The organism is Deltaproteobacteria bacterium, from assembly GCA_016218975.1.
Lineage (GTDB): Bacteria > Desulfobacterota > Deferrimicrobia > Deferrimicrobiales > Deferrimicrobiaceae > JAENIX01.
This window is the reverse complement of sequence record JACRCO010000037.1, coordinates 1-55,905: the sequence shown is the minus strand read 5'-3', so window position 1 is coordinate 55,905 and position 55,905 is coordinate 1. Positions and strand designations below refer to the sequence as shown.

Sequence of the window (55,905 nt, the reverse complement as noted above, 5' to 3'; positions counted from 1 at the left end):
CCGTCCCGCCCCCGCGCAGATTGCGCGCGATTTCCACGATATCGCTCACCACCGCCGATGCGGTGGGATTCATGCCCGCACCTTGCCCATAGAACAGGGTGGGGCCCACGAAGTCTCCTTTCACGTATATCGCGTTGTTCGCGCCCGCGACCGTCGCCAGCAGGTGATCCGACGGGATCATCGTCGGGTGGACGCGGACCTCGACCCCGTCGCCCTTCTCCTTGGCGATCGCCAGCAACTTTATCGTGAAACCGAACTCCCGGGCGAAGGCGATGTCCACTGCCGAGACGTCGCGGATCCCCTCCACGAAGATCTCCTTCGGTGATACGTACATGCCGGTGGCCAGCCATACGAGGATCGCCAGTTTGTGCGCGGAATCGATGCCGTCCACGTCGAAGGAAGGGTCCGCTTCCGCCAGCCCGGTACGCTGCGCCTCCGCCAGCACATCGGCGAATTCCTTGCCTTCGTTCGACATCCGGCTGAGTATGTAATTGCAGGTTCCGTTTATGATCCCGAAGATCTCGCGGATCCGGTTGGCGGCTAGCCCTTCCCGCATGGCCCTGATGATGGGGATTCCGCCCCCCACGCTCGCCTCGAATCCGAGGTCCGCCCCGCCTGCGACGGCCGCACGGCAGATCTCCGGTCCGTGCTCGGCGAGCAGCGCCTTGTTCGCGGTGACTACGGGCTTTCCGAGCCGCAGCGCTTCGAGCACCAGGTCCTTCGCGGCGCCCGTGCCGCCGATCAACTCCACCACTATCCGGACTTCCGGATCCCGTATAAGCCGGAACCCGTCGTCGGTGAGGATGCCTTCCGGCAGCTTCAATCCCCGGTCGCGAACGGTATCGAGGTCGGCGATTCCACGGATCTTCAACGGGATCCCGACGCGCCTGCGCAGCAGTTCGGCGTTTTCGAGCAGAAGCTTCACCGCCCCCGTGCCGACGGTGCCGAATCCCACGATGCCGACGCCGATTTCCTTTAAGGCTTCGCTCATCTTGTCTTGACCTTCACGTGAACGGGCGATTGGAGCAAGGGTTTCACGCCACGGATCGCCTGCCTGATGCGGTGCTCGTTCTCCACGAGCGCGAACCGTACGAACCCTTCCCCGTGCTCGCCGAACCCTACTCCGGGGGACACGGCGACCTTCGCCTTCGTCAGGAGCAGCTTGGAAAATTCCAGCGAGCCGATAGAAGAGTATGCTTCCGGCACCGGCGCCCAGACGAACATCGTCCCCTGGGGCCTGGGGAATTCCCATCCGATGCGTGCGAAACCGTCCACAAGGCAGTCGCGCCGCTTCCGGTAAACTTCCACCGCCTCGTCGACTACCCGGTGGGGGCCGTTCAGCGCGACAGTCGCCGCGATCTGGATCGCCTGGAACATGCCGTAATCGAGGTAGCTCTTCAGCCTCGTGAGCGCATTTATCATCCGCTTGTTTCCGACCACGAACCCGACCCGCCATCCCGGCATGGAATATCCCTTGGACATCGAGTACAGCTCCACCGCCACGTCTTTGGCGCCGGGCACCTGGAGGATGGAGGGAGCCTTGTACCCGTCGAACACCAGGTCGGCGTATGCAAGATCGTGGATCACGAGGATGTCGTGCTCCTTCGCGTACGCCACGACGCGCTTGAAGAACGCAAGGTCGACCACCTCGGTAGTCGGATTATGAGGGAAGGAGATGATCATCACCTTGGGCTTTGGCCAGATGGTTTTCATGGCGCGCTGGACGCGGTCAAGGAAGTCGCCTTCGCCGCTTGTGAGAGAGATGGAACGGACATCCGCACCGGCGATTATCACCGAGTATGCGTGGATCGGATAAGTGGGGTTGGGCACCAGCGCGATGTCACCCGGCCCCATGATCGCCATGACGAGATGTGACAGCCCTTCCTTGGCTCCGATCGTCGCGATCGCCTCTGTGGTCGGGTCGAGCTCTACGTCGTACTTACGCTTGTACCAGTTGCAGATCGCCTGCCGCAGTTTCGGGATTCCGCGAGACAGGGAGTACCGGTGGTTGCGGGGATTTCTCGCGGCCTCGATCAGCTTGTCGACGATGGCCTTCGGGGTCGGCAGGTCGGGATTTCCCATCCCGAGGTCGATCACGTCCTCCCCCGCATGCCGCATTTTCGACTTCAGCTCCGTCACCACCGCGAACACGTACGGCGGCAGACGCTTTATCCGTGGGAATTCTTCCATTCGCCTTCTCCCGGAAAGATTAAAGAAGATACTCTAATGAATTGCAGCGGTTAAGTCAATTTTGGCGGCGTTCCGCCAACGGTTCAACCGATTGTCGGCAAGGAGGCTTCCTTCATCGCGATCCAGCGGGAAAGGGCGGCGTGTTCGGGTTGGGCAAGGCCCGGGTCGCGCACGAGCAGGTCGTTCGCGATCTCCCGGGAGCGGGATAACATCTTCGCGTCACGAACGATATCGGAGAAGACAAGATCGGGGATGCCGGACTGCCGGACGCCGGCGAAGTCGCCCGGTCCCCGGATCTTCAGGTCCTCCTCCGCGATCCGGAACCCGTCGTTCGTTTTTTCCATCACCGAGAGGCGTGCGACCGCATCCTCTCCTTGCGGTCCTTCGACGAAGAGGAGGCATACGGACGGCCGGGTCCCCCGTCCCACCCTGCCTCGGAGCTGGTGAAGCTGGGAGAGCCCGAACCGCTCGGAGTGTTCGATCATCATCACGGTGGCTTCGGGAACGTCGATCCCCACCTCGACGACGGTGGTGGAAACGAGAATCCGGATCTCCCCGTTCTGGAATCGACGCATCACCGAGTCCTTCTCCTCCGCCTTCATCCGTCCGTGCAGAAGTCCCACGCCGATCTCCGGGAAGGCGTCCCGGACCCGTTCCGCTGTTTTCGTCGCGTCCCGCAAGGTCAATTTCTCCGATTCCTCCACCAGCGGCAGGACGATGTAGACGCGTCCTCCCTCTGCCAACTCCTTCCGCACCCTGGCCCAGGCCGCTTTTCTCTCCCCCTCGCGCACGATCTTCGTTGCGATCGCCTTCCGTCCGGGGGGCATCTCGTCGATCACTGAGATGTCGAGGTCCCCGTAGAGAGTCATCGCAAGTGTCCGGGGGATCGGCGTGGCGGTCATGACGAGGAGGTGCGGCGCGGTTTTCGCTTTCCCGCGCAGTGCCGCCCGCTGAAGGACGCCGAACCGGTGCTGCTCGTCCACGATGCCCAGCCCCAGCCGATCGAACTCGACGCCTTCCTGGATGATCGCGTGCGTGCCGATGACGATGTGCGCCTTCCCCTCCCGGATCTCCTGCAGCAGTGCCGCTTTCTTCTTGCCCTTGAGCACCGCCGTAAGGAGGACCACACGCACCGGCAGCCCCTCGCACAGCGCGACGAACCGCCTGTAATGCTGTTCGGCCAGGATCTCGGTAGGGGCCATGACGGCGGCCTGCGCGTTTTTCCGCCAAGCCACCAGCGCCGCGATCCATGCGACGATTGTCTTCCCGCTCCCCACATCGCCCTGGAGCAGCCGGTGCATGGGATGCGGGTACGCGATGTCCTTCAGGATCTCGTTCACCACCCTGCGCTGGGCTCCTGTGAGCGCGAAAGGAAGCCGACGCTTGATCTCCTCCACGATCTCCTTGTCCCAGTGGAGGGGGGTAGCCGCCTCCTTCATAATGCCCGCCCGCCGCCGGGCGAGCGACCACTGGATGTAGAACAGCTCTCCGAAAATGAGTCGCTGTTGGGCGGGGGAGGAGAAGGAAAGCAGCGCAGTGGCGTCGGCCGCCGGGGGGGGGAAATGGAGGGTCGTCAGCGATTCGTGGATCGGCGGAACGCCCGCCTCATCGAGGATCCACCGCGGGAAATACTCCTTCACGGAGGAAGCGTGATGCGAAACGACTTCCCACTGGATACGGCGCAGGATGCGGGGCGGCACTCCCTCGATCTCCGGATAGACCGGGACTATCCGGCCGATGTGAACCGGGTCGTGCTCCTCCGCCGTCCCCAGGATTTCCGGGTGGTGCATCTCGGGGTGGAATTGGAAGGAGCGCACCGTGCCGCAGAGGACCACGACCTCTCCCTCGCGGAACCTTTCTTTGAGCGACGGATGGAAATGGAACCACTTGGCCGAAAGACGTCCCGTGCCGTCGGAGATCGTCACTTCCAGGAGGCGCGGTCCCGCGAATCCCCGTTGCACGCCGTGCACGCCGACGACGGTCCCTTTAACCGGCGCCGTCATCCCGGGCTTGAGCGCCCTCAGCGGCAAGATATGCCGCCGGTCCTCGTATCCCTTCGGGAAAAAATGCAGGGCGTCGTACGGTGTGCGGATTCCACGGGCGGCCAGCTTCTCGGCGATCTTCGGGCCTACCCCCTTGACGAACTGGATGGCGGGGGCGTCCGTCATGGCACGTCAGCGTCCGTGGTACTCTTGCAGGCTTTTCACGGAGAGGTCTTCGCGGATCAGGTGGGAAATCGCGTGAGCCACGGCCCTCGCCGCCGATAGCGTGGTGAAGTACGGGATGTTATATACGAGCGCCGTCCGCCGGATATAGAAGGAATCCGCCTTGGATTGGGCGCCGAGCGGGGTGTTTATGACGAGGTCGATCTCCCCGTTCTTGATGAGGTCCGCTACGTGGGGACGCCCCTCGTTGATCTTGAGCACCGTTTCCGACGGGACTCCGCTGGCGGATAGGAACTCCGCCGTGCCGCTCGTCGCCACGATCCTGAATCCCGCCTCGTGAAGCATGCGCGCCGCCGGCAGCACTCCCGCCTTGTCCTCGTTCCTTACGCTTACGAACGCCCTGCCACCCCTCGGGAGCATCATTCCCGCCGCGATCTGCGCCTTGGCGAACGCCTTTCCGAAGTTCTCGTCGATCCCCATCACCTCTCCCGTGGACCGCATCTCGGGGCCCAGGATCGTGTCCACGTCGGGGAACTTGATGAACGGGAAGACCGCCTCCTTGACGCTTATGTGCGCCGGCGTGACGTCCGCCGTGAATCCCAGGTCCGTCAATTTTTTCCCGGCCATCACTTTCGCCGCCAGCTTCGCCAGGGGAACGCCGATAGCCTTGCTGACGAAGGGAATGGTCCGGGACGCGCGCGGATTGACTTCGAGTATGAAAATTTCCCCCTTCTGGATCGCGAACTGCACGTTCATAAGCCCCACGACCCGAAGCTCCTTCGCCAGTTCCCTCGCCTGGCGCGCGATTTCGCGTGCCGTCTCCCGCGGGATGGAATGCGGCGGAAGCGAGCAGGCCGAGTCGCCCGAGTGGACCCCCGCCTCTTCTATGTGCTCCATGATGCCGCCTATGACGACGGTTTCCCCGTCGGAGATGGCGTCGACGTCGATCTCGATCGCGTCTTCGAGGAACTTGTCGATGAGAACAGGCCGTTCCTCCGACGCCTGGACCGCGTGGGCCAGGTATTTCCGCAATCCCTCCTCGTCGTGCACTATCTCCATCGCCCTGCCGCCGAGGACATACGACGGCCGCAGCAGAACCGGATAGGCGATCCGCGCCGCGATCGCCACGGCTTCCTCCGTGGAGCGGGCTATTCCGTTGGGAGGCTGTCTCAGCTTGAGCTTGTCGAGAAGGTCCATGAACCGTTCCCTGTCCTCCGCACGGTCTATGCTGTCGGGGGAGGTCCCGAGGATCCGCACGCCTTCCTTTTCGAGCGGCACGGCAAGCTTCAGGGGAGTCTGGCCGCCGAACTGGACGATGATCCCTTCCGGCTTCTCCTCCTCGATGATCGCAAGCACGTCTTCCTTGGTAAGAGGCTCGAAGTAGAGACGGTCGGAGGTATCGTAGTCGGTGGAGACCGTTTCCGGGTTGCAGTTCACCATGATCGTTTCGAAGCCTTCTTCGCGGAGCGCGAAGGAGCCGTGCACGCAGCAGTAGTCGAATTCGATGCCCTGCCCGATCCGGTTCGGGCCTCCTCCGAGGATGACGATCTTCCGCCGCGTGGTGGGCCGCGCTTCGTCTTCCAGGTCGTAGGAGGAATAAAGGTATGGGGTTTGGGCCTCGAATTCCCCACCGCAGGTGTCGACCCGCTTGAACACGGGGTGAATGCCCGCTCGGCCGCGGATCCCCCGCACCGCGTCCTCACCGATCCCCAGAAGCTTTCCCAGCCGCCGGTCGGAAAACCCGTTTCCCTTCGCGCGCCGGAGAAGCTCCTCCGCTTTCCGCGAGAGCGACCCGCTTCCGGCGACCGCCCGGTACGCTTCCGCGCCTGCCCGCAGCTCCCCCTCCGATTCGACGATCTGCCTTATGTTTTCGAGGAACCAGACGTCGATCCCCGTGACCCGGTAGATATCCTCTATTTTCCATCCGTCCCTTATGGCTTCGCCGATGTAGAGCAGCCGCTGGGAATTCGGCTTCCTGAGCTTTCCGTCGATGGTCTTTCGTCTCGCTTCAGGCGTCGCCGCCGCGGGGAGGATTTCCTCCAGCCCGTAAATACCGATTTCGAGGGATCGGAGCGCCTTCTGGAGCGACTCCTTGAAGGTGCGGCCGATCGCCATCACCTCGCCCACCGATTTCATTTGCGTCCCCAGGATGTCCTGTGTCTGCGGGAACTTCTCGAACGTGAACCGCGGGATCTTCGTCACCACGTAATCGATCGTCGGCTCGAACGACGCGGGAGTCTCACGGGTGATGTCGTTGGGGATCTCGTCGAGCGAATACCCGACCGCGAGTTTCGCGGCGATCTTGGCGATGGGGAACCCTGTCGCCTTCGAGGCAAGCGCCGAAGAGCGGGAGACGCGCGGATTCATCTCGATGATAACCATCTCCCCGGTGTCGGGATGGACGGCGAACTGGATGTTGCTCCCCCCGGTATCCACGCCGATCTCGCGTATGATCGCAAGGGCGGCGTTCCGCATTATCTGGTATTCCTTGTCGGTCAGCGTCTGCGCAGGGGCTACCGTGATGGAATCCCCGGTGTGCACACCCATCGGGTCCAGGTTCTCTATCGAGCAGATGATGACGACGTTGTCCTTCAGGTCGCGCATCACCTCGAGCTCGAACTCCTTCCATCCGATCACCGACTGCTCGACGAGCGCTGTCTTTTTCGGCGATGCGTCCAGCGCCCAGCGGACGGATTCCTCGTATTCCTCCCGGTTGTAGGCGATGCCGGCGCCCGTCCCCCCGAGGGTGAACGAAGGCCGTATGATCGCCGGATACCCTATGGACGGGATGGCGGCGAGCGCCTCGTCCAGCGATTTCACGTAACCGGAACGCGGGACGACCAGTCCCAGCTTCTCCATCGCCTTCCGGAAGAGATCCCTGTCTTCCGCCTTCTGGATCGCCTCGAAGCTCGCACCGATCAGCTCGACGCCGTATTTCTGCAGGATCCCCATCTCGTGGAGCGAGACGGCGATGTTCAGCCCCGTTTGCCCGCCTATCGTCGGAAGGAGGGCGTCCGGCCTTTCCCGTTCGATGATTTTCCCCACCATCTCAGGAGTGATCGGCTCGATGTAGGTGCGGTCGGCGAACTCCATGTCGGTCATGATCGTCGCCGGGTTGCTGTTCACCAGGACGACCTCGTACCCCTCTTCCTTGAGCGCCTTGCACGCCTGCGTACCGGAATAGTCGAACTCGCACGCCTGCCCGATTATGATCGGCCCGGATCCGATCAGCATGATCTTCCTGATGTCGGTTCGTTTCGGCACTATAGCTCCTGGATGTACACGTTGGTGAGCCCCATCCGTTTCGCCGTGAGGATGGTGCTATCGTACTCCTCGGGCAGCAGCTTGCGGTCGAATCCCGGCTTCCCCATCGCCCTGTATGCCGGAAAATATTGCCCCATAAGCGACAGGGGAACGCGCCTGCCGTATTTCCGGCGCAGGGAGGAGAGCACTCTCCCGGTTTCTTCGGCTTTTCCCGGGAGGACCAGGTGGCGGACCAGAACGCCCCGGCTGGCGATCCCGTCCCTCCCCTTAGAAAACGGCCCGACCTGCCGGAACATCTCTTCGATGGCCGCGGAATTGTGCTCCGCGTAGTCGGGCGTCCCGGACAGTTTCCCGGACAACTCCCCCTCGCCGTATTTCATGTCGGGCAGGTAGATGTCCACGATCCCGTCAAGCAGCGAGAGGGTCTCCATCGAATCGTATCCGTTCGTGTTGTAGACCACCGGAAGTGCGAATCCCTTCTCGCGCGCGTGCTCGAGTGCCGCGATCATCTGCGGGACATGCGGCGTGGGGGTGACGAAGTTGACGTTATGGACCCCTTTCTTTTCCAGTTCCAGAAGCCTGTCTCCGAGATCTTCGGCGGAAAGATCCTTCCCGACTCCCATCTGGCTGATCGGGAAATTCTGGCAGAAGAGGCACGCCATGTTGCAATGGCTGAAGAAGACGGTTCCCGACCCCCGCGTGCCGGAGATCGGCGGCTCCTCGCCGTGGTGCACGGAGACCGCGGCCACCTTCGCTCCGCCGCCGGCGCCGCAGTACCCCGTCTCCCCTTCGAGCCGGTTCACGCCGCAATACCTCGGGCAAAGGCGACACTCCCGCAGCATCCCGGCCGCTTCGTCCCGCCGATGATGGAGGAAGGACACGTCCCCACCGCTTGGTTGAATGGACGAATGCAATGCGCTTGGCACTATACGTTCCTTCCCAATAACACGGTTATTTCAGATGAAGTGCGGATAGCGTGTTTCCAATTGATGATCCATCCGGGCGAGCCGCCGAGACGGGGTGCCCCTCGCGGGGGCGTCGAGCGACGAAGCGGGAGCCAGGGATGGCGGAGCAAGGAGCTCGCGAGCCGTAGGCCGGCCATGGACGGCCGGGCAAGGCGTCCCCCGCGAGGGGTACCCCGCGAGGCGTGCCGAGCCCGGAATGTACCCGTAAGATTATACGCTTTCCGGGCGTCACTTTTCAGCTCGCCGGAAGATCCAGGATGCCGCTTCAAAGGTCTTCTTCCCCCGCGAGGAAGCGGTAGAAACGGGTGAACAGGTAGCGGGAGTCGTGCGGCCCGGGGGACGCCTCGGGATGGTATTGGACCGAGAAGCACCGCAGGGACGGGATGGATAGCCCCTCGACCGTCCGGTCGTTCAGGTTGATGTGCGTGATCTTCGCGCGTCCGCCGAGGGAATCGGGGTCAACGGAGAAATTGTGGTTCTGGCTTGTGATCTCCACCCGCCCGGTCGCAAGGTCCGATACCGGCTGATTGCAGCCGTGGTGGCCGAACTTGAGCTTGAAGGTCTTCCCCCCGAGCGCGAGCCCCATGATCTGGTGCCCCAGGCAGATGCCGAACATGGGGATCTTGCCTAACATTTTACGAACCGTCTCGATGGCATATGGAACGCCCTCCGGATCCCCCGGCCCGTTCGACAGGAAGACGCCGTCCGGTTTCTTCGCCAGTATCGCTTCCGCGGTCGCGTCCGCGGGAACGACCGTCACGTCGAACCCGTGAGACACCAGCATTCGCAGTATGTTCTGCTTGATCCCGTAATCGATCGCCACGATACGCGGGATCTTGCCGACCCGGTTCCGGTATTCCGATGCGGGCAGGTATCCTTTTTCGAGGTCCCAATCACCGGTGTCCCAGTGGGCTTCCGCTTCCGAGGTCACCTCCTTGACCAGGTCGCGCCCCACGATGGGAGGCAGCTCCCTCGCCTTCCTTGCGACACGTTTCCCGTCGAGATCGACCGAGGAAATGACCCCCATCTGCGAGCCGCCGTCCCGAAGCAGCCGCGTAAGCGCCCTCGTATCGATTCCGGAAATTCCGCAGATATGGTACCGGCGCAGGTAGCCGTCCAGGGTCTCCACGTGCCGCCAGTTCGACGGCAGCCGCCACGCCTCACGTACGATGAACCCCTCCACCCACGGCCTTGTCGACTCGACGTCTTCGGGGTTGATCCCTGTGTTTCCGATTTCCGGGTATGTCATGGTGACGATCTGGCCCCGGTACGACGGATCGGTGAGCACCTCCTGGTACCCCGCCATCCCGGTGTTGAAGACCACCTCGCCTCCGCTCTCCCCCTCGAATCCGAAGGCCGCCCCCCGGAACACGGTGCCGTCGGCCAGCGCGAGGATCGCCTGCTTCTCAGGCATCGGCCGCGACCCCCGTCAACAACGAATGCGTTACGCGTCCTCCCAGTATGGTAGCCACCGCCCGTCCTTTAAGTTTCCACCCCAGGAAGGGGCTGTTCTTCGATTTCGACAAAACGTCCTCCCGCCGGTATTCCCACTCCGCCTCCGGATCCACGACGACGACGTCCGCATCCGCGCCTTTACGAAGAGTCCCTTTCCCGGCAAGTTTCAGGATGCCCGCCGGATTCGCGCTCAGCAGCTCCACGAGCCGCGAAGGCGTTACCTTGCCTCCCGCAAGGAGCACGAGAGACAGGGGCAACGCGGTTTCCAGGCCGATGATCCCGTTTGCGGCCGCGATAAATTCGCACCGTTTGACGTAATCGTCGTGCGGGGCGTGGTCTGTCGCGATCGCGTCGATCGTCCCGTCGTTCAACCCTTCCAGTATAGCCATCCGGTCCTCTTCTCCGCGCAGCGGGGGGTTCATCTTGGCGTTCGTGTTGTACCCTTCCAGCAGTGCGTCGGTGAGCGTGAAGTAGTGCGGCGCGGTCTCCCCGGTCACCCGAAGGCCCGACTTCTTCGCCATGCGAAGCAGGGCAACCCCGACTTTCGTGCTGATGTGCTGGATATGGATTTTGCCGCCTGTCTGCTTCGCCAGGAGGATGTCCCGCGCGATGGCCACTTCTTCCGAAGCTGCGGGAATGCCCGGAATCCCCAGCCGGTGCGCCGTCCAACCTTCGTGCGCCGCGCCTTCCGCGCTGAGTGACGGATCCTCCGCATGGGAAAGGATCGTGAGATCGAACGCCTTCACGTATTCCAGCGCCCGCCGCATCAGCAGGGAATCGGCGACCGGCTTCCCGTCGTCAGAGAATGCCGCCGCTCCCGCTTCCGCAAGTTCCGCGTAGTCCGACATCTCTTTCCCCTCGAGCCCCTTCGAGACGGCGGCCACCGGGAATACGTCCGCAAACCCTTCCCTCTTCCCTTTCAACCTGATATACCGTGTCACCTCCGGGTGGTCGTTCACCGGTTTCGTGTTCGCCATGCACGCTACCGAGGTGAACCCCCCCGCCGCAGCGGCCCTCGTCCCGGTCACGATGTCTTCCTTCCATTCGAATCCCGGGTCTCTCAAGTGAACGTGCATGTCGACAAGGCCGGGCAGCACCCATTTCCCCGACGCGTCTATCGTTCGGCCCTGAAAACCTTTCGGCGCCTGGTTTCCCGGGAGAAAGTCCCGCACCTTTCCGTCTTCGAGTATTACGCTGCCGGTTTCGTCCCTTCCGCTTGCAGGGTCGATCACCCTTCCTCCTTTAATGAGCAGCATCGCGACCTCCCGCAAGGAGATAAAGGAGCGCCATCCGGATGGCGACCCCGGACTCCACCTGGTTCAGAATCCTTGATTGCGCGCAATCGGCGAGTTCGTCGGAAAGCTCGACTCCCCTGTTTATGGGGCCCGGGTGCATGATCACCGCGTCTTCTTTTGCCAGCGAGAATACGGAGCGGTTCAAGCCATACTTGCAGGAATATTCCCTAAGAGACGGGAAATAGGAGGTCTTTTGTCGCTCCAGTTGTATTCTCAACATCATGACGACGTCTGCGTCCCGGATGGCCTCCTTGATATCGTATGTTACCTTCGCGCCGGTACGTTCCATTTCCCTCGGGACCATCGTGGCCGGCCCGCAGAGCCAAAGTTTCGCTCCCATGCGCCCCAGGGAATGAAGGTCGGACCTTACCACGCGGCTATGCAATATATCTCCTACTATCGCAATCTTAAGGCCGCTTACCTTGCCTTTTGCCTTAAGTATCGTATAGAGATCCAGCAATCCTTGGGAGGGATGTTCGTTCGCGCCGTCTCCCGCGTTTATGATGGAGCAGGAAACGAATCGCGAGAGGAAGTGCGGGGCGCCGGATGCGTGATGCCTGAGGATGACGATGTTGGGCTTCATCGCCTCGATGTTCTTCGCGGTGTCGAGCAGCGTCTCTCCCTTGGTGACGCTTGATGTGGCCGAACTGAAATTCACAACGTCGGCGGAGAGGCGCTTCCCCGCTATCTCGAACGAGGTCCGGGTGCGCGTGCTCGCTTCGAAAAAGAGGTTCACAACGGTCTTTCCGCGCAGCGCAGGGACCTTCTTTATATCCCTTGTCAGCACCTCTTCCATCGACCTCGCGGTGTCGACCACGAATTCCATCTCCTCGGGGCGGAAATCGGCCAGCCCCAGAACGTGCTTCCGTTTCCAGTCCATCCTTCTCATTCCCCCTTCTCAGGAGCGGATTCCTTGAGGACGACCTTCCAGTCCTCTCGTTCCCCCTGAACCATGACGTCGACGTTTTCACTGCGGGATGTGGGAACGTTCCTTCCGACGTAATCGGCCCGGATCGGCAGCTCCCGGTGGCCCCGGTCGACCAGCACGGCGAGCTGGATGTTCTTCGGGCGCCCGAAATCGATCAGGGCGTCCATCGCCGCGCGGATCGTGCGCCCGGTGAACAGCACGTCGTCCACAAGCACGACTTTCTTTTCATCGATCGAAAACGGGATTTCGGTGCGCTTCAGGCGCGGCTGGTATCCTGCGCGCGAAAGATCGTCCCGGTAAAGCGTGATATCGACGTAACCCGCGGGAACGTCCACACCCTCTATGACGCGGATCTTATCCTTTATGAACCTGGAGAGAGGAACGCCGCCGGACATAATACCGACAAGCACAAGTTCCTCGGCCCCCTTGTTCTTCTCCAGGATCTCGTGGGTAAGCCGCGAAAGGACCCGCTCCATCCCCTTGGCGTCCAGTATCACCTTCCTGCTCGCCTTCTTCATCGCGCACTTCCCTCCCTTTCGGCCGCGACCGTGATTGTAAGGATTTGGCCTGGCGCCAAAAAAAAACCTCCCCTGGATTCGGGGAGGCGGCATGATGTCAGATTCCATCCATCCTTTGCTAACCTCGCGGGATTAGCTTAAAAGGCCGAAACGATACTAATCGAATATCCTTCCCGCGTCAACCACGCGGGGGACACCACGCGGGGGATATTACTCTCCCTCATCCCGGATACAGGAATGTCCCCCGAAGGCGCCTGCTTCTCTGGCGTTCCTCTGTAGCCTTGCAATCCTTAGTGAAGAAGTTGCCCGATTCGGCTCCAGCGCACCAGCTCGGGGTAGCGCCAGGGCTCGGACCAGAGGACACCGCGGCTCCAGTCGATCGAAAAATAGATGAACATGGCTTTCCCTATGACCGCGTCCATGTCCACGTAGCCCCAGAACCTCGAATCGTATGAGCGGTCGCGGTTGTCGCCCATCGTGAACAGCTTCCCGGGCGGCACCTTGATCGGCGGAAGGTTGTCCCTGGCCCGCACGAAGCTGTCGATTGCGCTTCCGTCGGCGAACCGCGTGTAGTGTTCCTCGACAGGGTGCCCGTTGATGAATACCTTCTTTTGACGGATCTCCACGGTGTCCCCCGGCACCCCGATGACGCGCTTGATGAAATCCTTGCTCGGGTCCTCGGGGAACACGAATACGATGATGTCGCCCCGCTTCGGGCTGCCGAACTGCAGCACCCGTCCCTTGGTGAACGGGATGTGATAGCCGTAGAGGAACTTGTTCACGAAGATGTGATCGCCGATCAGGAGCGTGTTTTCCATGGAGCTGGAAGGGATCTTGAAAGCCTGGATCACCAGCGTGCGCACCACGAGCGCTATCAGGAGAGCGACGGCGAACGCCTCGGCGTATTCCCGTACCTTCCCCTTCCGATCCTTCCCGATCGGCGGCATGGATGTCGGTTTCATTGACACGCTCCCTCTTTTATCTCCATAGTACTATTCCTTCACCATAGTACTTATCCCAGTACTATTCCTTGACCTTGAGGATCGAAAGGAAGGCTTCCTGCGGGATTTCGACTGTGCCGACCTGCTTCATCCGCTTCTTCCCTTCCTTCTGTTTTTCCAGCAGCTTCCGTTTCCGGGTTATGTCTCCGCCATAGCATTTCGCGATGACGTTCTTCCGGATCGCCCGGATCGACTCGCGGGCGATGATCTTCGATCCGATCGCCGCCTGGATCACCACCTCGAACATCTGACGGGGGATCAGCTTCCGGAGCCGTTCCGTCACGTCCCTCCCCTTCGGGTAGGCGTTGTCCCTGTGCACGATCAGGGACAGGGCGTCCACCTTTTCTCCGTTAAGAAGGATGTCGAGCTTCACCAGGTTGGACCGCCGGAACTCGAGGAATTCGTAGTCCATGGACGCGTACCCTCGCGATGCGGTCTTCAGCAGGTCGTAGAAGTCGAGGACGACCTCGTTCAACGGCAATTCGTACTCCAGGATGACCCGGTTGGAGGATGCGAACTTCATCTGGCGCTGGACGCCGCGTCGCTCCTCGCAAAGCTTGAGCACCGCCCCGAGATGCTCCGATGGAAGATGGAGGGTCGCCAGTATGACCGGCTCCTCGATGTGGTCCAGCTCCAGGGGCTCCGGCAGCCGCGCCGGGCTGTCGACCAAATCGACGGTCCCGTCGATTTTCACCGCCCGGTATCCGACGGTGGGGGCCGTGGTGATGAGTTCCACCCCGTACTCCCGTTCCAGCCGTTCCTGCACGATCTCCATGTGGAGAAGGCCGAGGAACCCGCACCGGAAGCCGAACCCCAGCGCAACGGAGGTTTCCGGTTCCGCGGTGAAAGAGGCGTCGTTCAAGCGGAGCTTCTCGATTGCGGTGCGCAGCTGGCCGTATTCATCGGAGATCACGGGGTAGAATCCGGCGAACACCATCGGCCGCACGACCTTGAACCCCGGAAGGGGTACCGCCGCCCGGTTCTTCGCATCGGTGATGGTATCGCCTACCTTGGTCTCATTGAGGTCCTTGATGTTGGCGATGACGAACCCGACTTCTCCGGGGCCCAGCGACTCGACCTCCTTCGGATGGGGGCAGAAGACCCCCACCTTCTGGATCTCGAAGACGTTCCCCGTCGACATGAGGATGATCTTCTGCGCGGGCCGCAGCGTCCCCTCGAACATCCGGGCGAGGATCACCACTCCCTGGTAGTTGTCGAACCAGGAGTCGACGATCAGCGCCTTGGGAGGCGCCTCGGGCTCGCCCGAGGGTGGCGGCACCTTCCGGACGATCCGCTCGAGGATCTCCTCGATTCCCGTCCCCTTCTTCGCGCTCGCCTCGATGATGTCCGCCGTGTCCAGCCCGATCACTTCCTCGATCTCGCGCTTGACCCGGTCCGGCTCGGCGTTCGGAAGATCGATCTTGTTCAGCACCGTGACGATCTCGAGGTTCTGCTCCAGCGCCATGTAGACGTTCGCCAGCGTCTGGGCCTCCACCCCCTGCGAAGCGTCCACGACCAGGACGGCCCCCTCGCAGGCGCAGAGACTCCGCGAAACCTCGTAGGAGAAATCGACGTGCCCCGGCGTGTCGATCAGGTTGAGGACGTACTCCTTTCCGTCCTTGGCGCGGTAACGCATCCGGACGGTCTGCGCCTTTATGGTGATCCCCCGCTCCCGCTCGATGTCCATCTTGTCGAGGAACTGGTCGACCTTCTCGCGCTCGGTGAGCGTTCCCGTGAACTCCAGGAGCCGGTCGGCGAGCGTGGATTTCCCGTGGTCGATGTGTGCGATGATGGAGAAATTTCGGATGTGCTCTATGCGCATGCCTACCACGTGCCGGTGTTTTTTATCTTTTCCCGGAAGAATTCCAGCGTGCGGGCGAGACCTTCCTCCAGCGGAGTTTCAGGATACCATCCCAGCTCGACGGACGCCATAAGGTTCTCCAGGCATGAGCGGCGCTGCTCTCCCGGCATGCCCGGGCCGTGGATCTCCTCCTGCCGGCTTCCCGATAGGTCCCGAAGGGCGCGGAAGACGGTGTTGATGTTCGTCTCCACGCCGGTGCCGATGTTGATGGACTTCCCGTCTCCGCGGGAAAGCGCCGCCAGGTTCGCGCGCACCACGTCGCCCACGAATACGAAGTCCCGGGTCTGTTCCCCGTCGCCGTTTACGATTGCCGCCTGGTCACGCAGGAGACGCTCGGCGAATATGGCGACCACCCCCGCTTCGCCGTGGGAATCCTGCCTTGGACCGTACACGTTGGCGTACCGGAGAGCGGTGTATTCCAGGCCGTATTGCGCCCGGAAAAAGTTCATGTACAGCTCAACGGACATCTTCGCGGCCCCGTAGGGACTGAGGGGCCGGACGGGGTGGTTTTCGTCTGCGGGAAACTTCTCCTGCTCCCCGTATCCGGCGCCTCCCGAAGAGGCGAAGATGAATTTTCTCGCTCCATGCACGCGGGCGGCCTCCAGGAGCCTGATGGATCCGATGATGTTCACCTGCGCGTCGAACTGCGGGTCCTTTACTGAAGAGCGAACGTCTATCTGCGCGGCATGGTGGTTGATGATTTCCGGGCGGAAGGTGCGGACCGCCTCGTCGGCGGTGTCGGAGGAGATGTCGCAAAGGACGAAGCGCGCGGCGGAAGGGACGTTCTCCTTTTTCCCCGACGACAGGTTGTCGATCACCATGACTTCATGCCCGTCGGCTACGTAAGAGTCGGCGATGTTGGAACCGATGAACCCCGCTCCCCCCGTGACGATTATGCGCATTACCAGGCCACTCCTTTCTCGCAAGTTTTTTTTATGAATTCAAGGACGGCATCATCCCAACGCCTCGGAAACGCTCCCGTAGCGTCGCGGTACTTTCTCTTGTCGAGCACGGAATAGGCGGGTCTCGGCGCCGGATACGGCAGTTCGGAGGCGACGGCCGGCGCCACGGAAACCGGCCCGGAGCATGCGTGCGCAAAGATAAAGCGGGCGAATCCGTACCAGGTGGTCTCCCCTTCGTTCGAAAAATGGAAGGTGCCCCGCGCCCCCGCATCGATGAGGCGGCGGGTCGCCTCCGCGAGATCGCGCGCGAACGTCGGACAGCCGGTCTGGTCGTTCGCCACGCGCAGCGTTTCCCCCCTGCGGGCCTTTTCCAGCACGGCGAACACGAAGTTCCTGCCGTGCGGCCCGTATAGCCACTGCGACCGGACAAGAAGGTGGTCGGGGGCTTCCTCCCGGAGCGCCTTTTCCGCCTCCCACTTGGTCCTGCCGTATGCCGAGAGCGGGTTCGCCTCGTCGTCTTCCGCATAGGGTCGCCGGGATTTCCCGTCGAATATGTAATCCGACCCGTATGCCACCAGCAGGGCGCCCTGTTCCCTGCATTGACGCGCAATGTTCCTCGTTCCCCCGGCGTTCACCGCGAACGCGCGCTTCTCCTCGGTTTCCGCCCGGTCCACCGCGGTATACGCTGCGCAATGCACGACGGTCATCGGCCGGAACTCTCGCATTACCCTTCGGCAATCCACGGGATTCGAGACGTCGCAATCCTTCACGTCCGTGGCATGCACGTCGTAGTCGCCTTCGAAAACGCCGAAAATCTCTTTTCCGAGCAGACCGCTGCCCCCGGTGATCAACATCCGCCGTTTAACCTGTCCCGGCGCCTCTACCGCCCGTTCGTTCGTATCCGTCATCTCCGTCAATTCCCCAGCGTTCCGATGCCCCTGAGCGAGAAGAGGAGCTTGTAGCTTGAGATGTCAGGCCTCGTCTTCCTGCCGGCCTCGATCCCCACGTTCCAGCATTCGCTGCGCGGATACACCGTCAGGGTCGCGGTCCCCTCGGCCAACCGGGCCTCCCTGATGGAATAATTCATGGTCGTCTTCAATCCCAATGACCTGACGGGACGGACGGCGAACTGTCCGTTCAGGTCCTCAGCGAGGTCCCGCGATATGCGGTACTCCAGCGACGCCCTGTGGTCGGCGGAGCGCTTCCACTCCGCTCCCAGCGCGGCCAGCGTGAAATTTCCTCGCCCCGTGTCGAACAGGGTCTCGCCGGTCAGCGTCCAGGGCGGGGAGGGACGGACCTGGAACCTCGCAAAGACGTCGGAAGCCGCCTCGCGCTGCCGCCCGATCCTTCCCGCCGCGACGTCGATCTGGTCGCGCAGCGACCTTACGAACGGCGAGAGGGGATCAAGATAAGGCGAACCGGTAGGCTCCCTCTCCCCAAGCTCCAGCGCCCATTCCAGGGCAAGCGATGCCAGCTCGTACGGCCCGGTGACGTTGTCCGTGCCGCCCTGGGCCGCATTGTCGGCGCCGCCCAGGCGCAGCAGCCGTTGTGTCACCGAAAATGTGAGCTGCCGCTGTTCCGTGACGCGCGCCCATTGGTCGGTAAGCGGTATATCGGTCTGATTTACGGAAGGGACGAATCGGAACGCGACGTCGGACTGCACCAGGTGGACCAGCCTCTTTCCGTCCTCCCTTTCGAATGTCCGGCGGAAATCGGTCTCTACATGACCGCCGCCGCCGGGAAGGACCCTTCCCCCGCTCCGGGTACCGTATACATCCGTCGTCGGCGTGGAGCCCAGCAGATCCAGGAACAGGAAGGGCGTGAACGTGACGCCGGGATGCAACCTGAATGACCGGTTCAGCTCGGCGTAGCTTCTGCCGCGAAGTTCACGGTCGCCCGCGCGCCGGTAGAAAAAAACGGCCGCGATCTCGCCGCCGGCTTCGATGCCTCCGAAGCCCACGGGCCGGGGAAGAAAGGCCGCCGTCGCCTCGGGAAGCCGCTGAACGGTGTTGTCGTCCGGGACGTCCTGAAGGTCCTGGACCCACGACGCGGAAAGCGCGCCGTAGTTTTCCCCGGATCCGCGGCCGATGAACGCCCTGGAAGCCACGTGCCTTCCCGTCCTCAGGATATCCTCGTCCACCAGGTCGACGTAATACGGATCGTCCGAAACGAAGTCCCATTTCGCGTTCGAGGTCCAGCCGTCGCCGTTACAGTAAGCGTTCTTGCCGTAGACGCGGTACCTGTCGCCGTCGAATTTTCTGTCGTGGTGCGCCGTGAAATGCGCCTCACCCCCCGCGGAGGGAGTCAAGGCGTATCGGTACTCCACTTCGGGGCGGAGACCCCTGTCGCTCATATGTTCGAGTGTAACAGTGGCGTCGCTCCACTTCGATATCGCCCAGTAGAACGGGAGCTGGAACGAATATCCCTTCGATCCGCTGTGCGAGAAATTCGGCATGAGCAATCCGCTTTGACGGGTGAGCTTCACGGGGAATGCCGCCCAGGGGAGCCAGAGGACGGGCTTTCCCCGAATCTTGAACGTCACGTCCTTCCCCACGGCGTACCCGTCTATGGTGACTTCCGATCTCCTCACCTCGAATTTCCAGTCCGGCTCGGGATCGCAAGGGCAGGTGGTCAGCGTCCCCTTCCTGATCCGGAACTTCCGGGCGCCGATCTTCTCGAACTTCTCGCTCTGGATCTGGTAGTTGTTGGTGGCGAGGCGGATGCTCCCGTTGTACATCACCCCGAGTTCCGTCCCTATGTTCAATTCGATCCGGTCGAAGGAGAATTCGTCCCCCATTTCCTTGTAATGCACGCGCCCGACCAGCTCGGCATCCCCTGTTTCCGAATTGTACCGGATCCGGTCCGCGCGGATGGAGCGGTTCCCGAACCCTATCTCGACGTTCCCCTCGGCCACGGCGATCCCGGTGTCCTCGTCGTATGAAAGCGAGTCGGCGTTAAGCGTCACCGGTCCGCCCAGCGTTATCCCGGCGGCCTGCTTCGTCCCGGATTTAAAGACGCCGGGAAGGAGGTTGGCCGCACGGACGGGCGCCGACAAGGCGGCAAGGATGACCGCCGCCGCGATTACCGCCGGCAGGCGCATCACGGGATTTCCCCCACCCTGCTGCGGTATGCTTCCCCCACGGCAACGAGTGAGCCGCACACGATCACCAATCCCCCACGGCGCGCCCACTTCCTCGCTTCCGTCCATCCGTCATCGAAGTTTTCCGCAGCCCGGAATGCGCAACCGATCCGCCGGCAGGCGCCGGAAAGCTCATCGAGGGATGCCGCGCGCTCGTGTTCCATCGGGAATACGACCCACCCGTCCACCGTTCCACGCAGTTCTTTCAGGAACCCGAAAATGTCCTTGTCGCGCAGCATGCTCCAAAGGGCGATGATCCGCGCGGCTTCGTTCACCGCCTTGCGGGCGCGAAGTTCCCTTGCCAGCGCCCTCGCCGCATCCGGGTTATGCGCACCGTCCACCCATGCTCCGGCGTTGCCGCGCCCGGGCAAAGGGGAAAAACGCCCCGGCCATTTTGCGGATTCCATGCCCTCTCTCGCTGCTATCGCGAAGTCGCCCGGATCCACCCCGGAAGCGGAAGCCCATCGCCATGCGGCGGCGCACGCAATGGCGGCATTGTCACGCTGGAAAACGCCTGCCATCGACAGCCGGGCTGCGGGTACTTCGGCTCCAGGCAGGCGGACCCGAATCCTGTCCCGGCCGAATTCCTCCCACCGGAAATCCCTTCCCAGCTCCCAAACCGGGGATTCCATCTCTTCCGCCTTGCGGATCACGACGCCCCGCGGGATACGGCGGAGCGCGCCGATCACGACGGGGATCCCGCGCCGAATGATTTCCGCCTTTTCCCCTGCGATCTCCCGCAAAGTGCCCCCCAGCCATTCACTATGGTCGATCCCCACGGTGGTTATCACGGAAACGGCAGGGTTGCAGGCGTTCGTCGCGTCCCAGCGTCCTCCCAGACCCGCCTCCATGACCACGACGGCCGCTTTCGACTTCCGGAACCAGTCGCAGGCGGCCCAGGTCATCTCCTCGAACCAGGATGCCGGAGGAGCGCTTTCCGGTCCCATGGCCCTGGAAAGGGCGGACGCCTTCCGCAAGGTGCGGCTCAACGCTTCCGCCGGGATCTTCCGTCCGGCGACCCGGATGCGTTCCTCGGGAGAAACGAGATGCGGGGAGGTGTACAACGCGACCGGACCTGTGACCAGCCTGCGAAGGACCGCCTCGATGAACGCAGCCGTCGATCCTTTTCCGTTCGTCCCCGCGATATGAATGGTGCGGAAGGAGCGCTCGGGGTGGCCCGTCAGTTCGAACGCCGCCCGTATCCGCTCGAGTCCCGGCCGGATCGTGCCCGCCGCACCGGCGGAAGACCGTTGTGGGATACGGGCGATGCCCCCGGTCATTTCCCGGGGAATGCCGTCATGAAGCGGAGCAGCTGGGTAAGCGTGGGCTTCAGGCGGGTCCGCTCCACGATGATGTCTATCATTCCGTGTTCGAGGAGAAACTCCGCCCTCTGGAACCCTTCGGGCAGTTTCTGCTTGATCGTCTGCTCGATCACCCGCGGCCCGGCGAACCCGATAAGGGCGCCAGGCTCGGATACTATGATGTCTCCCAGCATGGCGAAGCTTGCGGCGACTCCCCCCGTCGTTGGGTCCGTAAGTACGCTTATGAACGGCAGGCGCGCGTCGGCCAGCCGCGCGAGGGCGGCGCTCGTCTTCGCCATCTGCATGAGCGACAGGACCCCTTCCTGCATCCTTGCGCCCCCGGAAGCGCTGAAAACGATCAGGGGGAAGGACAGCTCCAGCGCGGACTCGGCGGCGGCGGTGACCTTTTCCCCAACTACGCAGCCCATCGACCCGCCGAGGAACTCGAAGTCGAGGACGGCGAGGACGACGTCGATCCCGTTGATCTTCGCCGATCCCGTAATGACCGCCTCCTTGCGTCCCGTTTTCTTCTTCGCTTCCTTCAGCCTGTCCGTGTACTTCTTCGTGTCGGTGAAGGTCAGCATGTCCACGGACTCGAGGTCCTCGCCGAACTCCAGGAAGGTCCCCTCGTCGGCGACGGCGCGCAGACGCTCCATGGCCGGGATGCGGAAATGGTAATTGCACTTCGGGCAGACGTTCAGGTTCCGTTCGACCTCGGGCTTGTAGATGATCTCGAGGCAGGCGTCGCACTTGATCCACATCCCTTCCGGGATCTTGATCTTCTTTTCGCTTTCGTCCTTCCTTCGGAAAAGACGTATGGGCATCGTATTCACCTCAATTCCTTTTTGAGGGACCGAACGAAACGCCTGAGCGCTTCCGGCCCGGTGCGCGACGCGCCGTGCTTCTCCACGATCTTCACGCAGGCGCTCCCGACGACCGCCGCATCCGCAAATCCGGCAACCCCGCGAGCCATTCCCGGCGTGGATATGCCGAATCCCACCGCGACGGGAAGCCTGCTGCGCAACTTCACCGCCTTCGCCCAGGCGGCGACATCGGCCGGCAGCGACGTCCTGGCCCCCGTGATTCCGGTCACTGAAATAAGGTACAGGAAACCGGAGCCGGAATCGACAGCCTTGCGTATCCTCGGGAGACTGCTCGTCGGCGAAGCCAGCGGAATCCAGTCAAGCCCCGCCATCCGAGCTTCCGGCGCCATCTCCCCGGCTTCCTCGTACGGCAGGTCGACCACGAGCGTTCCGTCCGCCCCCGAGGCCTTCGCAACCTTGCAGAAACGGCGCACGCCGTAGCTGAAAAACGGATTGTAGTAACCGAACAGTACGACGGGCAGCGGATGGGTTTTCCTTAGGTCCCGGACCATGGAAAGCGCCCGGTCAACCGTCATCCCGCCGTCCAGGGCGCGCCGGGAGGCTGCCTGTATCGTCGGGCCGTCTGCCATCGGGTCGGAAAACGGGATCCCCACTTCGAGAATGTCCGCTCCGCCGTCCGCCGCCGCGCGAAGATATGCAAGCGATGACCCGGCATCCGGGTCCCCCGCCGTCAGGTAGACCACGAGGCCCTTTTCTCCTCGTCTTGCGAGGGACGCGAAAACTTCCTCAATCCGCGACATGCGCCCCCCCCATTCTCTCCGAAAGGATGGTAATGTCCTTGTCCCCCCTGCCGGACACGTTTATGACGACGGACTCGGACCGCCGCATGCTTCGCGCCATTCGGATGCCGTAAGCGAGGGCGTGCGAGGACTCGAGCGCCGGAAGTATCCCTTCGTATCTCGACAGGAGGTCGAACCCTTCCAGCGCCTGCTCGTCCGTAATGGATACGTATTTCGCCCTGCCGGTGGACTTAAGATAAGAATGTTCCGGGCCCACCCCGGGGTAGTCCAGTCCTGCCGAAATGGAATGCGCCTCCCGGATCTGCCCGTCGTCGTCCTGGATCACGAAGGACTTGCTTCCGTGAAGGACGCCGACGCGCCCCCTGCACAGCGTCGCGCCGTGTTTCCCCGAGGACAGGCCATGGCCCGCGGCCTCGACGCCTACCAGCCGGACTTTCCTCTTCGGGATGAACGGCGTGAAGATCCCCATGGCGTTGCTTCCTCCGCCTACGCAGGCGACGACGGCGGAAGGCAGCCCGCCCTCCACGGCGCGGAACTGCCGCAGGGTTTCCTTTCCTATTACCGACTGGAAGTCGCGGACCATCATGGGATACGGGTGCGGGCCGGCTGTCGAGCCGATCAGGTAATAGGTCGTTCGCACGTTGGTGACCCAATCCCGCAGCGCTTCGTTCATGGCGTCCTTAAGCGTTTTGCTTCCGGATTCCACGGGGATCACCCCGGATCCCAGAAGCCGCATCCGGAAAACGTTCAACTCCTGGCGCCGTACGTCCTCCGAACCCATGTAAACCGCGCAATCGATGCCGAGCTTCGCGCATACGGTGGCGGTCGCCACGCCGTGCTGTCCCGCGCCGGTTTCCGCGATGACCCGCCTTTTCCCCATTCGGTGAGCGAGTAGCCCCTGCCCGAGCGTATTGTTGATCTTGTGGGAACCGGTATGCGCCAGGTCCTCGCGCTTGAGGTAAATCCTCGCGCCGCCTGCCTTCTCCGTAAGCCTGCCCGCAAAGTACAGAGGGGTGGGGCGCCCCGCATAATTACGCAGCAGTCCGGATAGCTCCGCCGAGAACCCCCTGTCGGAGGAAGCCTTCCCGTACGCGGTTTCAAGCTCTATCAGGGCCGCCATGAGCGTCTCGGCGACGTACCGCCCCCCGAAAGGCCCGAAATGCCCGCAGGAATCCGGCATTTTGTACTTAATGTTTTCGAGCATATTCAAATGCTTCCTTCGCATTATTAATGAAAGACCTTAACATATTCTGGTCCTTTTTCCCCGGCGCCGCTTCGACTCCGCTCGCCACGTCCACACCGTCCGGATGCAAGGTTTTTATCCCAGCCGCCACGTTCTCGTGTGTAAGCCCGCCGGCAAGCACCCAGGGCTTCCCGGGCTTCATTCCTTCGATCTTTCCCCAATCGAACGGCTTTCCGGTGCCCCCGAACTCTCCCGGAACGGAGGTGTCCAGCAGGAACGCTTCGCACGGGTATTTCCCGTACAGGTTCAGTTCCGAGCCGTCGCGAAGATGCACCGCCTTGATCCGGAAAAATTTCAGCCTCCGTGCCGCGGCCGGGGGCTCATGCCCTGAAAGCTGCACCATATCGATCTTCAGAAGCCGGCAGACGCTCTCGATAGTTTCCGGGAGCTCGTTGACGAACACCGCCACCGGAACGGCCTTGCCTCGCACAGCCGCGACGATCGGTGCGGCCTCCGACACAGGGACGTGCCTACGCGATCCCTTGTAGAAATTTATGCCGACGGCGTCGGCGCCCAACGAAGCCGCCAGCGCCGCGTCCTGCGCCGAAGTCACCCCGCAGACCTTGATCCTGAACAGCTTCAAACCCTATTCCTCCACCTGCGGCAGCCGCGCGAGCGCCTCCCGGATATCGCTCGCGGGATGCTCGTGATCGGTCAGCCTTCCCGCCAGGAAATCGTCGTACGCGGCCAGGTCGAAGAACCCGTGACCGCTGAGGTTGAACAGGATGGCCTTCTCTTTCCCTTCCTCGTCCGCCTTTTTCGCTTCGGCGATCGCGCAATGAACGGCGTGGGACGATTCGGGCGCGGGCAGGATACCCTCCGACCGTGAAAATGCGAGCGCGCTCTCGAACACCATGTTCTGGGGATAGGCCTGCGCCTCGATCAGCCCTTCGTGATAAAGCTGGCTGACCAGCGGGGAATCACCGTGGTAGCGCAGCCCACCGGCGTGGATCCCGGCCGGAACGAAATCGTGCCCCAGCGTATACATTTTGACCAACGGCGTCAGCTTCGCAGTATCCCCGAAATCGTAAGCGTAGATCCCCTTTGTAAGCGTGGGGCAGGACGCGGGCTCCACGGCGACGACCCTTGGATTCTTCGCCCCGGAGAACTTGTCCCGCAGGAACGGAAACCCGATCCCCGCGAGGTTGCTTCCGCCCCCGCAGCAGGCTATGACGACGTCGGGATAATCCCCCGCGATCTTCATCTGTTCCCGGCATTCCTCCCCGATCACCGTCTGGTGGAGAAGGACGTGGTTCAGGACGGACCCGAGCGCATAGCTGGTATCCTCGCGCGTTGCCGCATCCTCGACTGCCTCGCTTATGGCGATTCCAAGAGAGCCCGGGGAATCCGGATTTCCGGCGAGGATGGCCTTCCCGCTTTGCGTATCCGGGCTCGGAGACGGGACGACCGTCGCACCATAGGACTCCATCAGCATCCTGCGGTACGGTTTCTGGCTGTAGCTCACCCTCACCATGTACACCTTCGCTTCCAGGCCGAAGAACGATGCGCCCAGCGCGAGCGCGGAGCCCCACTGCCCCGCTCCCGTCTCCGTCGCGATGCGCTTCCTGCCCGCCATCCTGTTGAAGTACGCCTGCGGGATGGAAGTGTTCGGCTTGTGGCTTCCCGCCGGACTGGTCCCCTCGTACTTGTAATAGATGCGGGAGCGGGTCCCGATCGCCGCTTCGAGGCGCCTGGCGCGGTACATCGGCGTGGGGCGCCATAATGCGTATACCTTTCTCACCTCTTCCGGAATGGGAATGAACCTCTGCGTTGAAACTTCCTGCTCGATGATCGACATCGGGAAGAGGGGAAGCAGGTCGTCCGGAGTGACGGGTTTCCCCGTCCCGGGGTGCAGCACCGGCGCGGGAGGGTTCGGCATGTCCGCAAGGATGTTATACCAGGTCTTCGGGATTTCCGAATCCTTCAGCACGATCTTCGTTTCCACGGACATGCTCCTTCGCTTATCCTTTCGCGGGAGTCCGATATCCCCGGAGCGTGCGGATAGCCGCCGCCGGGTTTCCTGCCCTTACGAGCGTTTCGCCCACGAGAAACGCGTCCGCCCCCATGGAGGAAAATTCCGCGATCTCCGCGGGGGAACCGATTCCGCTTTCCACGATTTTCACGGCGTTTCCCGGGACCATGGGGAGAAGCCGCCGGGAAGTTTCGAGGTCCACCCGCAGGGTCGCAAGGTTCCGGTTGTTGATCCCGATGAGCGCGGCCCCGCATGCCGCCGCCATTTCCAGTTCCTTTTCGTCGTGCACCTCGACGAGCGCCTCCATGCCGAAGGTAGCGGCCTCGCGGGCAAGCCGGCCCGTCTCGTTCCCCAGCACCGCTACGATCAGCAGGACAAGGTCGGCGCCGCAGGCCCGTGACTCCGCGACCATGTACTCGTCCAGCACGAAATCCTTCCGTAGAACGGGCACTGTCCCGCAGGACGTGCTCGCGGCCGACAGGTCGTCGAGAGAGCCGCCGAAATAACGGCCTTCCGTCAGAACGGAAATGGCGCAAGCGCCTCCTTCGGCATAAGCACGCGCGGTTTCAGCCGCGTGAAGATCTTTCCGGATCCATCCGCGGGACGGTGAAGCCCGCTTGATCTCCGCGATTATGCCCGGTCCGTTTCCCAGGCGATCCCTTATATCGCGGCGGTTGCGGTTCTCCTTCGCCCGCGCCATGACGGAAGAAATCGGTTCTGCCGCCTTTCTCTTCGCGAGCTCCTCCCGCACGCCCGGAAGGATCTTGTCCAGGAACGACGCCATTCGATCTCAGCGAGCCTCCTTGCGCCCCAACACTTCAAGGAATGCCTTCAGCCGGGCCGTCGCGGCGCCCGAATCGATCGACTTCTTCGCTTTCTCCACCCCTTCCCTGACGTTCTCCGCCATCCCTCCTGCGACGATGGCGAACGCGGCGTTCAACAACACCGCCTGGCGGGCGGGGCCGGCCGCGCCCGAAAGTATCCCTGAAAGGATTCCGGCGTTGGTCGCGGCATCTCCGCCTTTCAGCTCCTGCATCGGGACGTAATCGAACCCGGCGGACCTCGGGTCGAAAAGGTAGCGCTTTACTTTCCCGCTTCCCACTTCCCACACTATGGATGGCGCCCCCAGCGTCACCTCGTCCAGCCCGTCGGTGCCGTGGACGACGAATGCCCTCTTTAGTCCCAGCTCCGCAAGGACGCCGGAGTATACTTCGCCGAGCTCCTCGCTGTAGACGCCGACAACCTGGCAGTTCGCTTCCGCCGGATTGCTCAAGGGTCCGAGGATGTTGAAGATCGTGCGGATGCCGATTTCACGCCGAGGTCCTATCGCGTACTTCATCGACGCATGAAACTTGGGCGCGAACATGAATGTGATCCCCGCCGTGTCCAGCGACTTCTGCACCTTCTCGGCGGAAGCAGCAAGGTCCATACCGAGCGCTTCAAGCACATCGGCGCTTCCCGCGCGGCTCGTTACGGACCGGTTGCCGTGCTTCGCGACCCTTATGCCCGCGCCGGCGGCGACGAACGCCACGGTTGTGGATATGTTGAATGTCCCAGCACGGTCGCCTCCCGTCCCGCAGGTATCCAGAACGTCATCGCCGGGGGCCGTCCTGATCCGGATCGCCTTCTGCCGCATCACACCGGCGGCGGCGGCGATCTCCGCCGTCGTCTCGCCTTTCATCGCGAGGCAGGAAAGGAAGGAGGCGATCTGGGCCGGCGTGGCCTCCCCTCCCATGATCATCCACATCGCGTCCCTCATCCCGTCGGCGGTGAGGTTCTTCTTCGCCGCCACCTCCGAAATAGCCTCGCGGATATTGCCGAAACAGCGCAGCACCGGCTGCCTCGGATCGATGAGAGACAGGAAATTCTCCAGGATCCGCATGCCGTACTGCGTCAGGATCGACTCGGGATGGAACTGGACACCGAAGATCGGGCGGGAAACGTGCCGTACGCCCATGATTTCGCCGTCCTCCGATTCCGCGCACACCTCCAGCTCGGCGGGAAGCGAGGACCGGTCGATCGCGAGCGAATGGTACCTCGTGGCCGTCATCGGGTTTTCTATGAGGGAAAAGATCCCTTTTCCGTTGTGGCGGATCTTGGAAGTCTTACCGTGCATGAGCGCCTGTGCGTGGACGATCTTCCCGCCGAATGCCTGGCCGATGCACTGGTGCCCGAGGCACACTCCGAGGATGGGGACCTTGTCAGAAAATGCGCGGATGGCCTCCAGTGAAATCCCAGCGTCATCCGGCCCGCCCGGACCGGGAGATACGAGAATGCCGGAAGGGTTCATCCCGGCGAGGTCCGCCACCGAAATCCCGTCGTTGCGGAAGACCCGGACGTCCGCTCCAAGTTCTCCCAGGTACTGGACCAGGTTGTAGGTAAACGAATCGTAATTGTCGATGACCGCTATCAAGAGGATGCCTCCTCTCCGTCATCTACGCCGATTGCCCGGAACAGGATGCGGGCCTTGCTTCGGATTTCCTGCCATTCCCTCTCCGGGTCGGAGTCGGCGACGATCCCTGCGCCCGCCTGTATCATGGCCTCCCCGTTCCGCATCACTATCGTGCGGATGGTGATGCAGAAATCCATCCCTCCATTGAAATCGAAATACCCTACCGATCCCGCGTAGACGCCGCGCCGGAACGGCTCCAGTTCCTCGATGATCTCCATGGCCCGCACCTTGGGCGCGCCCGTGACCGTCCCGGCGGGGAAGGTGGCTCGCAGCACGTCGAAAGCCGATTGGCCTTCGCGGAGCCTGCCCACGACATTGGATACGATGTGCATCACGTGGGAATACCGCTCCACCGCCATGAGTTCGTCCACTTTCACAGTACCCCACTCGGCGACCCTTCCGACGTCGTTGCGCCCCAGGTCGACCAGCATGACGTGTTCCGCTATCTCCTTCGGGTCGGACAGGAGGTCCGCTTCCAGCCGCCGGTCTTCCTCGGGGGCCGCACCGCGCGGTCTTGTGCCGGCGATGGGCCGAAGCTGCACGAGGCCCCCCTCCAGCCTGACCAGGATTTCCGGCGACGAGCCGACGATGGAAAGGTCCCCCAACCGGAGCAGGTACATGTACGGAGAGGGATTCAGGGCGCGCAGCACCCGGTACACTTCGGAAGGGGTCCGCCCCGTCGGGACCCGCGCGCGGTTCGACAGGACGGCCTGGATGATCTCCCCGTCACGGATATACTCTTTCGCCTTCCGGACCGCGGAGAGGAACTTCTCCTTCGGAGCCTCGAAGAACGGGCCGGTGGCCTTTTGCCCTTCCGGGATCTCCGACCACGGCAACGGCCCCTGGAGGATTTCGCGGACTTCGCCGACCGCGCGGCGGCACCGTTCGTAGGCGGCGTCCGCATCCGCGGCCCCCGAAACCTCTCCGTGCGCGACGATCAGGATAGTGTGTTTCACGTTGTCGAAAATCACCAGCCTGGAAGGGAAAAGGAACTGGGCATCCGGCGTTCCGTCCGAAGCGTGGGTGTCGGGGATGCGCTCGATGCTCCGCACGTAGTCGTATCCGAGGAATCCGACCGCGCCGCCGGACAGCCGCGGGAGCCCTTCCTCATGCCGGTACCGTATCCCCGAAATTATTCCCGCCAGTTCCCGAAGCGGATCTCCTTCGGCCGGAAGCACCCTTTCTTCTCCGCCTTTCCGGATCGAGACCTTGCCGCCGGACGCGCAGTAGCGGAGATACGGGTCGAAGCCGATGATGGAATATCTCGCCCACTTCTCACCTCCCTCGACGCTTTCCAGAAGGAAATGGTCGTCCGGGAAACGGGCCGCGATCTTCAGGTAGGCCGAAACCGGAGTTTCCAGGTCCGCGTGGAACTCCTCCCAGACGGGGAGGACCGTGTATTCGCGGGCGTGGGAACGGAACTCTTCCTTGGCGGGACGGATATTCATACGGTTCACCCCGGCAGCAGGCGCGCATCCACCTGCATTTCCCCCTTCAGCTTTTCGATCGCTTTCCTCGCGGCTTCACGCTCCGCGTACGGGCCGACCAGTACGCGGAAGTACCTTTCGCGGTTCTTCCCCGCCCCCTTCGCGAGCCTGACGGAATACCCCGCCTTCGCCAGCCGCTTGCGGAACGATTCGGCCTTCCCCTTCTCGCGGAAAGAACCCGCCTGCACGACGTATTTCTTCCGGCCGGCTTCCGCCTTCTTCTGTTCGGCCGCATCGTCCTTCTGCGCCGGGGCCACGAGAGGCACGGGCCCCGCCTCTTTCCGTGCAAGCGTCTCCTGGAACGTGAGGCGTTTTTCCACGTCCCCCATCGTCGTTTTCGCATCGGGCGGCGGCACGACCGGAACCTTTACGGCTTCCTCCGAAAAAGCCCCAAGTTTCTTCCCGATATCGTTCGCCTCCGCCCGCGGCGGCGATCCCTGCGAAGCCTGCGCGGGCGCGGCGCCTTTTCCCTGCCGGCCCTCGGCTGAAACCGCGTTCTTCTCGATGACCCTGCCTACCTGCAGGCCGATAACGAAAACGACGATCAGCGCGGCGAAAGCGCCCACTGCGAAAAACGCGAAGGTATTCCTCTCTCCGCCCCCCCAGCGGCGCCCTCTCTTATTGTACAGATATTTCACATGCGCTCCGGCGCGGAGACGCCTATCAACGAAAGCCCCGTGGCCACGACCGTCCGCACCGATTTCGCCAGCGCAAGCCTCGCCTGCGTCCGCTCGGGCGTCTCGCCGAGAAACCGGTGGTTCTGGTAGAAACCGTGGAACTCCCGGGACAGTTCGAGGAGGTAAAACGGAATCCTGTGGGGCTCACGTTGCCGCGCCGCTTCCGACACCACATCGGGGAACCTCGCCACCTTTTTCATCAACCCCACTTCATCGGGAAGCGTCAGGGAAGAAAGGTGCGGACGGTCGCACTGGTCGATTCCACGCGCGGCGGCTTCCCTGAAGATGCTGCAGATCCGGGCATGCACATACTGGATGTAATATACCGGGTTCTCGCTCGACTGGGTCTTCGCCAGGGTAAGGTCGAAATCCAGGTGTGAGTGGAAGCTCCTCAGCAGGTAGAAGAAACGCGCCGCGTCGGTCCCCACCTCGTCCAGCACCTCCCGGAGCGTCGTGAACTCCCCCGAGCGAGTGGACATCTGGACCGCCTTCCCTTCCCTTATAAGGGTCACGAACTGGACGAGGAGGATCTCCAGCAGGTTGTCGTCGAGCCCGAGCCCGCGCATCGACGCCAGGATCCTCGGGGCGTATCCATGATGGTCCGCTCCCCAGATGTCGATCATCCGCGAATAGCCCCTCAGGTACTTTTGCCGGTGATACGCGACGTCCGCCGCGAAGTAGGTGGTCCTGCCGTCTGCGCGGACGAGCACGCGGTCCTTCTCGTCGCCGTGCGTCTCGCTCTTGAAGAAGACCGCGCCCTCCGATTCGTAAAGAAGCCCGCGTTTCCGCAGATCGTCGATCGCTCCCTTTACGTCTCCGTCGCGGTGAAGGTTTTCTTCCCGGAACCATAGGTCGAAACGCACCCTGAAGTCTTCGAGGTCCTTCCGGATCCCGTCGAGGATCCGCTCGCACGCCTCCCTGCGGAATGCGGGGAGCGCTTCTTCTTCCGTGGAATCCTTGTATCGGTCTCCTGCCTCCTTGCGGAAATCCCTCGCAAGCTCCGCGAGGTATTCCCCCCGGTAGCCGTCTTCGGGAAGTGCGGCGTCCATGCCGCACTCCTGGAGGTATCTCGCGAACAGCGATCGCCCGAGGTTGTCCATCTGGTTGCCGACGTCGTTCACGTAATATTCCGTCGAGACGTGGTACCCCTCGAATGAAAGGAGCCTCGCCAGCGCATCTCCCACCGCCGCACCCCTCCCGTGCCCCACATGGAGCGGCCCGGTGGGATTGGCCGACACGAACTCGACGAGCACCTTCGTACCTTCTCCCTGGTCCGACGACCCGAACCTTTCGCCTTTACGCAGGACGGTGGCGATCACTTCCCTCCATGCGTTTTCGGAAAGAACAATGTTTATGAATCCCGGACCGGCAACGGACAGCGATGCGATCCAGCCGCTTTCGTCCGCCCTGCGGATCGCCTCGACGAGTTCGGCGGCGACCTCCCTGGGCTTCTTCCCCACATGCTTCGCAAGCTGCATGGCGGCATTGCTCGAGAAATCCCCGTGTTCTTCCTGCCGCGGGATCTCGACGGAAAAGGAGATGTCCCGCTCGATCCCCCATTGCGTCAATTTCCGTTTTATTCCGGCAAGAAGGAGCGATTCCGTGACCTTTCGTACGTCCACGCAAAACCTCGATAACGGGAAAAAAGTAATAAAGTAGATACTTTATTACTCATCGGAGGGCAAGTCAACTGCCGGCAGGTAAACGCGCCGACTATGTGAAGATTACTTCGGAAGCCTGAAGCCCCTTCGGAGTTTCACGGGCTTCGAACTCGACCTGCTGGCCTTCCTTCAGCGTCCGGTACCCATCCATCCGTATAACCGAATAATGCACGAAGACATCCCTGCCGCCATCCTGCTCGATGAAACCGTACCCTTTCGTCTCATTGAACCATTTCACCTTTCCGGCTCCCTTCATGGCACGACCCCCGTCAAAGATGTAAGGATGAAGTATCACAGGGAGTCGGGAATTGTCAATAAGTGCCTGATAATTAAGGGGATAATTCCAATCAACGTTTTATATATACCGTCGTGCGGTCCCTGCCTCCCTGTTTCGAAAGGTAAAGCGCCTCGTCGGCCTGCCGCATCAGTTCCTCTCCGGTCATGCCGTGCGCGGGATGGCAGGCGATCCCCATGGATGCCGTTACGAATACTTCCTTCCCGCCGAATACAAACCTCGTTTGCCGTATGATGAGCCTCAACCGTTCGGAGAACATGACCGCGTGAGCCTCGTCTATGCTGTGAAGGTATATCGAGAATTCCTCACCGCCGTATCTGCCTGCCATGTCGGCTTTCCTGACCGTCTTCCCTATGACTCCGGAGACTTTCCTCAACACTTCATCCCCCGCCGGATGCCCGTACGTGTCGTTTATCCTTTTGAAATGATCGATATCCAGCATGACCACGGCGCAAGGATATCTGCCGTCCATCCGCGACAGGACGTTGACTAGCCGCTCATGGAAAGTTTTCCTGTTCAGCAGCCCGGTGAGTCCGTCTATCTTCGCTTCCCGCTCGAGGTTCTCCAGTCGCATGGCATGGGAGATCCCCATCCGCATTATGGCGAGGATGTCCTTCGCAGCTTCCGCATCCTCCCCTTCGAAGCGCCGCCCCTCGCAGGCTTCGCACGCAAGGATCCCTCGAAATCCTCCCGGCTCGGGGACGGGAACCAGAAGATATCCTCTTCCCTGATCTCCGCTCCACGCCTGCGGGAGGACGGGGTGCCTTCCCGAAGAGCCGTGATCGGCGCCGAACATGCGGTGAACTCCCTGCTTCAGCACCCACTCGGCGTAGGTTCCATCGAGGGATACCCACTCTTCCCCCGCCCCCGGAAGCCCTCCCGTTTCCCAGCCGATCCGTCCGCGCCTGCCGTCTGCAGATGCTTCCACGAAGAGCACGCGTCCCGCGTCAAGGTGGCGGCGGGCCTGCTCCACGGCAACCTTGTACACCTCCTTCCGCATTGAAATGCTCTCCCTCTCCTCTCCTTCCCTGCGTTCCGAAACCTCGGCGATCTTCCTGACCAGCAGATGGAATCCTTCCTGCTCCGCAAGATACCTGTCCATCCGGTTTTGCCGCCGCGCTCGTGCAAGTTCCCTCGCTGCGAGGAAGGCCGCCATTTCGAGAATCTGCCCTGCGGGCCCGTCCCATCCGCCTTCGGCGAACCGGACAGCGAGGATCGCGCATTCGGCCTTCTCCCCGATACGGACCGGGGCCGCCGCCACTCCTGTCGGAACGCCGGATTCGCCGTCCCTGCGGGGGATCCGCCATTTTCCCGCTTCTTCGCCTTCGGCGATAAACGTCCGGCGCAACAGCATCGCCTCGCGAACGGGGATGTAATCCCCCGGTATGGAGACGACTCCGCTTTCCGCTCCCCTGCACCCTCCGCGGAATGCCGAAGCCCCCACGCGGAACGACCCCCCGGATCCGGGTGAAGGAAAAAGGAAATGTATCCTTTCCGCCCCGATGACCGGAAGGACGCCTTCCAGTATCCTAAGAACGCCCTCCATGAGATCTTCGCGGGATCGGACCAACCCCACACGTTCCGCTGCAAATTCCGCATCCCCTTCGGCGTCTTTCCCGTTTTCCCAAGGAACCTCCGCCGGACGCGCTTCGCGTATGCCGCCATCCATCGGTCCTCCGATTTGCGGCGATCCAGGTATTTTCGACCTGGCGATCCGTCCTGCGAATGTTCCGAATACGCCCAAACCTGCGATGGAAGCGATCCGAACGACGGCAGGCCATTCTCCGTCCGGAGAGAAAAGGAGCCAGGCGGAAGCGAGGGCCGCGTACGCAGCCGCCGGAATCGAAGGAAGGAAACAGGCGAAGGACGGAAAAAGGATCGCGGGGGCGATGCGGGTTTCGGAAAATCCCGGGAAGCATACTCCGGCTTCCAGCAGTGCCGCCCCGCCCCAGGCCAGCATTGCGGGTATGTCGGGCAGGCGGTCTTTCCGCCGCGAAGTGAAGAAATCCCTCGCCAGGAGTCCGGCGAACGCCGCAGCTGCCGAAACGGGAAGAAGCGCCGCCCGGCCCGAACCGCCGCTCCATCTCCATGCGAGCAGAAAAAGCGAAAGGTGCGCCAGTGAAACGGCCGGGATGATATGCCTACGGACGGCCGGATCCTTTTTTCGCGGGCGGTGGCGCGGGGGCATCCTTTTTCTGATCGAGGACGATGACATTCTCTTTATCGCCGATGAGACCGAGCTCCTTGCGAGCGATCTCTTCGATGTAGGAAGCGTTGGTCCTGAGCTTCTCCACTTCCTGCTGAAGGCGGCGGTTCTCCTCCCGCAATTTCGCGTTCTCCTCGACGGCCTGGCGGTGGGTCCGGTATAGTTTCAACGTGCCGACGACCCCCATTTCCCGGAACAGCGAAAACAGGAGGAGCAACAAGGCGATGCCGCCCGCAACAAGGAAGGGAATTCGCGGCTTCCAGCGCGGTCCCGGCTCCGGCTGCATTCTCTCATCCTCTCCGCGGCAGAAACCGCACCAGGTCGACGAGCGTACTTACGGCGAAAGCTTCACCGGCGATTTCGCGATACGGGGTGTCCCCCGCGAAAACCGACCATAGTATCCGCGCCTGGGTCATGTTGCCTTCCGCCGCTTCGCGATTGACGATCCTCAGGTAGGCGTCGGACAGGCGGCCTTTCCGCAGCACGCTCTCGTAGACGCCCAGCAGCAGCCTGCCCCATAAATTATCATAACGAAACAGTTCCAGGCAGGGACGATGGAAGCGCTCGCGCAGCGCGGGAACCGAGATCCCGTGGAACGCCAGGGCATTCGCAAGGATCCTCGCGGTATCGTGGGACGACTCGATCCCGTTTTTAAGGTAGCGCGATATGAAGGCGTCTCCTATGATCGCCACCCGTTCGGCGAACGGATGCTCCGCCACGCCCACGGGGGCCTGCGGGTGGCAGTGGCAAACGACTTTCGCATCCTCGGGAAGCAGTGAAGCAAGCGACGAATTTATCTTTCTTTCGTTCTCCAGGTCCCCGATCTTCACGTGCTCCCCGATCCCGGTCAGTGTAAGGAAATCGTCCTTCGGGGTGATCGCGAGGAACCTGATCCCCTTCCCGCGGCCAGGCACGATATGGATCCGGTTTTTCAGCCGCTCGACGATGAACCGGTCGCTGGCGGGAATTTCGGCCTGCACCGTATGCCAGGTGGCAGGCGGCGCATAGCCGATGCGAAGCATCCTGGAAACCGTGCTGTTTACGCCGAACGCCCCCACCAGGAAATCGAAATCCCTTACCGCCCCTCCCGTGAATGCCAGCCTGTAGCCGGACGGAATCTTTTCGATTCTTTCCACGCGATCATGGATGAATTCCGCGCCTCTCGCCACCGCCGCGTCCAGCAGGAACTGGTCGAAGCTCTTCGCATCGGGGCGGGGCGCCACCGGCCCTCCCCCACGGAAAACGGTGTATATCTCGCCCCTGTCCGGATGGCGGACCGTGACGGCCACGTCTCTGCCGTGGATTTCGTACCCGTCGGCGATCCTTCGGATCACCTTCCCTTCCAGAGGCAGCGAGAGGGCGGCGATCTTTTTCACCATGGCGGCGCCGATCGCGCCCGCGCACATATTGCAGCCCGACGGCCCCGATGAAGAGAATGTCTTCCTGTCGATCAGCGTGATGCGTGCGGTCCGCCCGTCGGCGGAAAGAAAATTCAGCAGGTGGAGAGCGAAAAAAGAGCCGGCGGGGCCCGCTCCGATGACGCCTATCGACGCGCCGTCCGGCAGGGGTTCACCTGGCGGATCTCTCTTTCCGGACGCGGCGCTCATGAAATCGGCCGGGGGAGCGTGCTCAAAACGAAACGCCTATCGTCCCGGAGGAACCGCCGGAGCTTCCTCCCCCTCCTCCTCCGCCTGCCGCCAGGCCGACCGCCACCGCTCCGATGAAGACCCATATCCACCACTTATGGTACCACGGTGAATCGGGGTCCGACGGGCTGCCCTTGGCGGGGGGCCATCCGGCATCGCGCAGGAGCTTCGCAGCCACGCCTGCCGCCTCTTCGATTCCGTCGTCACCCTGCGGCCATTCGAACTCTCCAAGAAGCGCGGGATCCGCGTCTCCGCCGCCGGAGGAAAGGACGCGCGCGACGGTTTTCCCCTTGCGGTCCTCCAGCACCACCAAGGCCGTCCGGGAGGCGCCCGCCGCGGATGCAAGCTCGTGTAAAAGTTTCCCGGTCCCCTTTCCGTCGGGTGCGGCGGCAATCAAATCCCCAAGCGTGGCGATGCGATCGCGGCCGAGGATCCATTCCAGGGATTCGGAATCCCCCGGCAGCCACTGGCCTGCCTTCTCCACGTCCTGGTAACCCGCCAGGGACACCCTGATACGCACCGGTCCCGCGCAGGACACCCGGATCCTGCAGGGAGTAGCGCCGCGCTGCGTTCCGTCGACCGAAACGGAAGCGCCCGGAGGGATGGATCGGACGAGAAGCTCCGCCTCCGGGGCAGGGCGGTGTTTCGAGCGTTCCCACACTTCCAGGAAGGACGGCGAAAACAGGGCAGGGTCCGGCGAAAAATCGTTGCGCATGGCCCGGGACCGCGCGAACATCTCCTCCGCTCCCGCCGGATTTCCTTCCCACAGCTTCATCTGCCCGCGCCTCATGAAAATTTCCGCCAGAAGGGGCCTGGTTCCGACGCCGATGCGGAACTTTCTCACGTCGTTCTCGGCCTTGGACAATGAGCGCTCGGCCTCCCGCATCTCCATCCGGTCCATCTGGCGAAGCGCATCGGCCAATGTCCTCGAAATTCCGTCGAGCGAGGCGTCGTCCGCATCGGGAAACGCCGCCTTGATGTCCGGCGGGACCGCAGCGGCAGGAGGGGCCACCCATCGGACGTTCAACTCCCTCAAGAGCAATGCCGGTAAAGGCGCCATCCGCCCGCGCGCGAAATCCTCGGGAACTGAAGGGGAAGACAGCTTGAGAAGCAGGCATGGTTCGGGAGGGCGTTCCGCGGCCGCCCATCCCGCCGTCCCTGCCCCCTGCAGGGCGAACAGGACGCACAGGAAAAGGGCGAGCCCCCTACGCGCGCTTGACGTAGATCTCATCCGTGATGTCCCTGTCCACCGCGACCGTGGTTTCCCCTATCTGCAGCACGAAGGAGGGGTTCCTCTGGAGAAGCCGCAGGCTGCTTCCCGGAACGATACCGAGCGAGCTCAGTTTTTCGAGCCGCTTCCTTGATTTCGGGGTGATGAAGACGATGCGCACGCCGTCCCCGAGCGCGGCGTCGGAAAGGCGGGTCACGAGAGGCTGGACATCCGCCCGGATGCGGTCGCAGCATTCCCCGCGCGGGATCGCCCTCCCGTGAGGGCAGACCGGCGGATGCCCAAGGAACGAGCAGACGCTGTCGGTCACCTGGGTGGTCAGGATGTGCTCGAACTTGCACGCGCTGCTTTCCATCTGGAACGGATCGAGGTCGAAGAGGTTCTGCAGCAGCACTTCCGCAAGCCTGTGGCGCCTGATGATCCCCCGAGCCCTCTCTTCTCCGGCCTGCGTAAGACGAATATCGTCCTCCGCCGCGTCGACAAGTCCCGCCGCGCGCAACTCCTCCAATATCCCTTCAGGACGCTCCTCTTCGGACCGCTCCAGCAGCCGCCGTTTCGAGGAGCAGTTCTCCTCCCGCAGCGTCCAGATCAGCTCCAGGATTTCGTCCTGCCCGTACTCGGTCATGGCCGGGTTCCTTTCCTTGCCCCGAAGAGGGACTTCAAAAAATTCACGACTTTCGATTCCGGCATGGGAAACGAATAACGGCACCTCGGACAGCAGACCAGCGAGCAGCTCTTTCCCATGGGACAGCCGGTCCTGCATCCCGCCAGGGACGGGTCTATTTCATATTGGCAAAGCGGGCACCTGATATTCAAGTCATCACCCGCGTCAGAACGCGATCCCCATTTTTTTCGCCGCGTAATTCACGAGCGCCCCGACCAGGATTGCGAACGGGAATATGAACGCCGCCATTCCCGCGGCGACTTTCGAACCGTGCTCCTTCACGATAACGAGGAAATTCGCAAGGCAAGGGATGAAAAGCGTTATGGTGACGAGGCTCACGACGACCTGGAGATTGGTGAGAAGCCCGGCCCTCGCCATGTCGAACAGCCCGGCTGCGCCGTAATCCCGGCGCAGGAAACCGATGAGAAACGCCTCCGCGGTCTTCGGCGGGAGGTCCAGGGCTCCGACAACGAGGGGCTCCGCGGCTTTTTGCAGCCACAGCAGCCACCCGAAACGGTCGGCGGCGAAAAGGATGAAGGTCCCAAGCAGGAACAGGGGAACCGCCTCCCTCAGGTACCATTCGATCCGCGCCATCGTCTTGACGGCGAGATTGCCGAGCTGCGGCAAGCGGATGGGCGGAATCTCGAGGATAAAGTCCGCGGACTCCCCCGGGATGACCTTCGACGCGAGCCAGCCGACGGCGAGGATGACGCCAAGCAGGACGGCCACCCACGTCAAGGTGGCCGCGGGGCCGACTTTCCCCAGCATCCCCAGGATCACGCCGAGTTGCGCAGAGCATGGAATGCCCAGGGCAAGGAGAAGCGTCACTATGACCCGTTCCTTGCGCGTCTCGAGGATCCGTGTCGTCAGCGTGGCCATGGTGTCGCAACCCAGCCCGAGGATCATGGGAAGCACCGCCTTCCCGTTGCAACCGATCCGCTTGAACACGCGGTCGACCATGACGGCGAGTCGAGGCAGGTATCCGGAATCTTCCAGGATACCGAACCCGAGGAAAAAAGTGCCCACGATAGGAAGCACGATCGCGATGGCGTATGAAAGCGCCATGGAGATCATCCCGTAAGGCCCGACGAGGAAGTCCCTCGCGATCGCCCACGGGACGGTCCGCTCGGCGAGCCAGGAAACCGCCGGGACGATCCCCTTCCCGAACACGCTCCCCTCCAGGAGGTCCACGAGATATTTGGCTCCGAAAACGCCTACGAATTCATAGGCGAGAAACAGGACTCCGAGAAGGATGGGCATGCCGTACACCGGGTCCATGGCGTACCGCCCGAAGACCTGCGTCCAGTCGGTGCCCCTTGCGCCGGAGGGTTCTTCTCCGGCCTCGTCGAGTATGGAGTCGATCCACTGAAGCCGGAACTGGTTGACCCTGTACGCGACGTCCTCACCCGTTTCCTCCACGAGCCGGTTCCGGATGGCGTTCATCTTCCGGATTTTTTCGCCCTTCACGTTTTCCGCCAGCCAGGGCGTAAGGGAATCGTCGCCGCACAGAAGCATCAGTGCAAGGGCGCGCTTCCCGAGCGGCGCATGTTCGGGAATAAGCGCCTCCATGCCCGAGACGGCGGTATCGATCTTTTCGCCGTACGAAATCCGCAGATCGGACGGACTCGATCTCTCCGACAATCCGATGAGGCGGTCAACGCCCTTTTTCCTGATCGCGACGGTAGGCACGGCGGGCATGCCGATCTTCTTTTCCAGTTCATCCAGCCTGGGCATGACGCCGCGGGCCATCGCCTCGTCGGCCATGTTGACGGCAAGGACGACGGGGAGGCCCATCTCCGCAAGCTGAAGGGTGATCATGAGGGACCTGCGCATGTTTTTCGCATCGCAGACCTGGATGATACGCGCGGCGGGCTCGGCCATAAGGATGTCCCGGGTGACCCGTTCGTCCTCGGACATCGGGAGAAGGGAATATACGCCCGGGGTATCGATTACCTCGAAAACGTTACCCCTGTCCCTTGCCTCGCCCCTGGTGATCTCGACCGTCGTCCCGGGATAGTTGGAAACGGTCACGTACCTGCCCGTCAGGTATCCGAAGACCACGCTTTTCCCGACGTTGGGGTTGCCTACAAGTATTACCTTGCCGGGCGGCATGGCATGTACATGAATCGGATTGCGATCCGTTTGCTGCATAGATTCGCCGCCGACCGTGCGGTATTTGAAATCGGCCCCTAAACAAAAGGCGCCCAAGGCGCCTTTTGTTTATTATCCGTTATATTGAAATCGATTATTCGTTTTCGGGCATTTTCCCGGCTTTGGGCTTTGCGGCCCTTTTTCTCGCGGAAGGCTTCCCACCCTCTTCCTTCTCCGCGCCCTTCACGGCGGCTTCCTTCTTCGCCGCCGGTTTCGCGGTCCTGGGCCTGGCCGCTCCGGCCTTGCCCTTGCCGGCCGCCTTCTTCTTCCCCTTCTTCGCTCCGGCCTTCTTCTCCTCTATCGGAAGGTATTCGAGGAACGCCATCTCAGCGCCGTCCCCCGCCCGGAACCCCGTGCGGATGATCCTGGTATAACCTCCCGCGCGCTCCGAGAACCGGCCTGCAAGCCCTCCGAACAGTTTCTCCGTGTTCTTCTTGTCGCCGAGCATCGAGAAGACGAGCCGCCTCGCGTGCATCGTTTCCTTTTTCCCGAGGGTGATCAGCCTGTCCGCGAGCCGGCGGAGCTCCTTAGCCCTTGCGACGGTGGTTTCGATCCTTTCCGATCGAACCAGCGAGTTCATCAGGTTCTTGAGCATCGCCTTCCGGTGTGACGGATTGCGGCGCAGTTTCCGGTGGTCCATGGCGTGACGCATGTTGCTTCCCCGTATATCCTGATTTGTCAGTCTTCTTCTCTTGCCGGGCTGAACTTCTCCGGAGTGAAGCTCTCTACCTTCATCCCGAGCGACAATCCCATCCCATGGAGAACTTCCTTGATCTCGTTCAGGCTCTTCTTGCCGAAGTTCTTCGTCTTGAGCATCTCCTGCTCGGAACGCTGGACCAGTTCGCCGATGTACTTTATGTCCGCGTTCTTGAGACAGTTGTATGCCCGTACCGAAAGCTCGAGCTCCTCTACCGGCTTGTAGAGGTTCTCGTTCACCGCCCCGCCTTCCAGGTGGGCCGGTTCGTCGGGCAGCTCCGCCTCCTCGTCGAAATTGATGAACACCGTCGACTGGTCCTTCAGTATCTTCGCCGCATAGGCCACGGCGTCGGCCGGCAGGATGGAACCGTCCGTCCACACCTCCAGCGTCAGCCTGTCGTAATCGGTCTGCTGCCCCACGCGTGCGTTCGACACCGTGAAATTCACCTTGCGGATCGGGGAGAAGATGGCGTCGATGGGGATCGTGCCGATCGGCGCGCCTTCCTCGAGGTTCCGTTCCGCGGGCACGTACCCTTTGCCCATCCGTACGGTCATTTCCATCTTCAGCGTCGCGTTCTCCGATAGCTCCGCGATATGGTGATCCTTGTTAAGGATCTCGATCATCGGATCGGGCTGTATGTCGGACCCCTTGACCCTCCTGGGTCCCTTGGCTTCCACGTACAGGTTCCGCGGCTCCGGGGAATGCATCCTCAGCCGGATCTCCTTGAGGTTGAGGACTATATCCGTGACGTCCTCCACTACCCCCACGATGGTGGAGAACTCGTGCTGCACCCCTTCGATCCGCACCGACGTGATCGCCGCCCCCTGGAGCGAGGACAGGAGGATCCTTCGAATCGAATTCCCCAATGTCGTACCGTAGCCCCTTTCGAGGGGCTCGGCCACGAATTTTCCGTAATCCGAGGTCGCCGAATCGGACTGGATCTCGATGCGCCTCGGCTTTATCAACTGCTTCCAATTTCGCTGGAACATGGTGCCCCCTTCTTCGCCCCGGAATGCTTACTTCGAGTAAAGTTCCACGATCAGCTGCTCCTGGATCGGCTCCTTGATGTCCGCGCGCGAAGGCAGCGTCTTGACCGACCCGCGATAGTTCTCCCGGTCCAGCTCGAGCCAGGGAGGAATCCCCTTGCGGACCACGGCCTCCAGCGCCTCGTTGAGCGTCGGGATCTTCCGGCTCTTTTCCCGGAGTTCCACGACATCACCGGTGCAAACGAGGAACGACGGGATGTTCACCTTGCGTCCGCCGACCTTGAAGTGCCCGTGCCGCACGAGCTGCCTGCTCTCCCTGCGCGTCTGCGCGAATCCCAGCTTGTAGACCACGCTGTCCAGCCGGCGCTCCAGAAGGATCAGCAGGTTGTCGCCCGTCTTCCCCTTCATCCTGTCGGCCTTTTCGAAGTAGTTCCGGAACTGCTTCTCCAGGAGCCCGTAAATGCGCTTGGCCTTCTGCTTCTCCCGGAGCTGTACCCCGTAATCGCTGTGCTTGGGACGCCGCTGCCCGTGCTGCCCGGGGGGATAACCCCGCCGCTTGATCGCGCACTTGTCCGTAAAGCAGCGGTCTCCCTTCAGGTAGAGTTCGATGCCCTCTCTCCGGCAGAGCCGGCATACCGCTTCGCGATACCTGGCCAAATCCCTTCCTCCTGTTCCTTATGTACGCCCTTTGTTCACACCCGGCGCCGCTTCGGCGGCCGGCACCCGTTGTGAGGAATCGGCGTCACGTCCCGGATATAATTGATCTTCAAGCCCGCGGCCTGCAGAGTGCGCAGCGCCGCTTCCCTGCCGGAGCCCGGCCCTTTTATATGCACGGACACGGTATTCAATCCGCATTCCATCGCCTTCTTCGCCACCTCCTCCGCCGCGACCGTGGCGGCGAACGGAGTGCTTTTCCTCGACCCCTTGAACCCCTTCGATCCCGAGCTGCACCACGCCAGGGTGTTCCCGTCCGGATCTGTTATCGTGATGATCGTGTTGTTGAAGGTCGCCTTTATGTGGGCCATGCCCACGGGGACGTTCTTCCGGACCTTCCGCTTTCCTTTCCTCTTCGGCGTTGCCATCCTTCCTCCGGTTTCCCGCCGTGCGGCGGGAAGGTTCTCTTCCTACTTCTTGGTGGGTTCCTTCTTCCTTGCGACCGCGCCCTTTCTCGGGCCCTTGCGCGTCCTTGCATTCGTGTGCGTGCGCTGCCCCCGCGCCGGAAGCCCTTTCCTGTGCCGCAGCCCCCTGTACGTGCCGAGATCCATCAGGCGCTTGATGTTCATGGAGACTTCCTTGCGCAAGTCTCCCTCGACGCGGTAGTTCGCGTCGATGACGTCCCGGATTCGAGCGACCTGATCCTCGGTGAGCGTATTGGTCCGGGTGTCCGCGGACACTCTCGCCTCCTCGAGGATCTTCATCGCCGTCGTCGGCCCGATGCCGTAAATGTAGGACAGCGCGGCCCCGATCTTCTTGTTCTTGGGGATATCCACTCCTGCTATTCGTGCCAAATGCCCCTCCTGGCCCTTTGCGTTCCGCGCCTTGCGCTATCAGCCCTGGCGCTGCTTGTGTTTCGGGTTTTCGCAGAGGATCCGGACGACGCCTTTTCTCCGGACCACCTTGCACTTCACGCACATTTTGCGCACCGACGGCCTGACTTTCATCGCGAAGCCCCTTTACTTCGATCTGTAAACGATCCGGCCGCGCGTCAGGTCGTACGGCGTCAGCTGCACCGTGACCCGGTCGCCCGGGAGGATCTTTATGAAATGCATCCTCATCTTGCCCGAAATGTGCGCGAGAACCCTCATCTTGTTGTCCAGTTCCACGCGAAACATGGCGTTGGGGAGGGGTTCGATGACCGTCCCCTCGACTTCGATGGCTTCTTCCTTCGCCATGTTCTCCTTTCTTTTCCTCCCCTTCGCTTCAGGGAATGCTGAGGATCCTGGCGCCTTCATCCGTCACGGCGACCATGTGCTCGAAGTGCGCCGACCTCTTGCGGTCCCTGGTGACCACCGTCCAGCCGTCCTGCATGACCTCTACCTGCCAGTCTCCCTCGTTTACCATCGGCTCGATCGCCAGGACCATGCCTGCCGACAGTTTCGGACCTGTACCGCGTACGCCGAAATTGGGAACCTGCGGCTCCTCATGCATGCTTTTGCCGATTCCGTGGCCGACGAAATCACGCACAACCGAGTACCCTGCGCCTTCCGCCGTTTCCTGCACGGCCGCCGAGATGTCGCCGAGCCGGTTTCCCGGTATCGACGCCTCGATACCCCTGGCCAGGGCGGCATCGGTCGCCCGCATCAAATTCAGGGAGGCTTCCGGCACGCCCCCTACGGCGTAGGTTTTTGCCGCATCGCCGTAGTACCCGTCCAGCACGACTCCGAAATCGATGCTTACGATATCCCCGTCCCTCAGTACTTTCTTCCGGGAAGGGATGCCGTGAACGACTTCCTCGTTGACCGACGTGCACAGGTTGGCGGGATATCCCAGGTATCCCTTGAACGCCCCCCTGACGCCATGCCGCGACACGTATTCCTCCGCGAATTCCTCGAGGGAGTACGTCGTGGCTCCCGGCAGGATCAACTGTTTCACTTCTTCAAAGAACCGGCCGACGATGGCGCCGGCACGCCTCATCGCCTCGATCTCCCGGGGCGACTTTATGATTATCATTCGTTACCGCAGAAGCTTCGCGATGTTCGCGTAGATATCTCCGATATCTCCCGTGGCCATTACGGAGCGGATCTTCCCGGTTCCCTGGTAATACGCCAGAAGCGGCTCGGTCATCTTCTTGTAGTTCACGAGCCTCGCCTTTATCGTCTCTTCCTTGTCGTCATCCCGCTGGATTAGGGACGTGCCGCACTTGTCGCACCTTCCGTCCGCCTTGGGCCTGTTGAACTTAACGTGGTACATCGCGCCGCACCCGGTGCACGTACGCCGCCCGCAGAGGCGTTCCATAAGTTCGTTTTCATCCACTTCGAGTGAAAGCACAACGCGAACTTCCTTTTTCAGGTCCTTCGTGACCCGGTCGAGGGCCTCCGCCTGGGGGATGGTCCGCGGAAATCCGTCGAGGATGAACCCTTTCGCGCAATCCGCCGCCTGAAGCCGGTCTTTTACTATGCCGATGACCACCTCGTCGGGAACCAGGCCGCCCGCGTCCATGAAGGTCTTCGCCTTTTTCCCCATCTCCGTCCCGTTTTTCACGGCTTCGCGCAGCATGTCTCCGGTTGAAATCTGAGGAACGGAGAAATCGACGGAGATTTTCTTCGCCTGCGTTCCTTTTCCGGCGCCGGGAGGCCCCAGCAGGATGATTCCCAACATAGGCCTTATGCCCTCCTCCCCTTGATTTGTCCCTTCTTGAGGAAACCTTCGTAATGGCGAGTGATGAGGTGCGATTCGATCTGCTGTACGGTGTCCATGGCTACGCCCACCACTATAAGGAGGCCCGTTCCGCCGAAGTAAAACGGGACGTTGAAGCGGGAAATCAGTATGCTCGGCAGTACGCAGATGACGGCGACGTACAGGGCGCCGCCCAGCGTGATGCGGGTCAGGATCCTGTCTATGTATTCCGCCGTCTTCTTTCCCGGCCGGATGCCCGGGACGAAGCCGCCGTACTTCTTCATGTTGTCCGCTACGTCGACCGGGTTGAAGGTTACCGCCGTGTAGAAATAGCAGAAGAAGATTATGAACGCGACGTAGAGGCCCTCGTATGCGAAGCTCCCCGGGGTCAGCGCATCGGAGATCCGCTTCGTAATCGGGTGCGCGATGAAGCTGGCCAGCGTCGCCGGGAACAGCAGTATCGACGAGGCGAAGATGGGAGGGATCACGCCTGCCGTGTTCACTTTGAGAGGGAGGTGCGTGCTCTGCCCGCCGTACACCCGGCGTCCCACGATACGGCGTGCGTACTGGACCGGTATCCTGCGATGGGCCCGCTCGAAGTAGATGATGACGCCGACCACTCCGACCATGAGGATAAGGATGAAGAGGCCGATGAAGAGCGACATTTCTCCCGTGCGGATCAGCGTCATCGTCCGGACCAGTCCGCTGGGGAATCGGGCCACGATGCCCGCGAAGATGATGAGGGAAATCCCGTTTCCGATCCCGCGTTCCGTGATCTGCTCCCCGAGCCACATGATGAACGCGGTGCCGGAGGTAAGCGTAAGGACCGTCAGCAGCCTGAACTCCCATCCGGGGTGGTACACGACGGAAGTGCCGCCCGTGCCGACGCTCTCGAGTCCTACGGCGATTCCCGTCCCCTGGATTAGGGAGAGAAGGACCGTTCCATAACGCGTGTACTGGGTTATCTTCCTGCGACCCAGCTCGCCTTCCTTCGACAATTTCTCCAACTGGGGGATCACGACGGTCAGGAGCTGCAGGATGATCGACGCGCTGATGTACGGCATGATGCCCAGAGTGAAGATGGAGAACCTGCTTAGCGCGCCCCCCGAAAACATGTCGATCAACCCGAAGAGCGTCCCGGCCTGGCTGGCGAAGATCGATGAAAGCGCCTGGTTGTCGATTCCCGGCGTGGGAATATACACGCCGATCCGGTACACGATCAGCAGCGCGCATGTAACGAGGATGCGCTTCTTGAGTTCCGGGACCTTCGTTATGTTCTGGAAGCCCGTCAGCAAGGGGAAGACACCTCGAGCGTCCCGCCGGCGGCGGCGATCTTCTCGCGCGCTGCGCGGCTGGCGCGGTCTACCTTGACCGTCAACGGACGGTCAAGCTCTCCATCGGCAAGCAGCTTCACTCCGTCAAGGGCTTTCTTGACGAGGCCGGCCGCCATGAGCGACGCAAGATCGACCACCGACCCGGCTTCGAACCGGTTAAGGTCCTTCACGTGGACGATCGTGTATTCCTTCCGGAAAAGATTGGTGAACCCCCGTTTCGGAAGGCGCCGCTGCAACGGCATCTGCCCGCCTTCGTATCCCGGCGGCGTTCCGCCCCCGCTGCGGGCGCGCAGTCCCTTGTGGCCGCGGCCGGACGTTTTCCCGAGGCCGGAACCCTGCCCGCGGCCGACCCTTTTCTTCGCGCTCCTGGCCCCCTTGGCGGGCCTCAGATCGGAAAGTTTCATTTGGATTCTCCCGCCTCCTCCACACGGAGAAGGAACTTGACCTTTTCCACCATCCCACGGATCTCGGGGGTGTCCTTCAGGATCACGGACCGGTTGAGGCGGGTGAGCCCCATCCCTTCCACAACACGCCGGTGAGACTCGCGCCTGCCGCTCAATCCCTTCGCCAGCGTGATCTTCAGCATTCCGCTCATGCCGACGCCTCTTCTTCCTTCGGCCCGCGCACGCCTGCGATCTGTTCCGAGGTCCTAAGCTGCGCCAGGCCTTCGATGGTTGCTTTCACCAGGTTGTGGGGGTTGTTGCTGCCCAGCGACTTGGTGAGGATGTTCGAAATGCCCGCGGACTCGACGACGGCCCGAACCCCGCCTCCGGCGATGACCCCGGTCCCGGGGGAGGCCGGCCGGATCACGACGCGGCTCGCGCCGAATTCCCCGATGACTTCGTACGGGATCGTGCCGTTCACAAGGGGGACCTCGACGAGCGTCCGCTTCGCGTTCTGCACCGCTTTCCGTATGGCGTCGGGCACTTCGTTCGCTTTCCCGAGCCCCGTGCCTACGTGCCCGTTGCCGTCTCCCACGACGACGACGGCGCTGAACGAGAACCGCCGTCCGCCCTTGACGACCTTGGCCACGCGGCTTATGTGCACCACCCGGTCTTTCAGGTCCAGTCCTTCCGGATTCACTCTCTTCAAACGACCCTCCCTGTATCCCGCCGTTTCAAAGCGTCAGAATTCCAGCCCCGACTCCCGCGCTCCGTCCGCAAGGGCCTTGATCCGCCCGTGGTAGAGGAACCCGTTGCGGTCGAAAACCACCTTCCGGATGTTCAGTTCGACGGCCTTCCTGCCGAGCAGCTCGCCCACCTTCTTCGCCGCTTCGCTTTTCTTGAGCCCCGCGATCTCTCCGCGGATTTCCGGGCTCTGGGTGGATGCCGCAAGCACCGTCGACCCCGTGGCGTCCACCACGAGCTGGGCATAGATGTGCTTTGCGCTGCGGAAAACCGACAATCGCGGACGCTGCTCGGTCCCGAAGATCCTCTTCCGGACTCTCGATTTCCGGTTCTGCCGTGCGACTTCGCGAGCATTGGTCTGGCTCATGGCTATTGTTGCTCCGTCCCCTGTATTCCGTTCATGGCTTCCGTCCGCTTACTTGCCCGCCGCCTTGCCGACCTTCTTGACGAGCCGTTCGCCCCGGTACCTGACGCCCTTCAGCTTGTAGGCGTCCGGCCTGCGGAGGGAGCGTATACGGGCCGCGGTCTCCCCGACCAGTTCCTTGTCTATCCCGCCGATCTTTACCACCGTGTTGGCTTCCACCTCGGCGCTGATCCCGTCGGGCAGCGCGAACACGACCGGGTGGGAGTACCCGAGCGCGAGCTGCAGCGAGCCCTTCTTCGCCTCGGCCTTATAGCCGACGCCGACGATCTCCAGGGTTTTCGTGAATCCGTCCGTCACGCCCTTGACCATGTTGGCCAGGATCGTGCGGTACATCCCGTACAGGTTCCCGCTGCCCGCCGATGCGACGGACACCACGGCCTTGTCCCCCGATACGTTCACGACGACCTGGGAAGGGACCGGCCTCGAGAGCTTCCCTTTTTTCCCGGATACCGTCAGGTTGCCGTTATCGACCTGAACGGTTACGCCGGACGGTATGACCACTGGCACCTTGCCGATTCTTGACATCTCATTCCTCCAAGAGAGAAACCCGGCGATCGCCTACCAGATTTTGCAGAGCAGTTCCCCGCCGATCGTGAACTTCCGGGCCTTTTCCCCGGTCATCACCCCTCTCGACGTGGAAACGATGGCGATGCCGAAACCGTTCTTCACCACCGGAATTTCGTCCTTTCCGACGTAAACCCTGCGCCCGGGCCTGCTGACCCGCCGCATCCCCTTGATCGCGTATCCCGCTTCCGGCACGTTCTTCAGGAAGATCTTGAGCGAGGGCTGGTTCTTTTCCGCGACCACCCGGAAATTCCTGATGAACCCCTCCTCTTTCAGGATGCGTGCGATGTTCTCGATCACACGCGTGGAGGGCAATTCCAACTGGTCGAACCGGCCCATCTGGGCATTCCGGATTCGGGCAAGCAGGTTCGAGACATGATCGTTGACGGGCATATTTTCCTCCTACCAGCTTGCCTTGACCACGCCGGGAAGCTCTCCCTTGAGCGCCAGTTCCCGGAGGCAGATCCGGCAAAGCCTGAACCTCCGGTAGAACGCCCTCGGCCTTCCGCAGCGCGGGCAACGGTTATATTTCCGGACCCCGAATTTCGGTTCCCGTTTCGACTTGGCGATGATCGACTTCTTTGCCAACTCCTGCCCTCCTCTTATGCCCGGAACGGCATGCCGAGGAGGCGAAGAAGTTCAAGCCCCTCCTCGTCAGTGCGGGCTGTGGTTACAATCGTAATGTTCATGCCTTTTATTTTGTCTATTTTATCGTAGTTTATTTCCGGGAATATGATCTGTTCCTTGATGCCGAGGGTATAGTTCCCACGCCCGTCGAAACCCTTTGGCGAAACCCCCTTGAAGTCGCGCACGCGGGGGAGGGCGATTGCCAACAGCTTGTCGAGAAAGAAGTACATCTGGTCCCGTCGCAAGGTTACCTTCACTCCGATCGGGACCCCCGCCCGAAGTTTGAAGTTCGAAATGCTTTTCCGCGCCTTCGTGATGACCGGCTTCTGGCCGGTGATTACACCGATCTCGTCCATGGCCGAATCGAGGATCTTCACGTTTTCGATCGCTTCACCCAACCCCATGTTGACCACGACCATGGAAAGCTTCGGAACCTGCATCGCGTTCGCGTACCGGAACTTTTCCTTAAGCTTTGGAACGACGTCCGTCTTGTAATGATCCTGAAGCCTTGGCATATCCGAACACCCCCGTCCGCCGGTCCGGCGGCGGCTCGCTATTTTTTCTTTTCCTCGATGATGTCGCCGCACCGTTTGCATGTACGGTGCTTCTCTCCTGACCCGTCTATCTTCATGGCGATGCGCGTCGGCTTGTTGCATTTCCCGCACATGACAAGAACGTTGGAAAAGGCCAGGGGAGCCTCCTTCTCTATGATCCCGCCCTGCGGATTCGTCTTCCCGGGCTTAACGTGGCGCTTCACCATGTTCAGCTTCTCGACGAGGATGCGGCTCTTTTCCCGGTCGACTTTCAGGACACGGCCTACCTTGCCCTTCTCCCTGCCGGACATTATCTTCACGATGTCGTTCTTCCGGATATGCAGCGTTCCCTCGGCCATCGCTTCCTCTCCCCCCCGCCTCACAGCACTTCGGGCGCCAGGGATATGATCTTCATGAATTTCTTCGCCCGGAGCTCGCGCGCCACCGGCCCGAATATACGGGTGCCGATCGGCTCCATCTGCGGATTGATAAGAACCGCCGAGTTCTGGTCGAACCGCAGGTAGCTGCCGTCCTGCCGCCCCACCTCTTTCGTGGTCCTTACGACCACGGCCTTGTAGACGTCCCCCTTCTTCACCTTCCCGTGGGGTATGGCTTCCTTGACGCTGACCACGATGATGTCGCCGACCCCGGCGTATCTGCGCTTGCTGCCTCCCAGGACCTTGATGCAACAGAGACGCTTTGCCCCGGAGTTGTCGGCGGCGTCCAGCATGGTTTGCATTTGGATCATGGCGCCTGCTCTCCCGCTTTCGTGATTACCGGACCACCGGCCGTTCGATCAGCCGCTTCACTTTCCAGCACTTTTCCTTGCTTACAGGGCGGGTCTCCACGATCTCCACCCTGTCGCCCACGCGGTATTCGTTCGTCTCGTCGTGCGCCTTGTAGGTTGTGCGGCGCTTGACGTATTTCTTGTAGACGGGATGCGGGACCAGACGTTCCACGCGGACGACCACCGTCTTGTCCATCCGGTCGCTCACCACCGTTCCGACCTTGTTCTTCCTTATCCCGCGCTTCTTCATCGAAGTCTCCGAAGCCATCTTATTGTGCCTTTCCTTCAGATTTCAGCCCAAGATACGTGATGACGCGAGCCAGGTCCTTCCTGCGGTTGCGTATAAGCATCCGGTTGTCGAGGGCGGATGCCGCCCGCTTCATCTTCAGCCGGAAGATCTCGTCCCGAAGCTCCTTTTCCTTCTGCTTCAGTTCCTCCGCGGCAAGCTCCTTCAGATCTTTGCGCTTCATCGGTTTCTACCCCTCCCTCGAGAGGAACTTCGTCTGTATCGGCAGCTTGTGCGCGGCCAGGCGGAACGCCTCGCGGGCAGTCGCCTCGTCGACACCTTCGATCTCGTACAGGACAAGTCCCGGACGCACGACGCAGACCCATTCTTCCGGGGCGCCCTTCCCCTTTCCCATTCGCGTTTCCGCCGGCTTCTTCGTTATCGGCTTGTCGGGAAAGAGCCGGATCCATATCTTGCCGCCCCGCTTGATGAACCGGGTCATTGCGACGCGGGCGGCCTCGATCTGCCTGGAGGTGATCCACCCGGCGTCGGTGGCCTTCACGCCGTAATCGCCGAAATTGAGCGTGTTACCCGCCTGCGCGTTCCCCCGCCTCCGCCCCTTCTGCGTCTTGCGGAACTTTACCCTCTTCGGTGCCAGCATCGGACTTTCACTCCCCTATTCGGTTTTCGGAGCCTGTGCGGCGGACGGCAGGACTTCTCCGCGGTAGATCCATACCTTCACGCCGATCGTTCCATAGGTGGTCCGTGCCTGCGCAAATCCGTAATCTATGTCGGCCCGAAGCGTGTGCAGTGGGACCCGGCCTTCCCGGTACCACTCGGTGCGCGCCATTTCCGCGCCGCCCAAACGTCCCGCGACCTGGATCTTTATCCCTTTCGCGCCGAGCTTCATCGAGGAGAGGACGGTCTTCTTCATCGCCCGCCGGAAGGCGACACGCCGCTCGAGCTGCATCGCCACGTTCTCCGCGGTAAGCTGAGCGTCGGTTTCCGGCCTGCGGATTTCCTGGATCGTTATCGACACCTCGCGGTCCGTGAACTTCTGGAGGTCCTTACGCAGGTTCTCGATTTCCGCCCCCTTCTTGCCGATGACGATCCCGGGTCTGGCGGTCGAAATAACTACGTGCACCCGGTTCGACTTCCTTTCGATTTCGACGGAGGACACTCCCGCATGGATCAGCCGGTTCTTGACGAAGGTCCGGATCTTGAGGTCTTCCTGCAGGTAGTTGGAGTATTCCTTTTCCGAATACCAGCGGGACCTCCAGGTCTTTATGATCCCCAGCCGCAGTCCGTACGGATGTGTCTTCTGTCCCAAAACCGCCTCCTTGGCTTCGTCCGTTTACTTCTCGTCCACGACGATCGTTATATGGCTCGTTCTCCTGCGGTACTTGTGCGCGCGCCCCATCGGCGCGGGGCGGAACCGCTTCTGGGAGGCCCCGAGATCGACGTACGCCTGTTTCACGTAAAGCGTGTCGAGGTCGATGACGCCTGTCTGCCCGGCGTTCGCCACCGCGGAATCGAGGACCTTCTTCACCAACGACGCCGATGCCTTTTTGGCGAGGTTCAACACCGTCTTCGCCTCGGTGAGCCGCTTGCCGCGGATCAAATCAACCACAAGCCGCGCCTTCCTTGGTGACACGCGGACAAATCTCGCCGTCGCCCTGGCTTCCATCGCATCCTCTCCTTGGTCGCCCTACTTCTTGACCTTCGCCTTCCGGTCTCCGGAATGGCTGTGGAACGTCCTCGTGGGGGAAAACTCGCCGAGCTTGTGCCCCACCATGTTCTCGGTCACGAACACCGGCATGAACTTCCGCCCGTTGTGCACGGCGAAGGTGTAACCGACCATGTCCGGGATTACGGTCGACCGCCTCGACCAGGTCTTGATGACCTTTTTCTCTCCGGTTTCGATGGCCCGGCGCACCTTGCGCATCAGGCTTTCCTCCACATACGGCCCCTTCTTGACGGATCGCGCCACTTTATTCTCGCCCCTTCTCCGTTATTTCCTGCGCTTGACGATGTATCGATCCGAAGACGGATTGCTGCGCGTCTTGTAACCTTTTGTCGGTCTTCCCCACGGCGTGCAGGGATGCCGTCCACCGGATGCTTTCCCTTCGCCGCCCCCCATGGGATGGTCCACGGGATTCATCGCCACTCCCCGCACGATCGGCCGGCGGCCCAGCCAGCGATTCCTCCCCGCCTTGCCGATGGAAACCTGCTCATGGTCCAGGTTCCCGACCTGCCCGATAGTCGCCATGCAGTCCATGAAGACCAGCCGCACTTCGCCGGAGGCGAGCCGCAGGTGTGCGTAGGCCCCTTCCTTGGCGAGGATCTGAACAACGGTTCCCGCGGACCTGGCGAGCTGGCCGCCCTTGCCGACCTTCAGCTCCACGTTGTGCACCAACGTGCCTACCGGGATGTTTCGGATCGGGAGGGCGTTCCCGGGCTTGATGTCGGCCTCGGCTCCGGCGACCACCGTGTCGCCCACGGAAAGCCCGACCGGCCAGAGGATATATCGCTTCTCCCCGTCCACGTAATGGAGAAGAGCGATCCGCGCCGAGCGGTTCGGGTCGTACTCGATCGCGGCGACCTTCGCGGGAATGCCCTTCTTGTCCCGGCGGAAATCGACGATCCGGTACTTCTTCTTATGGCCGCCTCCCCGGTGCCAGACGGTGATCTCTCCCAGGTTATTCCGCCCGCCGGTGCGCCGCTTCTTCTCGACAAGCCCCTTCTCCGGCTTCTTGTCCGTCAGTTCCTCATTCGTGAGGACCGTCATGGCCCGCACGCCGGGAGAGGTAGGCTTGAATTTCCTGATACCCATGACGATTCGCTCCTTCCCTTGCGGTCCCTTACACGCCTTCGAAGAACTCGATCTTGTCGCCCGCCTTCAGGGTGACGATCGCCTTCTTCCACCCGGGACGCAGGCCGACGGTCCGGCCGCGGCGTTTCACCTTGCCGGAAACGTTCATCGTCCGCACTTCCTCTACTTTCACCTTGAACAGTTTCTCGACGGCTTCCTGGATCTGCTTCTTCTTCGCGCGCCGGTCGACCTCGAAAGAAACCGCGTTCGCCGTCCCCTTCATGTGCGTGGCCTTTTCCGTGATCAGCGGCCGCTTCAGGATATCGGAGGGATTCATTATCCGAGCACCTCCGCGATCCTGTCCAGCGCCGGCCGGGTGAGGACCAGCTGGTCGTACGAAAGGATGTCGTATACGTTGATGGCGGAGGCCGGCAATGCCTTGAAGGACCGCAGGTTGCGGATTCCCAGGGACAGGTTTTCCGAAGGCCCGTCGACCACGAGCAGCGCTTCCGAAAGGCCAAGGGCGGTCGCAACTTTAAGGAACTCTTTCGTCCTCGGTGCGGGCAGCTCCAGGTCGTCCACCAGGAACAGCTTGTTCTCCTTCGCCTTCGCGCTCAGCGCGGATCGCAGCGCAGCCTTCATCGCCTTGCGGTTCACCTTTATGTCATAGCTCCTCGGATGAGGCCCGAACACCGTGCCCCCGCCGCGCAGGAGCGGAGAGCGGGTGCTTCCCATGCGGGCCCGGCCGGTCCCCTTCTGTCTGAACGGCTTCTTCCCTCCGCCGGAGACATAGGTCCGCGTCTTGGTGGACGCCGTTCCCGAACGACGCGCCGCGAGCTGCGCTACCACGGCATGGTGCAGGAGGTGCGTCTTGACCTCGGCCCCGAACACCGACTCCGGCAGCTCGACCGTCTCCTTGACCCGCCGTTCCTTGTCGACCAGTTCCATCATCGCCATTGCAAGCTCCTCACGAAACCGCGGAATCGACCTTCTTCACCGCATGCCGCACGAAAACCAGGCTGTTTTTCGCCCCGGGAACCGCGCCGCGCACCAGGAGGAGGTTCTTCTCCGGCTGGACTCCGACTACCTTCAGGTTAAGGACGGTCACCTTCTCGTTGCCGTAGTGGCCGGCCATCTTCATGTTCTTGATGACCCGCGAAGGCCACGCCGAAGCGCCGATCGAGCCCGGCGCCCTGTGGAACATGGAGCCGTGGGTCGCGCGTCCGCCGCGGAAATTCCACCGCTTGATCAGCCCCGTGAACCCGCGCCCCTTGCTCTGCCCGGTCACGTCGACGAAGTCCCCTTCACGGAAGATGTCGACGTGGATCTCCTGACCCGCGTCCAGGGGGGACTCCGCGGGAATCCGGACTTCCTTCAGCGTCCCGAACGCCCCCTTGCCCGCCTTTCGGAAATGCCCGACCATCGGCTGGCCGACCCGCTGGGCCTTCTTCGGACCGAACCCGATCTGGACGGCGTCGTATCCGTCGCCGCGTGAAGTCTTCCTCTGGACCACCGTGCAGGGGCCCGCCTCGATCACCGTAACCGGGATCACCTTCCCGTCGGCGTCGAACACCTGGGTCATCCCCAATTTCTTTCCTAATATTCCGGTTTTCATGGCTCTCACCTACGCCGTTTCGTTCATTGGATTCCGGATTCAAGCCCTTCGAAACTTTTAGAGCTTTATCTCCACTTCAACGCCGGCCGGCAGATCCAGCTTCATAAGCGCGTCTATCGTCGCCGCAGGCGGCTCGTGGATGTCCAGCAGCCGCTTGTGCGTGCGGATCTCGAACTGCTCGCGGCTCTTTTTGTCGACGTGCGGCGAACGGTTCACGGTGAAACGCTCTATTTTCGTAGGCAGAGGGATCGGACCCGCCACCTTGGCTCCCGTCTGTTTCGCCTTCTCGACGATTTCTCCCGTCGCCTTGTCCAGGAGTTTGCAGTCGAAGGCTTTCAGCCGGATCCGGATCTTTTGATGCTCGATAGCCACGGGTTCTCCCCCTTCCTGATCTTCCGAGTACTGCCTACTCTATGATTTCCGCGACGACCCCGGCGCCCACCGTCCGGCCGCCTTCACGGATCGCGAACCGCAATTCCTTCTCCATCGCCACGGGAACGATCAGCTCGATGGTCATCGATACGTTGTCCCCGGGCATGACCATCTC

Annotated in this window: 64 protein-coding genes (1 of these 64 only partly in view); all 64 read right to left on the bottom strand. The window is 61.9% G+C overall.

Annotated elements, in window-relative coordinates:
- Window positions 1–991 carry the 5' portion of a homoserine dehydrogenase gene (locus tag HY896_04825; GenBank protein ID MBI5575669.1) on the bottom strand. It extends 332 nt beyond the left edge of the window, so the window shows 991 of its 1,323 coding nt (coding positions 1–991); its start codon is at window positions 989–991; its stop codon lies off the left edge, out of view.
- Window positions 988–2,190 (bottom strand): aminotransferase class I/II-fold pyridoxal phosphate-dependent enzyme, encoded by a 1,203-nt coding sequence (locus tag HY896_04820; protein MBI5575668.1) that lies wholly within the window; start codon window positions 2,188–2,190, stop codon window positions 988–990. Before HY896_04820 ends, HY896_04825 begins: the two co-directional genes overlap by 4 nt.
- A gap of 83 nt (window positions 2,191–2,273) precedes the next feature.
- A complete protein-coding gene (gene recG, locus HY896_04815) occupies window positions 2,274–4,358 on the bottom strand; it encodes an ATP-dependent DNA helicase RecG (protein ID MBI5575667.1) in 2,085 nt (694 codons plus the stop codon).
- A gap of 6 nt (window positions 4,359–4,364) precedes the next feature.
- Window positions 4,365–7,619, bottom strand: coding sequence for a carbamoyl-phosphate synthase large subunit (gene carB, locus HY896_04810; GenBank protein ID MBI5575666.1), 3,255 nt, complete (start codon window positions 7,617–7,619; stop codon window positions 4,365–4,367).
- Window positions 7,619–8,461, bottom strand: coding sequence for a radical SAM protein (locus HY896_04805; protein ID MBI5575665.1), 843 nt, complete (start codon window positions 8,459–8,461; stop codon window positions 7,619–7,621). Before HY896_04805 ends, carB begins: the two co-directional genes overlap by 1 nt.
- A 388-nt stretch (window positions 8,462–8,849) precedes the next feature.
- On the bottom strand, window positions 8,850–9,998 hold the full coding sequence (gene carA / locus HY896_04800; protein MBI5575664.1) for a glutamine-hydrolyzing carbamoyl-phosphate synthase small subunit: 1,149 nt from the start codon (window positions 9,996–9,998) through the stop codon (window positions 8,850–8,852).
- Window positions 9,991–11,295, bottom strand: coding sequence for a dihydroorotase (locus tag HY896_04795; GenBank protein MBI5575663.1), 1,305 nt, complete (start codon window positions 11,293–11,295; stop codon window positions 9,991–9,993). The genes carA and HY896_04795 overlap by 8 nt, the downstream gene beginning before the upstream one ends.
- On the bottom strand, window positions 11,282–12,214 hold the full coding sequence (locus tag HY896_04790; GenBank protein MBI5575662.1) for an aspartate carbamoyltransferase catalytic subunit: 933 nt from the start codon (window positions 12,212–12,214) through the stop codon (window positions 11,282–11,284). The genes HY896_04795 and HY896_04790 overlap by 14 nt, the downstream gene beginning before the upstream one ends.
- Before the next feature lie 5 nt (window positions 12,215–12,219).
- Window positions 12,220–12,780: a bifunctional pyr operon transcriptional regulator/uracil phosphoribosyltransferase PyrR gene (pyrR, locus tag HY896_04785; GenBank protein ID MBI5575661.1), complete on the bottom strand. Its 561-nt coding sequence runs from the start codon at window positions 12,778–12,780 to the stop codon at window positions 12,220–12,222.
- Between the two features lie 290 nt (window positions 12,781–13,070).
- A complete protein-coding gene (gene lepB / locus HY896_04780) occupies window positions 13,071–13,742 on the bottom strand; it encodes a signal peptidase I (protein ID MBI5575660.1) in 672 nt (223 codons plus the stop codon).
- A gap of 61 nt (window positions 13,743–13,803) precedes the next feature.
- Window positions 13,804–15,603, bottom strand: a complete 1,800-nt coding sequence (lepA, locus tag HY896_04775) for an elongation factor 4 (protein ID MBI5575659.1) — start codon at window positions 15,601–15,603, stop codon at window positions 13,804–13,806.
- A 2-nt stretch (window positions 15,604–15,605) separates the two neighbouring features.
- Entirely contained in the window at window positions 15,606–16,544 is a 939-nt protein-coding gene (locus tag HY896_04770) for an NAD-dependent epimerase/dehydratase family protein (protein ID MBI5575658.1), read from the bottom strand.
- Window positions 16,544–17,452, bottom strand: coding sequence for a dTDP-4-dehydrorhamnose reductase (gene rfbD / locus HY896_04765; GenBank protein ID MBI5575657.1), 909 nt, complete (start codon window positions 17,450–17,452; stop codon window positions 16,544–16,546). Before rfbD ends, HY896_04770 begins: the two co-directional genes overlap by 1 nt.
- A 5-nt stretch (window positions 17,453–17,457) precedes the next feature.
- Window positions 17,458–19,644, bottom strand: a complete 2,187-nt coding sequence (locus HY896_04760) for an LPS-assembly protein LptD (protein ID MBI5575656.1) — start codon at window positions 19,642–19,644, stop codon at window positions 17,458–17,460.
- Window positions 19,644–20,963: a hypothetical protein gene (locus HY896_04755; GenBank protein MBI5575655.1), complete on the bottom strand. Its 1,320-nt coding sequence runs from the start codon at window positions 20,961–20,963 to the stop codon at window positions 19,644–19,646. Before HY896_04755 ends, HY896_04760 begins: the two co-directional genes overlap by 1 nt.
- Window positions 20,960–21,808: an acetyl-CoA carboxylase carboxyltransferase subunit beta gene (locus HY896_04750; protein MBI5575654.1), complete on the bottom strand. Its 849-nt coding sequence runs from the start codon at window positions 21,806–21,808 to the stop codon at window positions 20,960–20,962. The genes HY896_04755 and HY896_04750 overlap by 4 nt, the downstream gene beginning before the upstream one ends.
- A gap of 5 nt (window positions 21,809–21,813) precedes the next feature.
- A complete protein-coding gene (locus tag HY896_04745; protein MBI5575653.1) occupies window positions 21,814–22,608 on the bottom strand; it encodes a tryptophan synthase subunit alpha in 795 nt (264 codons plus the stop codon).
- Window positions 22,595–23,812: a tryptophan synthase subunit beta gene (gene trpB, locus HY896_04740; protein MBI5575652.1), complete on the bottom strand. Its 1,218-nt coding sequence runs from the start codon at window positions 23,810–23,812 to the stop codon at window positions 22,595–22,597. The genes HY896_04745 and trpB overlap by 14 nt, the downstream gene beginning before the upstream one ends.
- Window positions 23,796–24,434, bottom strand: a complete 639-nt coding sequence (locus HY896_04735; GenBank protein ID MBI5575651.1) for a phosphoribosylanthranilate isomerase — start codon at window positions 24,432–24,434, stop codon at window positions 23,796–23,798. Before HY896_04735 ends, trpB begins: the two co-directional genes overlap by 17 nt.
- 3 nt (window positions 24,435–24,437) lie before the next feature.
- The gene (locus HY896_04730; GenBank protein ID MBI5575650.1) at window positions 24,438–25,796 is read right to left on the bottom strand and encodes a TrpB-like pyridoxal phosphate-dependent enzyme; all 1,359 of its coding nucleotides are present in this window, start codon (window positions 25,794–25,796) and stop codon (window positions 24,438–24,440) included.
- Between the two features lie 16 nt (window positions 25,797–25,812).
- Window positions 25,813–26,607 (bottom strand): indole-3-glycerol phosphate synthase TrpC, encoded by a 795-nt coding sequence (gene trpC / locus HY896_04725; protein ID MBI5575649.1) that lies wholly within the window; start codon window positions 26,605–26,607, stop codon window positions 25,813–25,815.
- 6 nt (window positions 26,608–26,613) lie between these two features.
- The gene (locus HY896_04720) at window positions 26,614–28,236 is read right to left on the bottom strand and encodes a bifunctional anthranilate synthase component II/anthranilate phosphoribosyltransferase (GenBank protein MBI5575648.1); all 1,623 of its coding nucleotides are present in this window, start codon (window positions 28,234–28,236) and stop codon (window positions 26,614–26,616) included.
- Entirely contained in the window at window positions 28,233–29,723 is a 1,491-nt protein-coding gene (gene trpE / locus HY896_04715) for an anthranilate synthase component I (GenBank protein ID MBI5575647.1), read from the bottom strand. The genes HY896_04720 and trpE overlap by 4 nt, the downstream gene beginning before the upstream one ends.
- Before the next feature lie 5 nt (window positions 29,724–29,728).
- Complete coding sequence (locus HY896_04710; GenBank protein MBI5575646.1) at window positions 29,729–30,400, bottom strand: SPOR domain-containing protein; 672 nt, start codon at window positions 30,398–30,400, stop codon at window positions 29,729–29,731.
- Window positions 30,397–32,061 carry an arginine--tRNA ligase gene (locus tag HY896_04705; protein ID MBI5575645.1) on the bottom strand — a complete coding sequence of 555 codons (1,665 nt, stop codon included), beginning with the start codon at window positions 32,059–32,061 and terminating at the stop codon, window positions 30,397–30,399. Before HY896_04705 ends, HY896_04710 begins: the two co-directional genes overlap by 4 nt.
- A 91-nt stretch (window positions 32,062–32,152) precedes the next feature.
- Window positions 32,153–32,356 (bottom strand): cold-shock protein, encoded by a 204-nt coding sequence (locus HY896_04700; protein MBI5575644.1) that lies wholly within the window; start codon window positions 32,354–32,356, stop codon window positions 32,153–32,155.
- A gap of 91 nt (window positions 32,357–32,447) precedes the next feature.
- On the bottom strand, window positions 32,448–34,583 hold the full coding sequence (locus HY896_04695) for a sensor domain-containing diguanylate cyclase (protein ID MBI5575643.1): 2,136 nt from the start codon (window positions 34,581–34,583) through the stop codon (window positions 32,448–32,450).
- Entirely contained in the window at window positions 34,537–34,887 is a 351-nt protein-coding gene (locus HY896_04690; protein ID MBI5575642.1) for a septum formation initiator family protein, read from the bottom strand. The genes HY896_04695 and HY896_04690 overlap by 47 nt, the downstream gene beginning before the upstream one ends.
- A 4-nt stretch (window positions 34,888–34,891) precedes the next feature.
- Entirely contained in the window at window positions 34,892–36,208 is a 1,317-nt protein-coding gene (locus HY896_04685) for a hypothetical protein (GenBank protein MBI5575641.1), read from the bottom strand.
- A 22-nt stretch (window positions 36,209–36,230) separates the two neighbouring features.
- A complete protein-coding gene (locus tag HY896_04680; GenBank protein MBI5575640.1) occupies window positions 36,231–37,478 on the bottom strand; it encodes a PEGA domain-containing protein in 1,248 nt (415 codons plus the stop codon).
- Window positions 37,453–38,100 carry a metal-dependent transcriptional regulator gene (locus tag HY896_04675; GenBank protein MBI5575639.1) on the bottom strand — a complete coding sequence of 216 codons (648 nt, stop codon included), beginning with the start codon at window positions 38,098–38,100 and terminating at the stop codon, window positions 37,453–37,455. Before HY896_04675 ends, HY896_04680 begins: the two co-directional genes overlap by 26 nt.
- Before the next feature lie 204 nt (window positions 38,101–38,304).
- Window positions 38,305–40,290, bottom strand: coding sequence for a ferrous iron transport protein B (feoB, locus tag HY896_04670; protein MBI5575638.1), 1,986 nt, complete (start codon window positions 40,288–40,290; stop codon window positions 38,305–38,307).
- Between the two features lie 94 nt (window positions 40,291–40,384).
- Window positions 40,385–40,942 (bottom strand): 50S ribosomal protein L17, encoded by a 558-nt coding sequence (rplQ, locus tag HY896_04665; GenBank protein MBI5575637.1) that lies wholly within the window; start codon window positions 40,940–40,942, stop codon window positions 40,385–40,387.
- Window positions 40,943–40,968: 26 nt separating this feature from the next.
- Window positions 40,969–41,976: a DNA-directed RNA polymerase subunit alpha gene (locus HY896_04660; protein ID MBI5575636.1), complete on the bottom strand. Its 1,008-nt coding sequence runs from the start codon at window positions 41,974–41,976 to the stop codon at window positions 40,969–40,971.
- A gap of 27 nt (window positions 41,977–42,003) precedes the next feature.
- Window positions 42,004–42,630 carry a 30S ribosomal protein S4 gene (gene rpsD / locus HY896_04655; protein MBI5575635.1) on the bottom strand — a complete coding sequence of 209 codons (627 nt, stop codon included), beginning with the start codon at window positions 42,628–42,630 and terminating at the stop codon, window positions 42,004–42,006.
- A 35-nt stretch (window positions 42,631–42,665) separates the two neighbouring features.
- Window positions 42,666–43,055, bottom strand: coding sequence for a 30S ribosomal protein S11 (gene rpsK, locus HY896_04650; GenBank protein ID MBI5575634.1), 390 nt, complete (start codon window positions 43,053–43,055; stop codon window positions 42,666–42,668).
- Window positions 43,056–43,097: 42 nt separating this feature from the next.
- On the bottom strand, window positions 43,098–43,481 hold the full coding sequence (rpsM, locus tag HY896_04645; protein ID MBI5575633.1) for a 30S ribosomal protein S13: 384 nt from the start codon (window positions 43,479–43,481) through the stop codon (window positions 43,098–43,100).
- Window positions 43,482–43,520: 39 nt separating this feature from the next.
- The gene (rpmJ, locus tag HY896_04640) at window positions 43,521–43,634 is read right to left on the bottom strand and encodes a 50S ribosomal protein L36 (protein ID MBI5575632.1); all 114 of its coding nucleotides are present in this window, start codon (window positions 43,632–43,634) and stop codon (window positions 43,521–43,523) included.
- Window positions 43,635–43,646: 12 nt separating this feature from the next.
- Entirely contained in the window at window positions 43,647–43,865 is a 219-nt protein-coding gene (gene infA, locus HY896_04635) for a translation initiation factor IF-1 (GenBank protein MBI5575631.1), read from the bottom strand.
- Window positions 43,866–43,893: 28 nt separating this feature from the next.
- A complete protein-coding gene (gene map, locus HY896_04630) occupies window positions 43,894–44,643 on the bottom strand; it encodes a type I methionyl aminopeptidase (protein MBI5575630.1) in 750 nt (249 codons plus the stop codon).
- A gap of 3 nt (window positions 44,644–44,646) precedes the next feature.
- Window positions 44,647–45,288, bottom strand: a complete 642-nt coding sequence (locus tag HY896_04625) for an adenylate kinase (protein MBI5575629.1) — start codon at window positions 45,286–45,288, stop codon at window positions 44,647–44,649.
- Between the two features lie 8 nt (window positions 45,289–45,296).
- Window positions 45,297–46,604 carry a preprotein translocase subunit SecY gene (secY, locus tag HY896_04620; protein ID MBI5575628.1) on the bottom strand — a complete coding sequence of 436 codons (1,308 nt, stop codon included), beginning with the start codon at window positions 46,602–46,604 and terminating at the stop codon, window positions 45,297–45,299.
- Complete coding sequence (rplO, locus tag HY896_04615; GenBank protein MBI5575627.1) at window positions 46,598–47,047, bottom strand: 50S ribosomal protein L15; 450 nt, start codon at window positions 47,045–47,047, stop codon at window positions 46,598–46,600. Before rplO ends, secY begins: the two co-directional genes overlap by 7 nt.
- On the bottom strand, window positions 47,044–47,238 hold the full coding sequence (gene rpmD / locus HY896_04610; GenBank protein MBI5575626.1) for a 50S ribosomal protein L30: 195 nt from the start codon (window positions 47,236–47,238) through the stop codon (window positions 47,044–47,046). The genes rplO and rpmD overlap by 4 nt, the downstream gene beginning before the upstream one ends.
- Entirely contained in the window at window positions 47,235–47,735 is a 501-nt protein-coding gene (gene rpsE, locus HY896_04605) for a 30S ribosomal protein S5 (protein ID MBI5575625.1), read from the bottom strand. The genes rpmD and rpsE overlap by 4 nt, the downstream gene beginning before the upstream one ends.
- Window positions 47,736–47,768: 33 nt before the next feature.
- Window positions 47,769–48,137 (bottom strand): 50S ribosomal protein L18, encoded by a 369-nt coding sequence (locus HY896_04600; protein MBI5575624.1) that lies wholly within the window; start codon window positions 48,135–48,137, stop codon window positions 47,769–47,771.
- Window positions 48,138–48,185: 48 nt separating this feature from the next.
- On the bottom strand, window positions 48,186–48,719 hold the full coding sequence (gene rplF / locus HY896_04595; protein ID MBI5575623.1) for a 50S ribosomal protein L6: 534 nt from the start codon (window positions 48,717–48,719) through the stop codon (window positions 48,186–48,188).
- 33 nt (window positions 48,720–48,752) lie between these two features.
- A complete protein-coding gene (gene rpsH, locus HY896_04590; protein ID MBI5575622.1) occupies window positions 48,753–49,151 on the bottom strand; it encodes a 30S ribosomal protein S8 in 399 nt (132 codons plus the stop codon).
- Window positions 49,152–49,160: 9 nt separating this feature from the next.
- Window positions 49,161–49,346, bottom strand: a complete 186-nt coding sequence (locus HY896_04585; protein ID MBI5575621.1) for a type Z 30S ribosomal protein S14 — start codon at window positions 49,344–49,346, stop codon at window positions 49,161–49,163.
- Between the two features lie 14 nt (window positions 49,347–49,360).
- The gene (rplE, locus tag HY896_04580) at window positions 49,361–49,900 is read right to left on the bottom strand and encodes a 50S ribosomal protein L5 (GenBank protein ID MBI5575620.1); all 540 of its coding nucleotides are present in this window, start codon (window positions 49,898–49,900) and stop codon (window positions 49,361–49,363) included.
- Window positions 49,901–49,938: 38 nt separating this feature from the next.
- Window positions 49,939–50,277: a 50S ribosomal protein L24 gene (locus HY896_04575; GenBank protein ID MBI5575619.1), complete on the bottom strand. Its 339-nt coding sequence runs from the start codon at window positions 50,275–50,277 to the stop codon at window positions 49,939–49,941.
- A gap of 20 nt (window positions 50,278–50,297) precedes the next feature.
- Window positions 50,298–50,666, bottom strand: a complete 369-nt coding sequence (gene rplN / locus HY896_04570) for a 50S ribosomal protein L14 (protein ID MBI5575618.1) — start codon at window positions 50,664–50,666, stop codon at window positions 50,298–50,300.
- Between the two features lie 25 nt (window positions 50,667–50,691).
- The gene (gene rpsQ, locus HY896_04565; protein ID MBI5575617.1) at window positions 50,692–50,955 is read right to left on the bottom strand and encodes a 30S ribosomal protein S17; all 264 of its coding nucleotides are present in this window, start codon (window positions 50,953–50,955) and stop codon (window positions 50,692–50,694) included.
- Window positions 50,956–50,974: 19 nt separating this feature from the next.
- The gene (gene rpmC / locus HY896_04560) at window positions 50,975–51,175 is read right to left on the bottom strand and encodes a 50S ribosomal protein L29 (protein ID MBI5575616.1); all 201 of its coding nucleotides are present in this window, start codon (window positions 51,173–51,175) and stop codon (window positions 50,975–50,977) included.
- Window positions 51,176–51,181: 6 nt separating this feature from the next.
- Window positions 51,182–51,592, bottom strand: a complete 411-nt coding sequence (gene rplP, locus HY896_04555; protein MBI5575615.1) for a 50S ribosomal protein L16 — start codon at window positions 51,590–51,592, stop codon at window positions 51,182–51,184.
- Window positions 51,593–51,607: 15 nt separating this feature from the next.
- Entirely contained in the window at window positions 51,608–52,261 is a 654-nt protein-coding gene (gene rpsC, locus HY896_04550; protein MBI5575614.1) for a 30S ribosomal protein S3, read from the bottom strand.
- 24 nt (window positions 52,262–52,285) lie between these two features.
- Window positions 52,286–52,618: a 50S ribosomal protein L22 gene (gene rplV, locus HY896_04545; protein MBI5575613.1), complete on the bottom strand. Its 333-nt coding sequence runs from the start codon at window positions 52,616–52,618 to the stop codon at window positions 52,286–52,288.
- A 21-nt stretch (window positions 52,619–52,639) separates the two neighbouring features.
- Window positions 52,640–52,921, bottom strand: a complete 282-nt coding sequence (rpsS, locus tag HY896_04540; protein MBI5575612.1) for a 30S ribosomal protein S19 — start codon at window positions 52,919–52,921, stop codon at window positions 52,640–52,642.
- Window positions 52,922–52,942: 21 nt separating this feature from the next.
- Window positions 52,943–53,764 (bottom strand): 50S ribosomal protein L2, encoded by an 822-nt coding sequence (rplB, locus tag HY896_04535; GenBank protein ID MBI5575611.1) that lies wholly within the window; start codon window positions 53,762–53,764, stop codon window positions 52,943–52,945.
- Window positions 53,765–53,792: 28 nt separating this feature from the next.
- The gene (locus HY896_04530; GenBank protein ID MBI5575610.1) at window positions 53,793–54,080 is read right to left on the bottom strand and encodes a 50S ribosomal protein L23; all 288 of its coding nucleotides are present in this window, start codon (window positions 54,078–54,080) and stop codon (window positions 53,793–53,795) included.
- The gene (rplD, locus tag HY896_04525) at window positions 54,080–54,700 is read right to left on the bottom strand and encodes a 50S ribosomal protein L4 (protein ID MBI5575609.1); all 621 of its coding nucleotides are present in this window, start codon (window positions 54,698–54,700) and stop codon (window positions 54,080–54,082) included. Before rplD ends, HY896_04530 begins: the two co-directional genes overlap by 1 nt.
- A gap of 10 nt (window positions 54,701–54,710) precedes the next feature.
- Window positions 54,711–55,358 (bottom strand): 50S ribosomal protein L3, encoded by a 648-nt coding sequence (rplC, locus tag HY896_04520; protein MBI5575608.1) that lies wholly within the window; start codon window positions 55,356–55,358, stop codon window positions 54,711–54,713.
- A 57-nt stretch (window positions 55,359–55,415) separates the two neighbouring features.
- Complete coding sequence (rpsJ, locus tag HY896_04515; GenBank protein MBI5575607.1) at window positions 55,416–55,724, bottom strand: 30S ribosomal protein S10; 309 nt, start codon at window positions 55,722–55,724, stop codon at window positions 55,416–55,418.
- A gap of 40 nt (window positions 55,725–55,764) precedes the next feature.
- Window positions 55,765–55,905, bottom strand: a 141-nt coding sequence (gene tuf / locus HY896_04510; protein ID MBI5575606.1) for an elongation factor Tu, incomplete at its 5' end; no start/stop codon positions are given.

Excerpts from the sequence above, each read along its gene's own strand:
- HY896_04820 (MBI5575668.1), bottom strand. The coding sequence starts at position 2,190 with ATGGAAGAATTCCCACGGATAAAGCGTCTGCCGCCGTACGTGTTCGCG.
- recG (MBI5575667.1), bottom strand. The coding sequence starts at position 4,358 with ATGACGGACGCCCCCGCCATCCAGTTCGTCAAGGGGGTAGGCCCGAAG.
- HY896_04805 (MBI5575665.1), bottom strand. The coding sequence starts at position 8,461 with ATGCTGCGGGAGTGTCGCCTTTGCCCGAGGTATTGCGGCGTGAACCGG.
- carA (MBI5575664.1), bottom strand. The coding sequence starts at position 9,998 with ATGCCTGAGAAGCAGGCGATCCTCGCGCTGGCCGACGGCACCGTGTTC.
- HY896_04795 (MBI5575663.1), bottom strand. The coding sequence starts at position 11,295 with ATGCTGCTCATTAAAGGAGGAAGGGTGATCGACCCTGCAAGCGGAAGG.
- HY896_04790 (MBI5575662.1), bottom strand. The coding sequence starts at position 12,214 with ATGGACTGGAAACGGAAGCACGTTCTGGGGCTGGCCGATTTCCGCCCC.
- pyrR (MBI5575661.1), bottom strand. The coding sequence starts at position 12,780 with ATGAAGAAGGCGAGCAGGAAGGTGATACTGGACGCCAAGGGGATGGAG.
- lepB (MBI5575660.1), bottom strand. The coding sequence starts at position 13,742 with ATGAAACCGACATCCATGCCGCCGATCGGGAAGGATCGGAAGGGGAAG.
- lepA (MBI5575659.1), bottom strand. The coding sequence starts at position 15,603 with ATGCGCATAGAGCACATCCGAAATTTCTCCATCATCGCACACATCGAC.
- HY896_04770 (MBI5575658.1), bottom strand. The coding sequence starts at position 16,544 with ATGCGCATAATCGTCACGGGGGGAGCGGGGTTCATCGGTTCCAACATC.
- rfbD (MBI5575657.1), bottom strand. The coding sequence starts at position 17,452 with ATGACGGATACGAACGAACGGGCGGTAGAGGCGCCGGGACAGGTTAAA.
- HY896_04760 (MBI5575656.1), bottom strand. The coding sequence starts at position 19,644 with ATGCGCCTGCCGGCGGTAATCGCGGCGGCGGTCATCCTTGCCGCCTTG.
- HY896_04755 (MBI5575655.1), bottom strand. The coding sequence starts at position 20,963 with ATGACCGGGGGCATCGCCCGTATCCCACAACGGTCTTCCGCCGGTGCG.
- HY896_04750 (MBI5575654.1), bottom strand. The coding sequence starts at position 21,808 with ATGCCCATACGTCTTTTCCGAAGGAAGGACGAAAGCGAAAAGAAGATC.
- HY896_04745 (MBI5575653.1), bottom strand. The coding sequence starts at position 22,608 with ATGTCGCGGATTGAGGAAGTTTTCGCGTCCCTCGCAAGACGAGGAGAA.
- trpB (MBI5575652.1), bottom strand. The coding sequence starts at position 23,812 with ATGCTCGAAAACATTAAGTACAAAATGCCGGATTCCTGCGGGCATTTC.
- trpC (MBI5575649.1), bottom strand. The coding sequence starts at position 26,607 with ATGGCGTCGTTCCTGGACAAGATCCTTCCGGGCGTGCGGGAGGAGCTC.
- trpE (MBI5575647.1), bottom strand. The coding sequence starts at position 29,723 with ATGAATATCCGTCCCGCCAAGGAAGAGTTCCGTTCCCACGCCCGCGAA.
- HY896_04700 (MBI5575644.1), bottom strand. The coding sequence starts at position 32,356 with ATGAAGGGAGCCGGAAAGGTGAAATGGTTCAATGAGACGAAAGGGTAC.
- HY896_04695 (MBI5575643.1), bottom strand. The coding sequence starts at position 34,583 with ATGCCCCCGCGCCACCGCCCGCGAAAAAAGGATCCGGCCGTCCGTAGG.
- HY896_04690 (MBI5575642.1), bottom strand. The coding sequence starts at position 34,887 with ATGCAGCCGGAGCCGGGACCGCGCTGGAAGCCGCGAATTCCCTTCCTT.
- HY896_04685 (MBI5575641.1), bottom strand. The coding sequence starts at position 36,208 with ATGAGCGCCGCGTCCGGAAAGAGAGATCCGCCAGGTGAACCCCTGCCG.
- HY896_04680 (MBI5575640.1), bottom strand. The coding sequence starts at position 37,478 with ATGAGATCTACGTCAAGCGCGCGTAGGGGGCTCGCCCTTTTCCTGTGC.
- HY896_04675 (MBI5575639.1), bottom strand. The coding sequence starts at position 38,100 with ATGACCGAGTACGGGCAGGACGAAATCCTGGAGCTGATCTGGACGCTG.
- feoB (MBI5575638.1), bottom strand. The coding sequence starts at position 40,290 with ATGCAGCAAACGGATCGCAATCCGATTCATGTACATGCCATGCCGCCC.
- rplQ (MBI5575637.1), bottom strand. The coding sequence starts at position 40,942 with ATGCGTCACGCCATGGACCACCGGAAACTGCGCCGCAATCCGTCACAC.
- HY896_04660 (MBI5575636.1), bottom strand. The coding sequence starts at position 41,976 with ATGTTCCAGCGAAATTGGAAGCAGTTGATAAAGCCGAGGCGCATCGAG.
- rpsK (MBI5575634.1), bottom strand. The coding sequence starts at position 43,055 with ATGGCAACGCCGAAGAGGAAAGGAAAGCGGAAGGTCCGGAAGAACGTC.
- rpmJ (MBI5575632.1), bottom strand. The coding sequence starts at position 43,634 with ATGAAAGTCAGGCCGTCGGTGCGCAAAATGTGCGTGAAGTGCAAGGTG.
- infA (MBI5575631.1), bottom strand. The coding sequence starts at position 43,865 with ATGGCGAAGGAAGAAGCCATCGAAGTCGAGGGGACGGTCATCGAACCC.
- map (MBI5575630.1), bottom strand. The coding sequence starts at position 44,643 with ATGATAATCATAAAGTCGCCCCGGGAGATCGAGGCGATGAGGCGTGCC.
- rplO (MBI5575627.1), bottom strand. The coding sequence starts at position 47,047 with ATGAAACTTTCCGATCTGAGGCCCGCCAAGGGGGCCAGGAGCGCGAAG.
- rpmD (MBI5575626.1), bottom strand. The coding sequence starts at position 47,238 with ATGAGCGGAATGCTGAAGATCACGCTGGCGAAGGGATTGAGCGGCAGG.
- HY896_04600 (MBI5575624.1), bottom strand. The coding sequence starts at position 48,137 with ATGAGCCAGACCAATGCTCGCGAAGTCGCACGGCAGAACCGGAAATCG.
- rplF (MBI5575623.1), bottom strand. The coding sequence starts at position 48,719 with ATGTCAAGAATCGGCAAGGTGCCAGTGGTCATACCGTCCGGCGTAACC.
- rpsH (MBI5575622.1), bottom strand. The coding sequence starts at position 49,151 with ATGCCCGTCAACGATCATGTCTCGAACCTGCTTGCCCGAATCCGGAAT.
- rplE (MBI5575620.1), bottom strand. The coding sequence starts at position 49,900 with ATGCCAAGGCTTCAGGATCATTACAAGACGGACGTCGTTCCAAAGCTT.
- HY896_04575 (MBI5575619.1), bottom strand. The coding sequence starts at position 50,277 with ATGGCCGAGGGAACGCTGCATATCCGGAAGAACGACATCGTGAAGATA.
- rplN (MBI5575618.1), bottom strand. The coding sequence starts at position 50,666 with ATGATCCAAATGCAAACCATGCTGGACGCCGCCGACAACTCCGGGGCA.
- rpsQ (MBI5575617.1), bottom strand. The coding sequence starts at position 50,955 with ATGAAGAAGCGCGGGATAAGGAAGAACAAGGTCGGAACGGTGGTGAGC.
- rpmC (MBI5575616.1), bottom strand. The coding sequence starts at position 51,175 with ATGAAGCGCAAAGATCTGAAGGAGCTTGCCGCGGAGGAACTGAAGCAG.
- rplP (MBI5575615.1), bottom strand. The coding sequence starts at position 51,592 with ATGCTGGCACCGAAGAGGGTAAAGTTCCGCAAGACGCAGAAGGGGCGG.
- rplV (MBI5575613.1), bottom strand. The coding sequence starts at position 52,618 with ATGGAAGCCAGGGCGACGGCGAGATTTGTCCGCGTGTCACCAAGGAAG.
- rplB (MBI5575611.1), bottom strand. The coding sequence starts at position 53,764 with ATGGGTATCAGGAAATTCAAGCCTACCTCTCCCGGCGTGCGGGCCATG.
- HY896_04530 (MBI5575610.1), bottom strand. The coding sequence starts at position 54,080 with ATGAATCCCTCCGATATCCTGAAGCGGCCGCTGATCACGGAAAAGGCC.
- rplD (MBI5575609.1), bottom strand. The coding sequence starts at position 54,700 with ATGGCGATGATGGAACTGGTCGACAAGGAACGGCGGGTCAAGGAGACG.
- rplC (MBI5575608.1), bottom strand. The coding sequence starts at position 55,358 with ATGAAAACCGGAATATTAGGAAAGAAATTGGGGATGACCCAGGTGTTC.